The organism is Paenibacillus sp. JNU01 (assembly GCF_059130585.1).
Genome location: NZ_CP169723.1, coordinates 6401529 through 6459199 on the forward strand (window position 1 = coordinate 6401529; position 57671 = coordinate 6459199).

The 57671-nt window shown below is 47.1% G+C and carries 50 protein-coding genes (2 of these 50 cut by a window edge); 41 read left to right on the forward strand and 9 right to left on the reverse strand.

What is annotated here, in order from left to right; genetic code table 11:
• A protein-coding gene (locus tag NLBNIHML_RS28145) for a phosphotransferase (RefSeq protein ID WP_494353288.1) crosses the window boundary here: on the forward strand, window positions 1-498 show its final stretch. 564 nt of this gene lie to the left of the window's left edge; 498 of the gene's 1062 nt are visible here — the last part of the coding sequence; its start codon lies off the left edge, out of view; the stop codon is at window positions 496-498.
• Window positions 499-611: 113 nt separating this feature from the next.
• Here the strand turns inward: NLBNIHML_RS28145 and NLBNIHML_RS28150 are convergent, their stop codons facing one another.
• The 3 genes from NLBNIHML_RS28150 to NLBNIHML_RS28160 form a co-directional block, all read right to left on the reverse strand.
• Window positions 612-1289, reverse strand: a complete 678-nt coding sequence (locus tag NLBNIHML_RS28150) for a tetratricopeptide repeat protein (protein WP_342572547.1) — start codon at window positions 1287-1289, stop codon at window positions 612-614.
• Window positions 1290-1303: 14 nt separating this feature from the next.
• Entirely contained in the window at window positions 1304-3292 is a 1989-nt protein-coding gene (locus NLBNIHML_RS28155; protein ID WP_494353289.1) for a GTP-binding protein, read from the reverse strand.
• Between the two features lie 141 nt (window positions 3293-3433).
• Entirely contained in the window at window positions 3434-4309 is an 876-nt protein-coding gene (locus tag NLBNIHML_RS28160; RefSeq protein ID WP_494353290.1) for a helix-turn-helix domain-containing protein, read from the reverse strand.
• Window positions 4310-4501: 192 nt separating this feature from the next.
• On the opposite strand from NLBNIHML_RS28160, the gene NLBNIHML_RS28165 reads away from it, so the two are divergent.
• Window positions 4502-6019 carry a tagaturonate reductase gene (locus NLBNIHML_RS28165; protein ID WP_339260369.1) on the forward strand — a complete coding sequence of 506 codons (1518 nt, stop codon included), beginning with the start codon at window positions 4502-4504 and terminating at the stop codon, window positions 6017-6019.
• On the forward strand, window positions 6016-7530 hold the full coding sequence (locus NLBNIHML_RS28170) for a UxaA family hydrolase (RefSeq protein WP_494353291.1): 1515 nt from the start codon (window positions 6016-6018) through the stop codon (window positions 7528-7530). Before NLBNIHML_RS28165 ends, NLBNIHML_RS28170 begins: the two co-directional genes overlap by 4 nt.
• 103 nt (window positions 7531-7633) lie before the next feature.
• Here NLBNIHML_RS28170 and NLBNIHML_RS28175 read toward each other — a convergent pair whose 3' ends face one another.
• The 3 genes from NLBNIHML_RS28175 to NLBNIHML_RS28185 form a co-directional block, all read right to left on the reverse strand.
• Window positions 7634-8320 carry an AlkZ-related protein gene (locus NLBNIHML_RS28175; protein WP_494353292.1) on the reverse strand — a complete coding sequence of 229 codons (687 nt, stop codon included), beginning with the start codon at window positions 8318-8320 and terminating at the stop codon, window positions 7634-7636.
• A gap of 38 nt (window positions 8321-8358) precedes the next feature.
• Window positions 8359-9312: a helix-turn-helix transcriptional regulator gene (locus NLBNIHML_RS28180; RefSeq protein ID WP_494353293.1), complete on the reverse strand. Its 954-nt coding sequence runs from the start codon at window positions 9310-9312 to the stop codon at window positions 8359-8361.
• 440 nt (window positions 9313-9752) lie between these two features.
• The gene (locus NLBNIHML_RS28185; RefSeq protein WP_494353294.1) at window positions 9753-11780 is read right to left on the reverse strand and encodes a beta-galactosidase; all 2028 of its coding nucleotides are present in this window, start codon (window positions 11778-11780) and stop codon (window positions 9753-9755) included.
• A 128-nt stretch (window positions 11781-11908) separates the two neighbouring features.
• On the opposite strand from NLBNIHML_RS28185, the gene NLBNIHML_RS28190 reads away from it, so the two are divergent.
• From NLBNIHML_RS28190 to coaD, 16 genes are all read left to right on the forward strand, one after another.
• Entirely contained in the window at window positions 11909-12742 is an 834-nt protein-coding gene (locus tag NLBNIHML_RS28190) for an AraC family ligand binding domain-containing protein (RefSeq protein WP_494353295.1), read from the forward strand.
• A gap of 144 nt (window positions 12743-12886) precedes the next feature.
• Window positions 12887-13675, forward strand: coding sequence for an alpha/beta hydrolase (locus NLBNIHML_RS28195; protein ID WP_339241484.1), 789 nt, complete (start codon window positions 12887-12889; stop codon window positions 13673-13675).
• 36 nt (window positions 13676-13711) lie between these two features.
• Entirely contained in the window at window positions 13712-14374 is a 663-nt protein-coding gene (locus NLBNIHML_RS28200; protein WP_494353296.1) for an SGNH/GDSL hydrolase family protein, read from the forward strand.
• Window positions 14375-14389: 15 nt separating this feature from the next.
• A complete protein-coding gene (locus NLBNIHML_RS28205; protein WP_494353297.1) occupies window positions 14390-15271 on the forward strand; it encodes an SMP-30/gluconolactonase/LRE family protein in 882 nt (293 codons plus the stop codon).
• Window positions 15272-15668: 397 nt separating this feature from the next.
• Window positions 15669-18752 carry a cellulose binding domain-containing protein gene (locus tag NLBNIHML_RS28210; protein ID WP_494353298.1) on the forward strand — a complete coding sequence of 1028 codons (3084 nt, stop codon included), beginning with the start codon at window positions 15669-15671 and terminating at the stop codon, window positions 18750-18752.
• Between the two features lie 273 nt (window positions 18753-19025).
• The gene (locus NLBNIHML_RS28215; protein WP_494353299.1) at window positions 19026-20573 is read left to right on the forward strand and encodes a response regulator transcription factor; all 1548 of its coding nucleotides are present in this window, start codon (window positions 19026-19028) and stop codon (window positions 20571-20573) included.
• Window positions 20574-20591: 18 nt separating this feature from the next.
• On the forward strand, window positions 20592-22361 hold the full coding sequence (locus tag NLBNIHML_RS28220; RefSeq protein WP_342572557.1) for a cache domain-containing sensor histidine kinase: 1770 nt from the start codon (window positions 20592-20594) through the stop codon (window positions 22359-22361).
• Window positions 22362-22712: 351 nt separating this feature from the next.
• Complete coding sequence (locus NLBNIHML_RS28225; RefSeq protein WP_339261376.1) at window positions 22713-23996, forward strand: extracellular solute-binding protein; 1284 nt, start codon at window positions 22713-22715, stop codon at window positions 23994-23996.
• Window positions 23997-24129: 133 nt separating this feature from the next.
• Window positions 24130-25029, forward strand: a complete 900-nt coding sequence (locus NLBNIHML_RS28230; protein WP_253433650.1) for a carbohydrate ABC transporter permease — start codon at window positions 24130-24132, stop codon at window positions 25027-25029.
• The gene (locus NLBNIHML_RS28235) at window positions 25022-25852 is read left to right on the forward strand and encodes a carbohydrate ABC transporter permease (RefSeq protein WP_339260387.1); all 831 of its coding nucleotides are present in this window, start codon (window positions 25022-25024) and stop codon (window positions 25850-25852) included. The genes NLBNIHML_RS28230 and NLBNIHML_RS28235 overlap by 8 nt, the downstream gene beginning before the upstream one ends.
• Window positions 25853-26014: 162 nt before the next feature.
• The gene (lacZ, locus tag NLBNIHML_RS28240) at window positions 26015-29062 is read left to right on the forward strand and encodes a beta-galactosidase, LacZ type (protein WP_494353300.1); all 3048 of its coding nucleotides are present in this window, start codon (window positions 26015-26017) and stop codon (window positions 29060-29062) included.
• A 165-nt stretch (window positions 29063-29227) separates the two neighbouring features.
• Window positions 29228-29533 carry a hypothetical protein gene (locus tag NLBNIHML_RS28245; RefSeq protein ID WP_339241499.1) on the forward strand — a complete coding sequence of 102 codons (306 nt, stop codon included), beginning with the start codon at window positions 29228-29230 and terminating at the stop codon, window positions 29531-29533.
• A gap of 40 nt (window positions 29534-29573) precedes the next feature.
• Entirely contained in the window at window positions 29574-29855 is a 282-nt protein-coding gene (locus NLBNIHML_RS28250) for a hypothetical protein (RefSeq protein ID WP_339260390.1), read from the forward strand.
• 63 nt (window positions 29856-29918) lie between these two features.
• Window positions 29919-30353 carry an Imm44 family immunity protein gene (locus NLBNIHML_RS28255; protein ID WP_339260393.1) on the forward strand — a complete coding sequence of 145 codons (435 nt, stop codon included), beginning with the start codon at window positions 29919-29921 and terminating at the stop codon, window positions 30351-30353.
• Between the two features lie 301 nt (window positions 30354-30654).
• On the forward strand, window positions 30655-31263 hold the full coding sequence (rsmD, locus tag NLBNIHML_RS28260; protein ID WP_253433670.1) for a 16S rRNA (guanine(966)-N(2))-methyltransferase RsmD: 609 nt from the start codon (window positions 30655-30657) through the stop codon (window positions 31261-31263).
• A 1-nt stretch (window position 31264) separates the two neighbouring features.
• Window positions 31265-31771, forward strand: a complete 507-nt coding sequence (gene coaD / locus NLBNIHML_RS28265; RefSeq protein ID WP_494354773.1) for a pantetheine-phosphate adenylyltransferase — start codon at window positions 31265-31267, stop codon at window positions 31769-31771.
• Here coaD and NLBNIHML_RS28270 read toward each other — a convergent pair.
• Window positions 31749-33086 carry a nucleoside recognition domain-containing protein gene (locus NLBNIHML_RS28270; RefSeq protein ID WP_494353301.1) on the reverse strand — a complete coding sequence of 446 codons (1338 nt, stop codon included), beginning with the start codon at window positions 33084-33086 and terminating at the stop codon, window positions 31749-31751. The genes coaD and NLBNIHML_RS28270 overlap by 23 nt on opposite strands.
• Before the next feature lie 313 nt (window positions 33087-33399).
• Between NLBNIHML_RS28270 and NLBNIHML_RS28275 the strand changes: the two genes are divergently transcribed.
• Complete coding sequence (locus tag NLBNIHML_RS28275; protein ID WP_339260399.1) at window positions 33400-34440, forward strand: SepM family pheromone-processing serine protease; 1041 nt, start codon at window positions 33400-33402, stop codon at window positions 34438-34440.
• Window positions 34441-34721: 281 nt separating this feature from the next.
• Here NLBNIHML_RS28275 and NLBNIHML_RS28280 read toward each other — a convergent pair whose 3' ends face one another.
• Both NLBNIHML_RS28280 and hmpA read right to left on the reverse strand, forming a co-directional pair.
• Window positions 34722-35954 (reverse strand): nucleotidyltransferase, encoded by a 1233-nt coding sequence (locus NLBNIHML_RS28280; protein ID WP_494353302.1) that lies wholly within the window; start codon window positions 35952-35954, stop codon window positions 34722-34724.
• Window positions 35955-36172: 218 nt separating this feature from the next.
• Window positions 36173-37408, reverse strand: coding sequence for an NO-inducible flavohemoprotein (gene hmpA / locus NLBNIHML_RS28285; RefSeq protein ID WP_494353303.1), 1236 nt, complete (start codon window positions 37406-37408; stop codon window positions 36173-36175).
• Between the two features lie 462 nt (window positions 37409-37870).
• Between hmpA and NLBNIHML_RS28290 the strand changes: the two genes are divergently transcribed.
• From NLBNIHML_RS28290 to NLBNIHML_RS28390, 21 genes are all read left to right on the forward strand, one after another.
• A complete protein-coding gene (locus NLBNIHML_RS28290) occupies window positions 37871-38377 on the forward strand; it encodes a YceD family protein (protein WP_253433686.1) in 507 nt (168 codons plus the stop codon).
• A 65-nt stretch (window positions 38378-38442) separates the two neighbouring features.
• Window positions 38443-38616: a 50S ribosomal protein L32 gene (rpmF, locus tag NLBNIHML_RS28295; RefSeq protein WP_017689233.1), complete on the forward strand. Its 174-nt coding sequence runs from the start codon at window positions 38443-38445 to the stop codon at window positions 38614-38616.
• 373 nt (window positions 38617-38989) lie between these two features.
• Window positions 38990-39538, forward strand: coding sequence for a transcription factor FapR (fapR, locus tag NLBNIHML_RS28300; protein WP_047842457.1), 549 nt, complete (start codon window positions 38990-38992; stop codon window positions 39536-39538).
• Window positions 39535-40530, forward strand: a complete 996-nt coding sequence (gene plsX, locus NLBNIHML_RS28305; protein WP_339241517.1) for a phosphate acyltransferase PlsX — start codon at window positions 39535-39537, stop codon at window positions 40528-40530. The genes fapR and plsX overlap by 4 nt, the downstream gene beginning before the upstream one ends.
• A gap of 8 nt (window positions 40531-40538) precedes the next feature.
• Window positions 40539-41528 (forward strand): beta-ketoacyl-ACP synthase III, encoded by a 990-nt coding sequence (locus NLBNIHML_RS28310; RefSeq protein ID WP_339241519.1) that lies wholly within the window; start codon window positions 40539-40541, stop codon window positions 41526-41528.
• A gap of 24 nt (window positions 41529-41552) precedes the next feature.
• Window positions 41553-42485: an ACP S-malonyltransferase gene (gene fabD, locus NLBNIHML_RS28315; RefSeq protein WP_339303009.1), complete on the forward strand. Its 933-nt coding sequence runs from the start codon at window positions 41553-41555 to the stop codon at window positions 42483-42485.
• 37 nt (window positions 42486-42522) lie between these two features.
• On the forward strand, window positions 42523-43272 hold the full coding sequence (gene fabG, locus NLBNIHML_RS28320) for a 3-oxoacyl-[acyl-carrier-protein] reductase (RefSeq protein WP_494353304.1): 750 nt from the start codon (window positions 42523-42525) through the stop codon (window positions 43270-43272).
• A gap of 152 nt (window positions 43273-43424) precedes the next feature.
• Window positions 43425-43658: an acyl carrier protein gene (acpP, locus tag NLBNIHML_RS28325; protein WP_024630176.1), complete on the forward strand. Its 234-nt coding sequence runs from the start codon at window positions 43425-43427 to the stop codon at window positions 43656-43658.
• A 176-nt stretch (window positions 43659-43834) separates the two neighbouring features.
• Window positions 43835-45073, forward strand: a complete 1239-nt coding sequence (gene fabF, locus NLBNIHML_RS28330; RefSeq protein WP_062833763.1) for a beta-ketoacyl-ACP synthase II — start codon at window positions 43835-43837, stop codon at window positions 45071-45073.
• A gap of 13 nt (window positions 45074-45086) precedes the next feature.
• Window positions 45087-45791: a ribonuclease III gene (gene rnc, locus NLBNIHML_RS28335; protein ID WP_091031948.1), complete on the forward strand. Its 705-nt coding sequence runs from the start codon at window positions 45087-45089 to the stop codon at window positions 45789-45791.
• 218 nt (window positions 45792-46009) lie between these two features.
• The gene (gene smc, locus NLBNIHML_RS28340; protein WP_339260406.1) at window positions 46010-49579 is read left to right on the forward strand and encodes a chromosome segregation protein SMC; all 3570 of its coding nucleotides are present in this window, start codon (window positions 46010-46012) and stop codon (window positions 49577-49579) included.
• 112 nt (window positions 49580-49691) lie between these two features.
• Entirely contained in the window at window positions 49692-50705 is a 1014-nt protein-coding gene (gene ftsY / locus NLBNIHML_RS28345) for a signal recognition particle-docking protein FtsY (protein WP_339260408.1), read from the forward strand.
• A gap of 144 nt (window positions 50706-50849) precedes the next feature.
• On the forward strand, window positions 50850-51497 hold the full coding sequence (trhA, locus tag NLBNIHML_RS28350; RefSeq protein WP_253433701.1) for a PAQR family membrane homeostasis protein TrhA: 648 nt from the start codon (window positions 50850-50852) through the stop codon (window positions 51495-51497).
• 262 nt (window positions 51498-51759) lie between these two features.
• A complete protein-coding gene (gene ylxM, locus NLBNIHML_RS28355) occupies window positions 51760-52110 on the forward strand; it encodes a YlxM family DNA-binding protein (RefSeq protein WP_339241527.1) in 351 nt (116 codons plus the stop codon).
• Between the two features lie 69 nt (window positions 52111-52179).
• Entirely contained in the window at window positions 52180-53556 is a 1377-nt protein-coding gene (ffh, locus tag NLBNIHML_RS28360) for a signal recognition particle protein (protein WP_253433704.1), read from the forward strand.
• Between the two features lie 53 nt (window positions 53557-53609).
• Window positions 53610-53882 carry a 30S ribosomal protein S16 gene (rpsP, locus tag NLBNIHML_RS28365; protein WP_017689219.1) on the forward strand — a complete coding sequence of 91 codons (273 nt, stop codon included), beginning with the start codon at window positions 53610-53612 and terminating at the stop codon, window positions 53880-53882.
• Between the two features lie 23 nt (window positions 53883-53905).
• Complete coding sequence (locus NLBNIHML_RS28370) at window positions 53906-54136, forward strand: KH domain-containing protein (RefSeq protein WP_024630185.1); 231 nt, start codon at window positions 53906-53908, stop codon at window positions 54134-54136.
• A gap of 330 nt (window positions 54137-54466) precedes the next feature.
• Window positions 54467-54979: a ribosome maturation factor RimM gene (rimM, locus tag NLBNIHML_RS28375; RefSeq protein ID WP_472478730.1), complete on the forward strand. Its 513-nt coding sequence runs from the start codon at window positions 54467-54469 to the stop codon at window positions 54977-54979.
• Between the two features lies 1 nt (window position 54980).
• Window positions 54981-55748 (forward strand): tRNA (guanosine(37)-N1)-methyltransferase TrmD, encoded by a 768-nt coding sequence (gene trmD / locus NLBNIHML_RS28380; protein WP_494353305.1) that lies wholly within the window; start codon window positions 54981-54983, stop codon window positions 55746-55748.
• A gap of 188 nt (window positions 55749-55936) precedes the next feature.
• Window positions 55937-56311, forward strand: a complete 375-nt coding sequence (locus NLBNIHML_RS28385) for a VOC family protein (protein ID WP_494353306.1) — start codon at window positions 55937-55939, stop codon at window positions 56309-56311.
• Window positions 56312-56459: 148 nt separating this feature from the next.
• Window positions 56460-57671, forward strand: partial view of a hypothetical protein gene (locus tag NLBNIHML_RS28390; protein WP_494353307.1) — the 5' portion only. Its footprint extends 36 nt past the window's final position; the window shows 1212 of its 1248 coding nt (coding positions 1-1212); the start codon lies at window positions 56460-56462; its stop codon lies beyond the right edge, outside the window.

Sequence of the window (57671 nt, forward strand, 5' to 3'; positions counted from 1 at the left end):
GCATGTGCGCATGAGCTGAAGCAACTGGGAGATGCGCTGCCAGATCTGTTTGATGCCCTGCGGGGAATGGAACAGTTGCCGCATCAATTGGTCCATGGAGACGTGAATGCCTCGAATGTTTTGTCAGATCAGCAAGATGGTGAAATCTGTGCCATTTTGGATTTTGAATTTGCGACATGGGATTTGCGGGTCATGGAGCTGGCTGTTCCGATGTCTGATCTTCTTACCATGGACAAGAGTGAAGATTGGATGTGGCAGGCACAAGAGGGACTGATCAGGGGATTTCGGGAACAGGTCAGCCTTGAACCGGAAGAGTTGTTAGCCATTCCTCGATTAATTCTGCTGCGCAGTCTGGATGTGGTCATGCATTTCATCAGTCGGATGTTCGAGGGCACAGATGAGCCGGAAGTGGCTGTGGATCAGATTAAGAAGCTCAAACAGCGGATGGACTGGATGCGTCTGAATGAAGAACGCCTGCATGAGATTTTGGTATATTAATATCATTGTTATGAAAAAAGTGCACTGTTTCTGCTCATACGAGGGCAGAGATCAGTGCACTTTTATTAGTTAGAATAGTGATATCTGAAGATTACATCGGATAACGGATGACACTACAATCCACGTTTGCGGAACCAACTGCGGACAGCCCAGCGGCGCTCCTGACGTTTCTTGTATTTGGGCAACGAACGATATACGTTCAACGATTGCTCGTAAGCCTGCTTCGCATCTGCATTACGTCCAAGGGAACGATGGACCGTGCCGAGCAGATAATACGCTTCACTGGAAGAGGAATGAATCTCCTGAAATTGATGCACATAATCCAGCGCTTTATCCTCATGTGTATCTTTGAAGGCACCGGCAAGGGTTAAGTACGGGCGTCCGTACTTGACTCTTGGGTTGATCTCAAGGGCTTTTAAAATGTGACGTTCTCCCGTTTCGATGTTGCCCAGGTGAAGCTCAGTGGTTCCCAGTGCCTCCCAATATTCGGCGGATTGTTCGTATGGGCGCTCCAGTTCAAGCAATAAGGCATGTGCTTCAGTGTAACGTTTGCGCTCAATTAACAGGCGAGCCAGTTCCAGCTTGGAAGACACTTCATTGGGACTCATGGCAAGCTGTTGGCGAAGCCGGGAGATGTTACGCAAACGCTTGAGAGGTCTGGTGAAGCTTGGGAACACCCCAACGTATCGACGATCCAGGAAATACAGGATAACGAGTAAAATGAGGATGGCAATGAACGGATTACCTACAATCCGCCATAGAAGGCCAAAGATAAGAAATTTAATAAGCACAGGTTCAACTCCAATTATGATGTAATCGCATTTCGTACACTTAAAATATATTTCGATTGGTCCAACGGATTAACTCCTCTGCGTTTGCGAGCAGTGTTCACATCCGCAGGACAATCCTGGTATCCGGCAAATGAAGTGGTAAGCACTCCGCGGCCGCCAGTCTCGGAACGCAGCTTCACCGGATAATCCATTGACGTTGCAAGAGGCATAAGTCCTTCAATAATACAGCGTCCACTACCGATGACAGGGGCTTCGAAGGTTGCCCGCATATGTACCAGATCGCTGAGGGCCTTACCGCCATATTCCTCCGGGACCGTTAGTCGGAACTGAAGAAGGGGTTCCAGCAACGTGGTACCTGTTCTCGCTAATCCATCCATGATTCCCATAGGCGTGGCTACGACAAAATCCAGCGGATGGGTATGCCAGACATGATGTTCTCCCTCCACCAGCGTGATACGCAGGTCAGTTACTTCCCAACCGAGCATACCTTGAGACAAGGCTTCGGGAATCCGCCGTTCAACTTCATTCTGATAACGTAACAGCAGATCATCGGTCCTTACGGTTGAGGCATAGATCAGACCGCTTCCGCGAGGCAAAGGTTCAATCCTGAAGCGCAGGATGGCCCAGCAGGGCTTGGGCATCGTATAAGCGATGTAACCTTCCCCGGCTGCACGAGGCGTTTCCTTATAGATAACGGATGGTGGATCGAACACAACATCCAAACCGAAACGGCTCCGTAACAGGCTGGATAAAATCTCAAGCTGAATGGTTCCCATGACCTTGAGATGCAACTCTCGTTCCTCCGGCAACCATTGCAGGTCAAGTAAGGGGTCTTCATCCGTCAACTCTTGCAATGCTGCGACAAGATTGGGATACAGCGCCGGGTTCTTGCCATGCACTTGTACGGTCAACAAAGGCACAGCCATCTGCGGCAAAGGAGGCACACCCTCGGGACTGCCAATAATGTCCCCCACATGTGTATCACTCAGTCCGAACAGTGCCGCAATCTGCCCTGCGTGAACGCTACCTGTGTCGGCCCATTTCCGTCCATCCATACGGCGAATCTGCGTCACTTTCTCTTCAAGTTCCCGCGTCGAATTATGAATGGTATCCCGGTTGTGGAGACTGCCACCATACATGCGAACGTAGGCCGTGCGTCCCATCGTGCGGTCACGTTCAATCTTGAACACAACACCCGATACGGGGGAATCCACAGGTTGTGCAGGTGGAGGCAGAAATGCAAGGACCGTGTCCAGCAATGCCGTGACACCGATTCCTTTGCCGGAGGCACCATAACACACAGGGAACATCTCACCCTGATGCACATACCGCAAGAAGGCTTCATTCAGATCCCTTTGGGATAATGGAGTCTCATGAATGTAGGCTTCCATGACCTCTGGGTCCAGTTCAGCGAGTATCTCGACCAGACCAGGGATGGATGGTGTGAGATCTGACAGCGTATCCTGATTATCATTCCATAGGGAGCTGATGCCATGAAATGTATCTTCATGGAATTGATACGTTTGGATTTCGCATGCGAAAGGGGACAGGGTGGAACGAATCTGTTCCATGACTGCTGGGGCAGATGCGCCAATCCGATCCATTTTATTAATATAAATGATGGTTGGGATGCGGAGTGAACGAAGGGCATGCCAGATGGCCTCACTCTGGGCTTGAATTCCCTCTACTGCGGACAGAATGAGTATAGCGCCGTCCATCACCCGAAGTGCTCGCTCGACTTCCGAGCTGAAATCAATATGTCCAGGTGTATCAATGAGGTCAATGATGGTGTTCTTCCAGATTAGAGAGGTCATGGCTGCCTGAACGGATATGCCACGTTCCTTTTCAATGTCCAGTGAGTCTGTGGCGGTTGTTCCTTCATCTACACGTCCCGGACTGCGGACGACACCACTCTCATATAACATATGCTCAGTGGTTGTTGTTTTCCCCGCATCCACATGGGCGAAGATGCCAATATTCCTGCGATTCAATTCGTTTAACATGGACTGCCAAGCTCCTCTGACAACGGAATGCAATATTTCCGACAAGTAATAATCCAGATTATCATACCACATCTACCATATGGAAGAATATGTGGATATATATGATTAAAGCGGGAGGACTACGTTCAGGCCGGTTTTAGTTTAACGTGAGCTGTTCATGGCTCTGCGGTAAGCTGCGGGAGTTGTACCAGTCAATTTTTTGAATTGACGATAAAAGTGGGGCAGACTGTCGAACCCGCAAGCATCAGCAACGGCTGCCATCGTCTCATCGCCCTGCATCAGATGTTCTTTCGCCATAATAACTCTTCGGGCTAATGCGTAATCCGTTAGAGTCATGCCCGTGTATCGTTTGAAGGCACGACTGAAGTGGGCGGGTGATACCGCAGCATACTGAGCCAGTTCATTCAGGGATAGGCCATTTCGAAGGTTATCGTCAATATGAGAGATCGTAGAAGAGAGCCATGAGGGTCCCGCAGCGGATTTCCCCGGGTTCGCAGGTCCCGCAGCTTCCAGACGTTCCAGAAAAATGAGCAACAGTTGTAGCCTCAACAGGGCCGCATGTGCGCTTAGATGATGACCGAGCTGAAGTTCGGTCTGTATATCATCAATAAGGGCTGCTACCTGTGATTGCTCTTGTGTACTCAGATGTCTCTTATACACTCGTTGTCTGCGACAACGTTCAAACAGGCTTAACATAGAAGAAGCAGCGCCTCCAGCGGTCGAGGCCAGCAATCCCGGGCTGAAGAACAATGCGGAAGATGTGACAGGATTTCCAGCATCCGGCAAGGCTCGATGAACTGTGCTGCCCGGAATAATGAACAGATCTCCTTCCTGCATATTTTCAAGTCCTGTATCAATAAAGATGCTTCCCTGACCCCGATATACATAGATAATTTCATGCCAGTCATGAAGATGATCCGGCAATTCATTCTGGGGAGATTTGGTGTCGCTGTACACCAGGCGGAACGGGATACCGGATTCTGCCTGAATAGTTGTACGAACAGGTGAACGTTCCATAAAGACTCCTTTCCAGACAATCGTCTTCAACGAGATGTTATACCTGGTCATGAGAGAGTATATTTACCGCAATATAAGCAATTTAATTTCCTTTTATTGATGATACAATGAATTTAAAGTGTTTACAATAAAAGGGTGCAGAGCCTTCGAACTGCATTCCGACAGTACAAATAATCGATGAGGTGAGTGTCCATGTCGGCAAGCACGAAACGGCCAGGGTTGAAGCTGAATTTACTGGGGAGCGACGGTCAGCGCAAGTGCAAGGAGATTATGGAGCGCCCCGTGAAGGTTTTGCAGATCGGAGAAGGTAATTTCTTGCGGGGATTTGCGGACTGGATGCTTCATGAGAGTGCCAGACAAGGCAAATTCCATGGAAGTGTAGCTGTTACCCAACCACGACCGGGAGGCAAGGCCAAGCTGGAACAGATTCGCGATCAGGATGGATTATATACGATGATTACGAGAGGTCTGTCTCAAGGGAAGCCGGTTGAGCGGACAGAGTTGATCTCCATTTTTTCACAGTGTATCAATCCGTATGAGGAATGGGATGCCTTTCTGAACTTGGCAGAACTGCCTTCACTTGAGTTCGTTATTTCCAATACAACTGAATCAGGATTGAAATATTCGTATGCGGACTATATCGAGGGTGAACCGGTTCAATCCTTTCCGGGGAAATTAACGGTGTTTCTGCATCGGCGATATTTGAAATTTGATGGTGACCCATCCAGAGGTTTGATTCATCTGCCATGTGAGCTGCTTGAAGGCAATGGGAATGTGCTGCGCAGTTGTGTCCTCCAGCATAGTGAGGATTATGGGTATTCAGATGGTTTTCGTTCATGGATCGAGAATCATAATCATTTCCTGAACAATCTGGTAGATCGAATTGTGACAGGTGCGCCGACCCGGGAGGAAGCTGATTCATTGACGAATCGCTGGGGGTATGAGGATCAGTTGATTAATACGGCAGAGCCATATCATTTCTGGGCTATTCAGGGCGATGAATCATTGGACAAAAAACTTCCTCTTAAGCAGGCAGGTCTCAATGTACATTGGGTGAAAGATCTGAAGCCTTTCCAGATACGCAAGGTTCGTATTTTGAATGGGGCACATACCTTAATGTCATCCCTCGGCATTCTGCAAGGCAAGCAGCATGTGAGAGAAACGATGGAAGATCCGCATTTTGGCTCATGGATCAGGGAAGCTGTGCATCAGGAGATCGTTCCTGCCCTGGATATGCCCGATCATCAGCTGGACCAGTATGCGGAAGAAGTCTTCGAACGCTTCCTTAACCCGTACATTGATCACAAATTGCAAGATATTGCATTGAATACGATCGGAAAATTCAAGGTTCGTGTGCTGCCTACACTGTTGTCTTACGAGCAAAATCAGGGAAGTTGGCCAGTACGTTTAATTGAAGGATTTGCTGGATTATTATGTCTCTATCGTCCTGTGAATACGCCAGAGGGTTACAAGGCACAACGACTGAATGGGGATGACATTCTGCTGCGGGATGACCCCGATGTGCTGAGTGCTTTGGCCGCACACTGGGACGGTTATGACACGCTCAACAGGGATCAGAAGCAACTGGATCACCGGGTAGCGGCTGTGTTGTCGGATACTCTGATCTGGGGCGAAAATCTGGATGCAAGAGAAGGGCTGCGTGCAGCACTTGTTCGTGAAATCGGTTTGTTGGAAGGTGAAGGGAAATGAACACAACAAGTACAATCAATGATTGGATTGCCATTCAACCACAGGATGACGTCATTATAGCGCTTCGTAATTATGCCAAAGGAGAACAGATTACACTGTCAGACGGAGTTTCTTTTAATTTGCTGGATGACGTGCCCAAAGGGCATAAGATTGCTGTTCATAAGCTGGCACCGGGTGATGATGTGATGAAGTATGGTTTCTCCATCGGGATTGCGAAAGAGCAGATTAGGCAGGGAAGCTGGATTCATAGTCACAACCTGAAGACGGGTCTGCACGGATTACTTGAATATGAGTACCAACCGGGAGTCCAGATTCAGACGGACATGCCTCCGGAACATCTGCGCTCATTCGATGGATATTTGCGTCCCAATGGTGAAGCAGGTATCCGTAATGAAATCTGGATTGTGAACACGGTTGGATGTATCAATAAAGTGTGTGAAGCTTTGGCACGTATGGGTCAGTCCCAGTTTGGAAGCCGGGTAGATGGTGTATTTCACTTTCCACATCCATTCGGGTGCTCACAGCTTGGCGATGATCTGAAGTATACACAACAGTTGCTGGCCTCTTTGGTGGAGCATCCGAATGCTGGAGGTGTGCTGGTCATCGGGCTGGGCTGTGAGAACAATCAGGTCGATGAATTCCGTGAGTGTATCGCTCCGGAATACCGAGGCAAAGTACGGTTTCTCAAAGCGCAAGAAACGGATGACGAGCTTGAGGAAGGACTTCGACTGATGGAAGAACTTGTGGAGATCGCCGAACATGAACAACGGCAGCCGCTTCCGCTCAGTAAACTCAAGATTGGTTTGAAGTGTGGTGGTTCGGATGGTTTATCCGGCATTACAGCCAATCCGCTGGTCGGTGCGGTTGCTGATATGTTGGTTGCTGCCGGGGGGACGGCTATTCTGACGGAAGTTCCGGAGATGTTTGGTGCGGAGACGATCTTGATGAATCGTGCTGCCAATGAGCAAGTATTTCACGATCTGGTGGACCTCGTGAACGGCTTCAAGCAATATTTTGTGAACCATGGCCAGAATATCTATGAGAATCCTTCACCTGGTAATAAGGCAGGTGGCATTACCACACTCGAGGAAAAGTCACTTGGATGTACGCAAAAGGGAGGGCGTTCTTCAGTCGTTGACGTTCTGCGCTATGGCAAACGTGTAACTCAAACTGGTCTGAATATTGTAGAAGCACCGGGTAATGATCTGGTGTCTGTCACGGCACTGTCTGCAGCAGGTGCACATATCGTGCTCTTCACAACAGGACGGGGCACTCCATTCGGAGGCCCGGTACCTACCGTCAAGATTGCGACTCAATCCGATCTTGCGAATCGAAAAAAACACTGGATCGACTTCAACGCAGGCCAACTGTTGGAGGGGCAGACGATGGATGAGGTCAAAGTACAGCTGTTCAGCCAACTGATTGACATTGCTTCAGGACGGTCTCATACACTCAGTGAGCAGCATGGATTCCGAGAGATTGCCATATTCAAGGATGGCGTGATTCTCTAAATCCATGCTGGATGGAGAGGACTATCGTCTGAGATGCATTTATAAGGTAAACCACACAGCCAATTCCGGTTGAAATTTGCACAACAACCGGGATTGGCTTCATTTAGATTCCACGGATGCCCATTGCTTTGGTAATGCTTGATAATGCGGCGGAAGATGCGTGTTGCTGCAGTTGTGTAACCAGCAGCTCACGTGCTTCTTCTACGCTGCCTTCAAATGGTGTAATGCCATGACGTTGCATCCAGTGATCTGCGGTCTCATATGCGGAGCTGTTCCATGCGACTTTGCCTTCAGCGAGCCCCTCTTTTTCTTTAGTTCCACTGATCACAATGGCAGCACAGCTCTGAAGGTCCAGTAGCCCGCGGTCAAATGCTTTTTTATCCTCTTTTGCCCCGAAACCGGCTTGTGATCGCAAGGCACGCCCATCGATGCCTTCCTGATCTGCAATTAACGCATGGAGTTTGAACGCTTCACGGGAGAGCAACCCTGCTTCATACTGCTCCTGGGCGGTTCTGGAGTCGGAAAGCAGTCGGTGGACCCAAGGGAAGTATTCACGCGAGACAAGAAGCGCTTTCTTTTTGACGAATTTTCCATATGCAGCGATGCCTTCTTCAGCCAGGCGTGAACGCCATAACCAGGGATCGCGTTCATCATCCTTGTGCCAATGTTCTTTGGGAGTTAGCGACGATAGAGAAGGGTATTCGGCGAATAGTGGTGCCAAAGGCAGCATCCCTATAGACTGGATGCGTTGTACTGCTTCTTCGTATGTTATAACGGGTTCATATGTCATGATATCAGCAGGCTCCTTTGAAAAGTATGATGAAGCGATTATTGGGTTGAAGCAATATATCTTCGGCTCACTTCCTCGGCATGCTGACGAATCTCGCTCCGGAGTTTGAGGGGCTCGATCACTTCAGCCTCACGTCCCAATCGGTAAAAAAACCGTACGGCCCAGTCCCATTCTCCTGGTGGACAGAGAAATGACAATTCCCAGAGATCTGGGGCAATTTCAATCATTTTTTCACCGATATGCTCGTCCTGTTCGGCTTCAACCATACCCCGATAACTCAGTCGTACTCTAACCAGAGTTGGCGGTTGTTCGGGAGGGATCGGCTTGTTGCGCTGTTGCTCTGCCTGTTCGCTTAACGCCTGTTCATCCTGTGGCTCGATCGCCTTGACATCCATTATTCGATCGACCCGGAACAGACGCTGTTCACCATGTTCGATGGAATATGCTTCACAATACCAGAAGCCGGAGGAAGCATATACCCGTGTGGGACAGATATGTAGCCATCGCATACGTGATACGGAGCGGTACAGCACACTTAACCATCCTTGTTCAGGTATACAGGCCAGCAATGGATCGAGGTGATGAAGGATGTAATTGCGATCTGGAATGTGATGATGCAGTTGTTTGAGCATGGGATCAATTCGGGCCATGATATCATCTGGAATAATGGCTTTAACTTTGTTCATCAGAGTCCAGCGTTTCTCATGAAAGGGCGTGTCAGCGTAGCGACTCAGACCCTCAAGAGCGAATATGAGCGTCGCTGCCTCTACCGGGTCCAGTTGTAATGGGGGCAATACATAACCTTCCATTAAACTAAAACCACCTCCCGGACCCGAAATGGCAATAATGGGCACATTCATCTCGGAGAGGGACTGAATATCCCGGAGGATTGTACGACGGGAAACTTCGAATTTCTCACCTAATGAGTGTGCCGTTTCGTGACCATGCTGTAGTGCCATTACGATGGCAGCAAGCCGATTTGTTCTGTTCATGTCAGCCACTCCGTTTCGATCTTTGCGCCGCCGGAAAGTGATGTCGTAGTTATACTTACTATTGTAACAACGAATAAGTGACATCATGAGTGTCACCAATATTTCAGCTGTTCATCATTTTATGATAGATCAGCAACAGGGTTCACAAGCAAGTTCCGGCAGGCATTGTTAAAATGTATGTCTCGTCCAATTCGCTTTGCAATGTGATATTTCCTTCTATTAATTAAACCACAGATCATGCCAAAAACCCGTATCCGGTGTGAACGGATACGGGAAGTAGCAGCTTATAGATTGCAGAAGAGGATAAAGGTATGAAATTTATACCAATATCCTCGCTGAATACAATAACAAGCACAAAAGGAATAAATATGTGACACTTTGTATCAAGGGGATTTCTGCCACATGATGTGCTTCCAATGATTCGAATGAAGCGAAATTGCTTATTTCATTTCGAGCAATTGCACCCCGCGGGCCTCAATCTCAACATTTCCCGACAGTTCGCGTTGGGTGAGCAGATCATGAGCCTGGGCTGTACCGAGATCATAGGATTGCGTGGTTGCGTTATGGTTCATGACAAATAGGTAAGGTTTGCCGTCTTTGGTACGTGCACTGACTTCAACACCTTCCGGTGTCTCAAGCAAGGACTCTACATTCTTGGCTGCTGCAAGCTGTCCCAACAAACCATCCAGGAAGCGTTCATCCGGGTCGGATGCAACGTACCAGGCTTCACCTTGGCCAAAGGTATTCCGTGTCACAACAGGCATGCCTTTATAAAAGTCGTCTCCATACTCCGCGATGACTTCGGCACCTTCACTGTGCAGCAGGTCACACAGCATGCCGCAGCCATATTCTCCTTTGAGATTGCCGTAGGCTTCTTTGAGAACAATGCGATTCTTTTGCTCAGGTAGCAGGGCATCAATCTCCTCCACCCAGATACCGAGCAGTTTACGGAGTTCTCCCGGATATCCACCTGTGGTTACGAGATCGTTCTCATTCACAATGCCACTGAAGAAGGTCGTCAGGAACGTTCCACCTGATTCAACATACTTCTCCAGTTTGGCGGCAAATCCTGGTTTAACCATGTAAAGGACAGGGGCAAGGACAATGTCGTATTTGCTCATATCCGTATCCACACTGATGATATCTACTTGTATGTTGCGGCGGAAGAAGGCTGCATAATATTTATGGATCTGATCCACATAGTTCAGGGCAACTGTAGGTCCGCTTGATTTTTCAATGGCCCACCAGTTATCCCAGTCGAACACAATCGCTACTTTGGATTCAACAGATGCATCCAGCGTGGTATCACCAAGGATCTGCAATTCCTTGCCGAGCTCGGCGACTTCGCGGAATACACGTGTATTCTCATGTCCAGCGTGTTCGATAACTGCACCATGATACTTCTCACAGGCACCGATGGAGCGGCGAAGCTGGAAGAACATGATGGTATCGGCCCCGTGCGCAACAGATTGATAACTCCACAGACGCATGACACCTGGACGTTTCAGGGAATTATACGGCTGCCAGTTCTGCTGACTTGGTGTTTGTTCCATAAGCATGAACGGTTGACCATCCTTCAATCCGCGCATAAGGTCATGAGCCATGGCCGTGAAGCTGACAGGTGTTGCGAGACCGGGATAGCTGTCCCAGGAGACGATATCCATATGTTTTGCCCATTTGAAATAGTCCAATTGCTTGAAGAAGCCCATCAGATTGGTCGTCACAACGGAGTCCGGAATGTGTTTTTTGATCGCATCGTACTCCAACAGATAACAATCCAGCATGCTGTCGGAGTTAAAGCGAGAGTAGTCCAGCGAGATTCCCTGGAATGTTGAATTGTTGTTCCCCCAATGTTCGCTCAGGTTGCTTGGAAGTACAATCTCGTCCCAATCGTAGAAAGTATGCCCCCAGAAATTCGTGTTCCATGCTTGGTTGACCCGTTCCAGAGTCTGATAACGTTCCTTCAGATACACGCGGAATGCTTTCTCACAGTTATCACAGTAACAATCACCGCCATATTCATTGGAGATGTGCCATACGAGAACTGCGGGGTGATCCTTGTATCGTTCGGCCAGTTTATCTGCAATCTTCTCAGCATATTTGCGATAGGTTGGGCTGTTGGGACAGGAATTATGTCGCCCGCCGAATTTGCGTTTGCGTCCGTCAGCATCTACACGAAGCACGTCTGGATATTTCTTCGCCATCCAGGCCGGATGGGCAGCCGTACTCGTTGCAAGGCATATATAGACACCATTCTCATATAGACGATTAATCAGTTGGTCGAGTTCTTCAAAACGGTAAGTAACTTCATCAGGCTGAATCAATGCCCATGAGAATACGTTGATTGTGGCAATATCAATGCCTGCCAATTGGAACATGCGCAGGTCTTCAAGGTGGGTTTCGTGGTCCCACTGTTCCGGGTTATAATCGCCGCCGTAGAACATTTTGGGTAGTTTGCTGCTAATCAATGTGTTCACCTCTTGTATAAGAATAATCCTATACTATATGATACATATGACTTTTAAAATATAATAAAAGTAATGACTCATATAAGAATACGGAAGTCTAATTTCGCTTATACCCAAGGAGGCATCCCATGTTTATCTCACCCCGACATCAACGATATTTCATGACATCACGTGATCAGCCGCTGCCCCTTTATATTGAGAGCCTGGGTTATAACGGCAATCAGGAGAAGGTGTCCAGACCTGCGGGGTATCCCTGTTATCACTGGCTTCAGACCGTGAAGGGAGCCGGAGAATTCAAGTTTGCCGGGTCCACGGTCATACTGGGGGAAGCATCCGGTATTTTGCTGCCTCCGAATGAACCGCATGAATATGTGCGCGCTCAGGGGGAGTGGGAGACACTATACATTACATTTGGCGGTTCGCAGTGTCCGGCAATCATGGAGTCACTTGGTCTGGGTGAAGCGGCATTCCATCAGTGGGAGAAGGGCAGCCCATTTAACAATTACGGCCAGGAGGTACTGGAGTCAATCAGCAGTGATCAAGATTTGTCGGGACTCGAAGCTTCAGCGGATATATATCGATTTCTGATTATGCTCAAAAAACATGGTATGACGGGCAATCGTCATTCCATCTCACATGCCGTGGAGAGATTGGCCCCGCTCATTGCATTCATGGAGCAGCATTATGGGAATCCCGAGATTGGGCTTGAACATATGGCTGCCGTTACGGGGATCTCATCCAGGCATTTGAACACCTTGTTCAAACAGTCTTTTGGCATGACAGCCTATAGTTATTTCATTCTGCTGCGTATTCGCAAAGCCAAGGAAATCATGACAGGTGATACTGCCCTGACGATTAAGGAAACTGCAATTCGGGTTGGCTTTCGGGATTCAAGCCATTTTGTTGCTACTTTTCGCAGGATTGAGGGAGTGACTCCCGAACAGTTCCGTAATTTGTACTAACTTGTACTCAAATGATTAAAAAGTGATGCCAGGAAGGTATTGATGCATGAGGGTCATTGCCGTTATGATGGTATCGATTCCTGAGATTCGAAAACGTTTAAACGGACACTTAGTATCCGTTCTACTTGGAGAGGATGATTGAAGATGACAACCACGATACCCTTATGGGATCATGCTGCACCTTATGCAGCGCAGGGTCATGAAGACGACATGCCACATTTGATTCCATTTATTCAGCCCGGTTCCGAGAGCGCTGTCATTGTATGCCCTGGTGGTGGCTATGGATTTTTGGCTGATCATGAAGGTGCTCCAATAGCCGAATTGCTGAACCGTGCAGGCATCAGTGCATTTGTCCTGAAATATCGGGTGGCACCTCACCAGCATCCAGCACCGATAACAGATGGTCAGCGTGCCATACGTTATGTTCGTGCGCATGCCGAGCAGTACGGCATCAATCCTGCCAAGATTGCAGTACTTGGTTTCTCCGCAGGAGGACATCTTGCAGCAACACTGGGAACGCTGTATGACGAGGGACAACACGATCATGAGGATCGTATTGAACGCCAGAGTTCACGCCCGGACCGGGTTATTCTCTGTTATCCGGTCATTACGATGGAGTCCTATGGACATGCCGGTTCCCGTGAAAATCTGCTTGGATCTGACGCGTCTGCCGAGCAGATTAAAGCTTTCAGCGCGGAGCAGCAGGTGAGAGCGGATGCTCCTGAAGCGTTCATCTGGCACACCAGTGATGATCAGGCAGTACCTGTAGAGAATAGCTTGCGTTATGCACTGGCATTGGGTGCGCATGGCATTCCTTATGACTTGCATGTTTTTGAAAAGGGCTCACATGGACTTGGATTGGCTGAGGACAACCCCGCCGTTCGGGTATGGTCGGATCTATGCTTGACATGGCTTAAGAACCAAGGCTGGTAATTATATTAGCGCTTTAGAGCGAAGGAGTAAATGACAATGAAATTGCAGAAAAATGATAAGCTTCTGTTTATCGGAGATTCGATCACAGACTGTGGTCGGGAACATCCTGTAGGCGAAGGAAGTTCAGGTCTGGGCCATGGTTATGTAGCGCAAGTCTATGCCCTGTTGCGATCCATCTATCCGGAATTGATGTTGCGTGTCCAGAATGTGGGTAATAGTGGGAATACGATTCGTGATCTGAAACAGCGCTGGGATCGTGATGTGCTGGACCTTAAACCGGATTGGCTCACAATCATGATCGGTATTAACGATGTATGGCATCAGTTTGATAACCCACTCTCAACAGACTCCCATGTGTTTCTTGAAGAATACGAATCCACATTGCGTGAACTGGTGGCTTCGGTTCGTCCCAACCTAAAAGGACTGGTATTGATGACGCCTTATTACCTTGAGGCCAATCCGGAAGATCCGATGCGGGCCACGATGGATATCTACGGAGAAGCGGTACGCAGGGTTGCCAGCGAGTATGATGCGGTGTATGTGGATACACAGGCTGCATTTGCTCCATTTTGGGATCATTTCTATACGTCTGTGCTGACTTATGACCGGGTACATCCGGATGCAACGGGCCATATGGTCCTGTCCAAAGCATTTTTGGATGCCATCGGATTCGAATGGTCGGGCGGCGTCAAATCTTAAAAAGGACGTGATGGCATGAGCAATGTAACTATTGCAGTACAAACCCCCGCATTGCTGGGGGAAGGGCCGAGCTGGGATGCGGAGAACAATCGATTATTGTGGGTAGATATTGAAAGTTTCAAGGTGCATGTGTATGATCCGGCTACAGGTCAGGATCAAGCTTATGATGTGGGTGAACATGTCGGCGCGGTTGTTCCGTATCGGGGTGACGAGGTTGTGGTTGCATTACGCAGTGGGTTTCATACGTTTCACCTGATTACGGGTGAGCTGCATGCCATTGAGGACCCCGAACAAGATAAGGATACCAATCGGTTTAATGATGGCAAGTGTGATGCAAAGGGCCGTTTCTGGGCAGGCACGATGAGCATGAATAATGAAAGCAAAGCCGGATCATTGTATTGTTTGGAGGAAGGACAACCTGTTCGCACGATGGTACAAGGTGTATCTACATCCAACGGTCTGGGTTGGAGTCCGGACCGGAAGACCATGTATTATATTGATACTCCTACACGTTCGATTGACCGGTTTGATTTTGATCTGACAGCAGGTACGATACAGAATCGGACAAGTGTCATTCATATACCGGAGGAATTCGGTTTTCCGGATGGCATGACGGTTGATGGTGAGGGCATGCTGTGGGTTGCACATTGGGGCGGAGGAAGAATCACTCGCTGGAACCCGGATACATCTGAACTGTTGCAACAGATTGATATACCGGCAGATCAGGTAACCTCCTGCTGTTTTGGCGGACCCGATCTCGAAGATCTTTACATTACAACAGCACGTATAGGGATTAAGGAAGAACGTCTGAAAGCGACGCCGGATGCGGGTTCACTGTTTGTCGTCAGACCGGGAGTTAAAGGTCAGGAGACTCATGCCTATGGTAGCTCGAAATAAACAGGTGCCAATCATGTAGTGAACTTCTGTCTGGTCGGCCAGGTAAGAAATGATTCATTTTGTACTCTTATATAAAATATAACATGTCGAAAGGTGCTGTTCTAACAGCATCTTTTTTTATTGTACAGACAAGTTTAAACACTAAAAATATTTTACAAAAAACGATTTCGACAGAGGGGTTTTTGAATTTCCATCGAATGTTATTTATTGAAAGTATTATCCATATAACCGTGAATTAAGAATGATTATGTAAGCGCTTAACAATAAGGCTGGAGGGAGGTGAGGCTTCTTGTATCAAGGGATGCATTGATTCGTCTGGCACGCCATCATCAGCACGATGAGACAGCGGGGATAGACCAAAATGCAGTAACAAAGTTAAAGAGGAGGATAAGTTGATATGAGAACGTTTATGGGGAAATTACGAATCATGAGCCTGACAGTTGCTGTAGTAACTGCTTCGCTGGGAGGACTTGCTGGAACTACATCGGCGGCGCCGAGTGACGCCTATGAGTGGAAAAATGTGGTGACAGGTGCAGGAGGCGGGTTTGTACCGGGTATTATTTTCAACGAATCTGAAAAGGATCTGATCTATGCCCGTACGGATATCGGGGGAGCCTATCGCTGGAATGCGGATGACGAGAGCTGGATACCCTTAACGGATTTTGTTGGCTGGGATGACTGGAACAAGAATGGTGTGGACGCACTGGCTACGGACCCGGTTGATCCTGATCGCGTGTATATGGCAGTTGGGACGTATACGAACTCGTGGGACCAAAATAATGGTTCCATCTTGCGTTCTACGGATCGGGGAGATACATGGCAGACTACAAGACTTCCGTTCAAAGTGGGCGGTAACATGCCAGGGCGTTCGATGGGCGAACGCTTGAGCGTGGATCCGAATGATAACCGTATCCTGTATTTCGGTGCACGAAGTGGTCATGGATTATGGAAAAGTACTGATTACGGTGTGACCTGGAACGAAGTCACAAGCTTCCCGAATCCGGGGAATTATGTGCAAGACCCTTCGAATGAGTATACCAGTGACATCGTAGGCCTGGCATGGATTACGTTTGACAAAACAACAGGTTCGGCAGGGCAGGCAACCCAGACTATCTATGTGGGTGTTGCGGATAAAGCTCAGAGTGTATATAGAAGCACGAATGGCGGCCTGACCTGGTCAGCTGTTGCGGGTCAACCAACAGGTTATATCCCGCATCATGGTGTGTTTGATTCAGATGGAAGCCTCTATATTACGTACAGCGATGGTGTTGGACCCTATGATGGGACAAAAGGTGACGTTTGGAAACTGAACACGTCAACAGGTGTCTGGACCAACATCAGCCCTGTTCCAAGCAGCAGCACGGATAATTATTTTGGATATGGCGGATTGGCTGTCGATGCCCAGAATCCCGGTACATTGATGGTTGCGACATTGAATTCCTGGTGGCCTGATGCCACGTTGTTCCGCAGTACAGATGGGGGAGCGACATGGACACGCATATGGGAATTTGATGGATATCCGAACCGGAAGTTACGGTATACACAGGATATTTCGGCAGCGCCATGGCTCACATTTGGCACGAATCCTGCCCCACCCGAAACTACTCCAAAACTGGGCTGGATGATCGGTGATCTGGAGATTGATCCGTTTGATTCGGATCGCTTGATGTATGGAACAGGTGCTACGATCTATGGAACAAAGAACCTGACAGACTGGGATGATGACGAAAAAATCAATATTTCAGTGATGGCTAAAGGTGTTGAAGAGATTGCAGTACTGGATTTGATCAGCCCGCCAAGTGGTGCACATTTGGTAAGCGGATTGGGGGATGTCTCCGGATTCCGTCATAACAATCTGGACCAGGCGCCAGCGACCATATTTACGAGTCCGAACTATCCTTCCACAGAAAGTCTGGATTTTGCAGAGTTAAGTCCGAATACGATGGTTCGCGTAGGGAAAGCAGATTATGCTGCCGATTCAAATGCAAGATCCATTGGTTTGTCCAGTGATGGAGGCACGACATGGTATAAAGCAAATGCAGAACCTGCCGGCACAACCGGAGGGGGGACTGTAGCCATCTCTGCAGATGGTAACCGACTGGTATGGAGCACGTCAGACAAAGGTGTACATTACTCGACTGGTGGCAATTCCTGGACGGCAAGTACGGGGATACCTGCACAGGCGAAAGTGGTTTCAGATCGTGTCAACCCTAACAAATTCTATGGATTCGCAGCGGGCAAAATCTATGTGAGTGTGAATGGTGGCGCTACCTTCACGGCATCATCTGCGACCGGACTTCCAGTGGAAGGAAATGCCGATCTGGATGCCGTTCCAGGTGTTGAAGGTGAACTATGGTTTGCAGGTGGTAGTGAGGAAGCAGGTCCTTACGGATTGTGGCATTCCACGGATTCAGGAGCGACATTCACGAAGCTTGCCAATGTAGAGGAAGCAGACAGTATCGGATTTGGTAAAGCGGCCCCTGGGCAGAACGTTGTTGCGTTATATACGGTTGCACAGATCGATGGAACACGTGGATTCTTCCGCTCCGATGACGGTGGGGCCAATTGGGTTCGTATCAACGATGATCAGCATCAGTATGCTCGTGTAACCACAATTACAGGTGATCCACGTTTGTATGGCAGAGTATATCTCGGAACGAATGGCCGTGGAATTTTGTATGCTGACCGTGTTGGAGGTAACAATGGCGGAGGAGACGGCGGGGGTACAACACCAGTAACCAACTCTGCGATTACACCAGTTACAGCCGAATTTGATCGCAAAGCCGATAATCAGGTTGATATTCCAGTCACGTTAACGCTGAACGGCAATACACTTGTATCCATTCGTAATGGGAATGCAACGCTGGTTTCGGGTACAGATTACACGTTAACAGGCAATGAGGTCGTATTGAGTAAAAATTATCTGGCTTCCCTGCCAAATGGCGCAGCGGCACTAACCTTTCAATTCAGCGCAGGCGCTCATGCGACCTTGAATCTGCTCATCAAAGACACGACAGCTGCACCAGCTGGAACCATCCGCATTGAAATGTTTAATAGCAACACATCGGCAACGGGCAACTCCATCAGCCCCAAATTCAAACTGACGAATACGGGCACTACAGCATTGGATCTGTCTGATGTGAAAATCAGATACTATTACACGATAAACGGTGAACAGCCTCAGAACTTCTTCGCTGACTGGGCGACTGCCGGCAGTTCGAATGTAACAGGTACATTCAGTGCACTCAATCCAGTACGGACGGGTGCCGATCACGTGCTTGAGATCGGCTTCACAGCTTCGGCTGGAATATTAAATGCAGGACAAAGCACGGAAATCCATACTCGCATCTCCAAGAGCAATTGGACCAACTATACGCAAACGGATGATTATTCTTTTGCAGGCAGTCAGACCGCCTATACGGAGTGGTCCAAAGTCACGGGTTATATCTCGGGAAGTCTCCAGTGGGGAATTGAACCATAAGGGATAGATTTAACATAATATAAGATTGAAAATAGGGGTCCTGATTCGCCAAATGATCGAAAGGCGATTCAGGACTTCTTATTTTGTCGAAATATAGTGTAAACTATAGATAGTTACCATTGAATATACGATCGTTTTAGGATATAAAAAGATGTACAATCAATTTAATTTTAATGTAACCGCTAACACTGGAAAGTGTTTATAACCGATATATAATAAGTTGGTATAGCCTGTACAGATATAGAGGAAAGATTAGACAAGGGGGTCGCGATCATGAACCGGTTGTGCAAGGTGCTGATTGTTGACGATGAGTTTCTGGTAAGGCAGGGCATAAAGCATCATATGAACTGGGAAGCAGAAGGATTTATCATTGTGGGTGAAGCTTCCAACGGTGAAGAAGGTTTACAGCAGGTGAGCCTGTTAAAACCGGATATTGTGATTACCGACATTGTCATGCCTGTCATGGATGGTGAAACGTTTGTCCGTACACTAAAAGCCAATAATCCGCAGATTGAAGTTATTGTACTTAGCAGTTTCAGTGAGTTCGAATATGTACGATCTACGCTTCAGCACGGAGCAGCAGATTATATACTGAAACCGAAGCTGGACACGAATGAATTATTGCAGGTCCTTCAACGCACAGCGGGTAAAATTCAGGAGCTGCAGTTTGAGCCGTCGCACGATGGCTGGAGACTTGGACAGCTGATGGAGAAGATGTTATCCGGATTTACATTGGATGAAGATAGTGAAATGGCGATGATACGAGATACCTTTCCCCACAAATCCTTTCGTTTACTTGTGTATGAACCGATGGATGCTGGAGGGAATCGACTGAAGCTGGATCAGGAACAGATGGAATCCAGGCTCCGCAGTGATCTGCCTGAAGTGGAATGTGCTATGGTTCCGGCAGAGGGTACATTACCTGTGATGCTTCTTAATGTCGATCCCGCGAGAGATGGCTGGTTGGTTGAACGGATTAGACAGTTGGCGAGTGAAAAAGCTACAGGAGAAGGCGGTCCTGGTTGGGTACTTAGTGAAAGCTTTACTTCATTTGAACAGATGGGTGTTGTCTATCGCGAACGCCTGATTAAACTGATGGAATATCGCTTCTATTATAAGGATCGACCCATTCTGGTGTATGGTGAACTGCCTCCACTGCATCCCGCTGGTTATCAGTTTAATGTGAATATGTTCTTACAGCATGTGAAGCGTAACCGGGTCGAAACGGCAAGAGAGTATCTACAGGAACATGCGACAACCCTTGGACGGGATTATATTGCCGATGTGTTTGAGATCAAATCATTTCTCGGTAACTTGATCTTCAATGTGACCATTACCCTCGCGGATATGGATGTTCAGTCTTCCGGGTTGGAAGAGAGCAAATATACGTATTTCAAAAATGTGGACGGGGCTTCGAGTCTGGACGAAGTCATGACTGTACTTGATCAGTTTATGACGGAAGTTCAGGAGTGCACCGCTGGTGCAGGTGGAAAACGAAGTGACCCGAATATGAAGATGCTGCTGGACTATATGCATGAGCATTTTGACCAGCCACTCGGACTTGCTGAAGTAGCCAAGCACTTTCATTTCAATCCATCGTATTTATCCAGTTATTTTTCATCTCACAAAAAAGAAGGATTTAATGAATATCTGAATAAAATTCGGATTGAAAAAGCCGAGGAACTGCTGCGATCCGATGATGTAACGATCTCTGAAATTAGCAGTATGGTAGGCTATTCCGATCATAGTTATTTTTGCAAAGTGTTCAAAAAATTCACCGGACTATCACCAAGCCGATACCGGCGCAAATTCTGGGCATAAAGTCAGAAGGATAAGATCATGAAGAAATGGATGAACAGATTATCTCGTCTCGGTTTATTTCCCAAGTTGTTTCTGGTTATGGTCATCAGTATTGTTCTCGTCTCTGTACTCATCTTATGGACGACCATTCATATGTCTACCAATCTGTTTACTGAGACGTTCAGTATTACAAACTCCAAAGTGCTTAATCAGATCAAGACCAATTTTGAGTCTTTTAATGAATCGATTGCTGCGGTTACCAATAATGTAACTCAAAGTGGTGCCATTCGGGGATTTCTGTCTGAGGGGGATGCAGACTCAGTCTCAACGGCCAAATCTTTCTATAATATGCGTGAAACCATGAACCGGGTTCAAACCATTATCGAGTCATATGAAGTGGGGATTACCATTGTGGGTGTGAACGGACGAAGTTTTTCCACCAATCCGGCTTACATTAAGAAGACAGGAGATGAATTGAAGCAGGAGCCTATTACTAAAGAGGCGCTCGAGTCGCCGAGTCGGCTAATCTTTGACTATTACCGTGGTGATACCAGTGAAGGCGAACTGCAGATGATCTCTGCAACAAAGGCATTGACGGATCGAACAAGAAGTCATATATACGGGACACTTTATGTCACGATGAGAGAAGTGGAGTTCCAACAGTTCTATTCCAGTTTCACGAGTCGGGGTAATGATGTGGTCATTATGAACGAAAAGGGCGAAATCATATCTTCAAACCGTATGGACTGGATCGGAACAATTCAGCCGGAGCTACTCACATATGCTAAGGATTTGAGTGGGGACGCTTCGAAAAGTATTAATGCTCGTGTCATGGGACAGGAGAGCATTGTTCTATCCGAGTATTTACCCTTTTATCGGTTTTACCTGATTAATGTGGTGGATAAAGATATGGCGATGGGGCAGCTCATTGACATGAAGACGGTTGCGTTGATCTGTACAGCGATCGTTATCGGTGCGCTTGTTCTGGTGTTTCTGATTACCAGCCAAATCACCAAATCACTGCGCAGACTGGTGAAGCAGATGTCTAATATCACGAAAAGTGATCTGGATAACTACATACCGGTTAGTGGCAGTTACGAGAGTCGGCAACTGGGCCATGCGTACAACTACATGCTTGATGAATTGCATGATTATGTGGATCAATTAGTACAGACACAGCATGAACAACGAAACGCAGAGCTTGCGGCATTACAGAGTCAGATTAATCCTCATTTCTTGTACAATACACTTGCATCTGTCAAAGTGCTGGTGCAACAAGGCAACAAGGACAGGGCTGCGGATACCATTAATGCCTTGATTGGATTGCTGCAAAATACGATCAGTGATGTGAGTCAGACGGTTACAGTGGAGCAAGAAGTTGAGAATTTGAAAAATTATGTCTTCATTAATCACGTCAGATACGGTGGCCGAATTAAAGCAGCTTTTTACGTTGCTCCGGATTGTACACACTATCATATACCCAAACTGGTGATCCAGCCGTTTATCGAGAACGCATTTTTCCATGGATTTATCAAGAAAGAGACGGGTACGATTCATGTCATGGTGTCCAGAGCAGGAGAATCACTTATCTGTGAAATTATGGATAATGGCGATGGTATTGAAGGATTTGTCATGGGAGAAACGTTGCCCAATCCGAAAAATAATCGTCAACTTTTCAGCGGAATCGGTATTCGCAATGTACATGACCGTATTGAGTTATTATATGGTTCGCCTTATGGTGTTACCATTATGAGTAAAGTCGGGGAAGGGACGAGAGTCACCGTTACACTGCCTTTAATCACGGGTTGAATTCTAGCCTGTTTCAATTGAATACGATTAAAATCATGATCCCTCGTGGCTGTATTTTTGCAGAAACGGGGGATTTTGGTGTGTCATAGTTGCAATGAAAACACATATTTGTACGATTTCAAGATCAAGATAATACAAAATCAAAAGAAATTACAAAAAACCAAATTTAATGCAAACGGTTTCTGTAAAGGTTTTCATTGTGGCAATAAGATGACAAATCCGCACAAAATTATTACTAACGAATGGAGATATGGGAATGATAAGATGAATACATCGAAAGCAACCGCTTTCAGAAAACGCAAACAAATTACACACAAAGAGGTCGAAGGGGAGTTGAACGTTTTGAAAAAAATGTGGGTATTGATGCTCGTTACAGTACTGCTGTTGTCCGCATGTTCATCCGGTGGTGGAGGTAATTCTGCCAGTGGTGGAGATGAAAAAACAAACGAAATTACGATCTGGGCTTGGGACAAAGCATTTAATGTCGCTGCTCTTGAACAAGCAAAAGAAATTTATCAAAAAGAAAATCCTGATTTGAAGATCAACATCATTGAGAATGCTCAAGATGCGATTATCCAGAAGCTGAACACAGGATTGAACTCTGGAACAAGCAGCGGTCTTCCAAACATTGTATTGATTGAAGACTATCGTGCACAAAGCTTCCTGAGTGCGTATCCGGATGCGTTTAAAGATTTGTCTTCTACAATTAAAGCTTCCGATTTTGCAGATTACAAAATTGGACCAACTTCTTATGAGGGCAAACAATATGGAGTTCCATTTGACTCCGGCGTAGCAGGTTTGTACTACAGAACGGATTTGTTGGAACAAGCGGGCTACAAGTCTGCTGACCTGCAAGACATCACTTGGGATGATTACATCCAAATCGGTAAAGATGTAAAAGCAAAAACAGGTAAAGAGCTGCTGTCTCTTGACCCTAATGATCTTGGTATCATTCGCATGATGATCCAAACAGCAGGCAAATGGTACACTGCAGAAGATGGCAAGACACCTGACATCAGCAGTAACCCTGCATTGAAAGAAGCTTTCGAAACGTACAAAAAAATGATGGATGCCAACATTGTTAAATTGCACTCTGACTGGAGTCAATTCGTTGCCAACGCCAATAATGGTAGCGTAGCAACAATTCCTACAGGTAACTGGTTCTCACCATCTGTACGTCAAGAAGCATCCCAATCCGGTAAATGGGCTGTAGCTCCAATGCCGAAAATGGCTGGTCAATCTAACTCTGTACATGCATCCAACTTGGGCGGTAGCTCATGGTATGTTATGAACAATGTACCTGGTGCAGATCAAGCAGCTGACTTCATGGCTAAAACATTTGGTTCTGACAAACAATTGTACCAAGACTTGTTGACAAACATTGGTGCGATCGGTACCTACAAACCAGCTACTGATGGTGATGCGTACAACAAGCCAGATGAGTTCTTCAGCGGTCAAAAAATCTTCAGTGATTTCGCAAATTGGACCAAAGAAATTCCAAATGTAAACTATGGTAGCAACACATATGCAATTGAAGACATTCTGGTTGTTGAAATGCAAGCGTACCTGAATGGTAAATCAATTGATGAAGTTTTGGCTGAAGCACAAAAACAAGCTGAAGCACAATTAAACTAGGATACCCAAGGTAACTTATAGAACCCAAGGTAACTCGGAGCCGTCTCCCTTGTCTGGCGCAAGTCGAACCGGATAAGGCGAGAGGCTCTGTGGGTTCTATCCATGTTCCGTGGAGAGAGAGAGGAGCCATACTGTGAAAGCCATAAATACAGGAGACAGTCTCCAAAAGAAAAGTAATTTGACTGGATGGGCTTTTGTTTTGCTGGCTGTTATCGGAATTGTAGCATTTTACTTCTATCCGATGATTCAAGCGCTGCTCTTATCATTCAAGTCTGGCAAAGGGGCCAATCTTGAATTTTCGGGCCTTGCGAACTACAAAAGATTGTTAGTTGATACCACGTTCCGCACAGCATTATCGAACACATTCATCTATTTGATCATTCAAGTGCCAGTAATGATTATTCTCGGTTTGTTTATTTCCGTATTGCTGAATGACAGCACACTGCGCTTCCGGAGTTTCTTCCGCACAGCCATTTTCTTGCCTTGTGTAACTTCATTGGTAGCCTATTCTGTTGTATTCAAATATTTGTTTGCACCGGATGGAATGGTCAATCAATTCTTGATGGGCTTGCACATAATTGGTGATCCAATTCAATGGATCACAGACCCGTTCTGGGCTAAAATTACGATCATAATCGCCGTTACTTGGCGTTGGACCGGATATAACATGATTTTCTATCTGTCATCTCTTCAGAACATCGATCAATCGATCTATGAAGCAGCCAAAATAGACGGAGCCAATGCATTCACCCAATTTTTCAAAATTACAGTTCCTTTGCTCAAACCCATTATCCTCTTCACATCGATCACATCAACGATTGGTACTTTGCAAATCTTCGATGAGATTATGAATATTACGAAGGGTGGTCCAGGTAATGCCACCATGTCGATCTCACAGTATATCTACAACCTTTCGTTCAAATATTCACCGGACTTTGGATATGCAGCAACGGTTTCATATTCCATCGTAATTTTGATCATTGTATTGTCCATTATCCAGTTTAAAGTGGCAGGTGATAATAAAAATGGCTAAATTTAATGCAAAACGAATTTTCACTTATGTGTTCCTGTCCATCGTCGCTTTTGTATCCATTTTTCCATTCTTCTGGATGTTGGTCAGTTCAACGAATGCGTCTGTTGATGTAACCAAAGGCAGATTGTTACCGGGTTCGGCTTTCATTGATAACTTTAACAAACTGCTTGATTCGACAAATCTCGTGCAGGCTCTCGGGAACTCGGCTATTATCTCGATCGTCTCGACTGCTCTGGCGCTGTTGATTGGTTCCATGGCAGGTTATGGATTCGAGGTATTCCGTACGAAGTCCCGTGATATCGTGTTTAACATCCTGTTGTTATCCATGATGATCCCGTTTGCAGCAATCATGGTACCCCTGTATCGCATGTTTGCAACAATCTCGGGAGTTGCACCGGTTATCGGAATCAATACGATGGCAGCAGTTATCTTGCCAACCATTGCAACAGCGTTCCTGATCTTCTTCTTCCGTCAGAACACCAAAATGTTCCCGAAAGACTTGCTGGAAGCTGGACGTATTGATGGTTTGAGCGAACTCGGCATCTTCCTGAAGATCTATATGCCAACAATGAAAACAACATATGCAGCGGCAGCAATTATTACATTCATGAGTAGCTGGAACAACTATCTGTGGCCACTCATTGTATTGCAAACGCCTGACCAACAAACGATTCCGCTATTGATCTCAAATCTTGGTGCTGGTTATGCTCCGGATTACGGAGTAATCATGACAGCGATCGTTATTGCAACACTACCTACAGCAATCGTATTCTTCATCATGCAGAAACATTTTGTTGCAGGTATGGTAGGTTCCGTGAAATAAGCATAACCGCATAATGCGTCCGTATCGGACGAGTGCAGGAAAGAGAAGAGGGCGCCTGTCAGGCGTACCTCTGTCTTTTTTGTATTTTGTATGAATGCAAGTGGAAATTCACATGAACCTTGAATAAGCCAAACTATACCGTGTTAAAGGGAGAGAGAGCCGATGAAAGCAACAAAGGCAGATATCAACTGGTTGGGAGACGTAAGTGTATTTGAGGTGAACCGCCTTCATGCTTATTCCGATCACCGTTATTACCAAACAATGGACGAGGCAGTAGGTTCAGGCGCGATGTCCATGCGTTATGATCTGAATGGTACGTGGAAATTCAACTATGCCATTCGTCCAGACAGCCGTCCTGAATTTTTCTATACATCCGATTTTCCCAGTGAAGGCTGGGATGACATTGAAGTTCCGGGACATATCCAGTTACAAGGATACGGACAGATTCAATACGTAAACACACAATACCCTTGGGATGGCCTGAATGAAATTCGTCCACCGGCATTGCCCCAGGATAAAAACCCTGTTGGAAGTTATATTCGCACGTTCCACCTGCCGACAGGTTGGGAGTCAAATCCCGTATATATTTCTTTCCAAGGTGTAGAGTCTGCATTCTATGTATGGCTTAACGGACAATTTGTAGGCTACGGGGAGGACAGCTTTACGCCGTCTGACTTTGACTTGACGCCATTCCTTCAGGATGGTGAGAACAAACTGGCAGTCGAAGTGTATCAACGCAGCACAGGCAGCTGGCTGGAAGATCAGGATTTCTGGCGTTTCTCCGGTATTTTCAGAGATGTGTATCTGTATACGGTCCCTGCTGCACACGTACGTGATGTTCATGTTCGCACAGATCTGGACAAGTCCTATACGAACGGTACCTTACAACTAGATTTGAAACTGGAAGGAAAAGCGGTTGCTGGAGCACGTGTAGAGGCTGAACTTCGTGATCGTGAAGGCAATACCGTAAAAACGTTTGAATCCAAGGTTAACGATGGTCAAGTAAGTCTTCGTGAAGACATTGGTACAGTGAACCTGTGGAGCGCAGAGATTCCATACTTGTATCGCCTCTATATTCGTGTATATGATGCTGCGGGTACACTGGTTGAGGTTGTTCCTCAAGCCGTTGGTTTCCGTACATTTGAAATGATTGACAAAGTCATGCACATTAATGGTAAACGTATTGTATTCAAAGGTGTGAATCGTCATGAGTTCAACCCGCGTCGTGGACGTGCGGTTACGAAGGAAGACATGCTGTGGGATGTTCGTACCATCAAGCAAAACAATATGAATGCCGTACGTACGTCACACTATCCAAACCAAAGTCTGTGGTATGAGCTGTGTGATGAATATGGACTCTATGTTATTGACGAGATGAATCTGGAGACACACGGATCTTGGCAGAAACTTGGCGCCGTTGAGCCTTCTTGGGTTATTCCAGGTGACAAACCGGAATGGCATGATATCGTCATGGATCGCGCTGTATCCATGGTGGAGCGTGACAAAAACCATCCGTCCATTCTGATCTGGTCTTGTGGTAATGAATCCCATGGCGGTGAAGTCATCTATAAAGTATCCCAGTACTTCAAATCAGCTGATCCAACCCGTCTGGTACATTACGAAGGTGTATTCCATGATCGCCGTTTCGATGAGACAAGTGATATGGAGAGCCGCATGTATGCCAAACCGGCGGACATTGAAGAATTCCTGAATGCCAACCCGATCAAACCTTATATCAGCTGTGAGTACATGCACGCCATGGGTAACTCTATTGGTGGCATGCACAAATATACGGAATTGGAAGACAAATACCCGATGTATCAAGGTGGATTCATCTGGGATTACATCGACCAATCCATTTATAAAAAAGATCGTTATGGCAAAGAATTCCTCGCCTATGGCGGAGATTTCGGTGATCGTCCATCAGACTATTCGTTCTGTGGCAATGGTATTGTTCATGCTGATCGTAAAGTAACTGCGAAAATGCAGGAGGTCAAATTCCTGTATCAGAACATCAAGCTGTTCCCGGATCGTGAAGGTGTCAGAATCGTTAACGGTAACCTGTTCGCAGATACATCTGCATTGGAACTGGTATACAGCCTGGAGCGTGAGGGACATGAAGTGTTGCGTGGAACATTGGAAGTGAACGTGGATGCGCAAAGCGAGACAGTAGTTAAGCTTCCGTTGGGTACAGAATCCCTGGTGGGCGGCGAGTACGCTGTGAACATTGCATTTGTGTTAAAAGAAGCTACACTGTGGGCTGACAAAGGCGAAGAAGTGGCATTTGGACAGTTTATTTTCACACAGGATCAGGTAAATGATGCAGCACAGGCGGACTTGAACCTTGTAAGTGATGTACAGGTGGTTGAAGGTGACGTTAACATCGGTGTTCGTGCTGGCAAGACGCACGCGCTGTTTTCCAAACAATTCGGGACACTGGTTTCCCTGAAATTGTCTGGTCGTGAGACGATTGCTGTACCACCTGCACCGCTCTTCTGGCGTGCAATGACGGATAATGACAAAGGTATGGCCATGGGCTTCGAACTGGGTGCCTGGTATGCTGCGAGCCTGATGCCACGTTCTGTGGAGTGGAAAGCGGAACAGAAACCGGATCAATACCGGATCGAGTTCACGTACAAGCTTAACATTTCGGATGATGTACAAGTGAAAGTGGTGTATACCGTTCATGCAGATGGAAGTGTACGTGTGCATAATACGTATAAAGGTACAGCCGGATTGCCGAACCTACCCATTCATGCATTGTCCTTCAGAACATCACCTGACTTCGAAAATGTGGAATGGCTCGCGATGGGGCCCAAAGAAAACTATGCAGACCGCGCATTCGGCGCACGTCTATGCATCCATGGCAGCAAGGTAGCTGATACTGTAGCTCCATATCTGGTACCACAGGAGTCGGGCAACCGTACCGGCGTACGTTGGGCCAAACTGACAGACAACGCGGGACGTGGCTTCAAAATTGAGGCATCTGGTACACCGGTTGAACTGAATGTTTCACCATATACGGCATTTGAGCTGGAGAACGCACAACATGCGTATGAATTGCCACCTGTGCACTATACGGTCGTGACTGTTGCGGGTAAACAAATGGGTGTCGGCGGTGATGATAGCTGGGGTGCTCCGGTTCATCCGGAATACCTGATCCCTTCGGACGGCGAACTGACATTTGAATTCGTCATTCGTGCACTGTAAGCACCAGAATCGTACAGAAAAATAATGTATTAAATAAGAACAGAGGTCTTCGCTCGTCGGAGGCCTCTGTTTTGTTATGTCAATGTGCAGCTTGAGAGGCGTATGAAACCGTTCTCGTTCCGATCTCGTAATGTACAAGACAAGAAACATAAGAGGGGGTTCAAGATGAGTAGAAAAGCAAAGACAGGTATATGGGTGACGGTGTTGGTCTTTCTGGGCATCATTGTTGGATGTTTAATATGGTATTTCAATACGGCTTCGGGTGAACGTGCACTCAAAACGATGAGGTCCAACAACTCGGGCGGTCTGGAGAGAGTCGTTAAAGTGTACAGCAATAATGGTGAATTGATTCAGACCTATGATGGCAAAATCGACGTGGAAGATACGGAATATGGCAACAAAGTATTATTCGATCTCAATGGGAAACGTGTTGTGATCTACAACGCAACGATTGTTGTAGAAGAGAAGTAAGGCAAAATTAAGGTGATGACTTAGAGGTGTGGTGATTTTTATGATGGATATGTACCTGATAATTCTTGTTGCCCTATTGGGCATGATCTTGTTTTATGGTTTAATCGCTTATTTCTTAATTCGCTTCATTTCGAAAAAAGCATTCAAGCTTACGTTAACCAGATATGAAATGATGGAGATTATGACCTGGCTTGCGGTGCTGTTTCTAACCTTTATGATGATTAAGACAAGTTCCATGAATCTTCTCTTGCCGGTTGTAGTACTTATCATTCCATTGATTAATTTGCGGCGATCCAATCGGAAACAAAGAGAGATGAATTAGTATAGCTTGCTAAGTTAGCTAATGCACAAGAAGAATGAATTATGAGCGAAGGGGAGCTTAATCATGATCTTGGGCAAATCAACGGACACGTCAGGATTAACGCGAGTTGCCAATCTTGCGGATGAGTTACAGTCTGTATTTGATAAAGCAGAAAGCAAATATCAAGTCGTTGATATAGAACTCTTCTTTGTTTTCAGGTGCCTTCCTGAAGAATACGACAGAAGATCAACGGTTAGGCATGTGAAGAAGGATAATGTCATCTATTTTGATCTGGTGGTCAGCGAAGATCGTTATAAGACATTAAGTAAGAGCAAGCAACGGTATGTGTTAAGCCATGAGTTCTATGCTTTTTTGAGCGAAAAAATACAGAAGTATAAGATTGAACATCTAAACACAAATGAATTTATCGCAGATATGGGCATGTGGCTAAGGGAGATCGGATGGTTGCAGACCGAAGAGGAAGCTGAAATAAGTGAATTTGAAGAAAAGGTTAACTAACATAACAAATTAAAATAAAAACAACAAAAAGAAGCCCTCTTTCGAGAGCTTCTTTTTCATGGGAGAGGAGAAACCGGACGAAGAGCTTATGGGGAAACGTAAGTCTTCTCCGCGGTTGTCTACGACACTTGTGATGTCGATAATTATAGAATCGCCCGATTGTTTCCTTTTTATACATATGCGTCAGCAATTCGGTAACAATTTTCCAAGGGGAATGAAGACCGCGCATTTTTCAAACGGAACCCGAATGTGGTACGATAGCCTTATCAATAAACTTACATAGAGAAAAGGTGACTCGTCAGTGAGAGTGGTATCTGGGAGTGCGAAAGGCAGGCCGCTGAAGGCTGTTCCTGGCACGGGTACGCGACCGACCACCGACAAGGTGAAGGAAGCGTTATTTAGCATGGTTGGTCCTTATTTTGAGGGCGGCACAGCATTGGATCTGTTTGCAGGCAGTGGGGGTCTCGGTATTGAGGCGCTGAGCCGCGGCATGGACAAGGCTGTTTTTGTTGATTTGGAATCAAAAAGTATTGAAGTCATCCGCATGAACCTGAAGGCGACCAAGCTTGAAGACCAGGCGGCGGTATACCGTAATGATGCAGGTCGTGCATTGAAGGCACTCGCCAAGCGAGGCACAACGTTCGATCTGGTATTTCTCGACCCGCCATATCGCATGAAGAACGGACACGAGTTGATGCTGACCATGCACGAACTGGAACTTCTGGAACCGGAAGCAACCATTGTGCTTGAATATGAATCCAAACATGATTACCCTGAGCAATTCGGCCCGTTTGAACAAACGCGCAAGGCTTTGTATGGGGAGACGGCAGTATCCATCTATTATTATGCACCTGAAGCATTGGAAGATGGAGAATCCATTACACCGAAAGAGGAGGCTCCTCATGACTGAAATGATACATCGACAGGAACGGATCGCCGTATATCCTGGAAGTTTTGATCCCGTAACGATGGGGCATCTAGATATTATTGCCAGAGCGTCGAAGCAATTTGATCGCGTCATTGTGGCTGTGTTGAACAATATGAGCAAAAATCCGCTGTTTACGGTGGAGGAACGCAAAGAACTGATCGCGGAAGTAACCCGCCATCTACCCAATGTGGAGGTGGACAGTTTCCGCGATCTGACAGCCAATTATGTCCGGCAAAAGGAAGCGCAGGTCATCGTTCGTGGTATACGCTCGGTAACTGATTTTGAATACGAGTTGCAGTTGGCATCGACCAACAGCAAGTTGAATCCGGATGCGGAAACGATATTTATGATGACCAATCCGAAATATTCCTATTTAAGTTCCAGCATCGTCAAAGAAATCGCTCATTATCATGGAGATGTTACAGATCTTGTATCACCTGAGGTGGAAGCAGCGCTCCGTCAGAAAATCAGCGAGAAAACCGGCGGTTAAACCAGAAGGTAAGCCCTGATAGACTAATCATGACTGCAAGAAGTAACGCAAGACCCATGCATGCAGCAGGGAAGACGCTCCAAATGGTGTTGATCGTGTATGTGTTACCTGGACTATGTATGAATAGCCAACCGAATGGTGTCGAGAGGTCCTGCTCCCCATTCGTCTGTAATGTGGTCCAGACTTCTGTGCTGTAACGGCTGAACGGCATCCACAGGAACAGACTGATGAAAAAGGCGATTAATCCATGAGTCAGACGAACTCCAGCAAAGTACAGCATCGCTTTGCTGTTTGGACCCGTTGTTTTCAGGACGGCAGAGACTTGCAGGTGGGAGCATAAACCGCCCCATCCAAGAACGGCTGCAAGTAGAGATATGAGCAGCGCGGGTGTAAGTGAAGTCTGGCTCAAATGATAGGTGCCCAGGTGAAGCTCAAAGAAGGCTGGCCACAGCGCAGCAGAAGACCCGGGAGTCAGATACAGGGAGACCAACCGGATAAACACGGCAAAACCGATCATGTATCCTCCAGTCATCATCAAGGTCTGCACAGCTTGGGATACAGTGTCACCGAGCAGTTTGCCAAACCCTCTTCCATCACGACTATGGGCTTCCCTCGCTGCAATCATCAGTTCAGACCATATACGGCGTCGTTTGTATGTAGAGTGGTGGGGTGCAGATGAGCGACTTATGGAATTTGCAGGACTTGCAGGCTGAGAATCAAGAGAGCTGTTATCTGCTTGCGCAGCTGTCAAGCCAGCCCGGTTTGTTTGGTTAGCCGGTGCAGGCAGGAGACGCGTGGCAAGAATGGCAGCGATCCAGCCGCTGATCCAGTGGACTACGAGTAGAAAATATCCGGCCGCTGGCTGGTGAAGAAACGCACCACCAACGACCAGTATGATCATCATCGGATTGGCAAAATGAGACGCCGCCGCAAGGACAACCGCCTGCTTGGCGGTAATTTGTCTATCCTGAAATAAACGGGACACCGCATCTGCTCCTGCGGGAAATCCGCCGCACATGCCAACGGCAATCGCCAGACCTGCGTTGCCCGGAAGTCTGAACCATCGTTGCATTAACGGTCCGAGCAAGGCTCCGATCGCATGGGTGAAGCCAAACGCAGTAAGCATTTGGGATAACATGAGGAATGGGAGCATGGCAGGGAAGATGATTTTCCACCATATATCCAGACCTTGAATAGAGGCGTCAAACGCTTCTTTGGGGGAGGCAACTACCGCAATGACCAACATTAAAGCGCCGGTACTTAGGATTATCGTTCGTAATGGGCCAGAATCTCTAACCTCGCTCTGTAATGTCATCGTTTCACCTCATATCAGATAACGCTGCTTCGGCATCTGAATCGTTATGGACGGCCGAATGACGCCCAAAGGGCGGTTCGGCCTTGACCGGACAGGCTATTGTATACAGCGGCCTATCCGGCCTGTACCATTGTATGCACAGGGACCAGAGTGTTAGACTTGAAAAAAATGATGAAACAAGATGAGCTGAATATCTGCATTACACAGAGCGAGTATCTACCGGAGAATGGCAGTATTCACAAGGTGGAATTACGATCGCTGATTAGTGTAAAGTTTAGCTTATATAGAGATACAAAGAACGGAGGCTCATGCGATGAATCGGATTCGGAAATCTGGCGGATTCAGAGCTTCGATCTTTGTGATCGTGGTGGCTCTGGTCGTCTATGTTGCCGTGTACATGCCAACGCCGTATATCATATATATGCCTGGCAGTGCAGATGAAGTAAAACCAATGGTAACGGTTAAAGGTGGGGACCAGGAAGAACGCGGTGTGTTCATGATGACGACCGTGTCGGCAACATATGCCAATGTGTTTTTGCTAGGAACCTCTCTGTTCAATCAAAATGCTCAAGTGGATAAAAAGGAGGACCGACTGCGCGGTAAAAGCGAAGCGGAATACTCTGCCGAACAGGTGTGGTTCATGAGTGACTCACAATCCTCTGCAATGGAGGCTGCATACGAACAGGCTGGTGTGGCTTACTCTATTGTACCTGAACATATCTTTGTATTTGGACTGTCCGAAGATCCAAAACCCGATGGAGACATTGCTCCGGGCGATATTATTCTGGGCGTGAACGGAACAGCTACGCCGGATAATACGGTGCTTTCTGCCCAGTTAAAAGATAAAAAGGTTGGAGATACCGTCGAAATGCAACTGGAACGTGGCGGAGAGACCATTAGCCGGGACGTGAAACTGATTCAGGTAAAAGACAATAAAACGGGAGAAACCCGCCCGGGACTCGGCGTAATGATTGGTGCGGTTCAGAAGGTGAAACCTGAAGATCCGGACAAACAGATTTCCTTTACAGATACTCAGGTTGGTGGTCCGTCTGCCGGCTTGATGTTTACGTTGGAGATCTATAACCAGTTAACACCTGGAGATCTGACCAAGGGGCATCGAATTGCGGGTACAGGTACCATTACCAAGGACGGTGTGGTGGGTGCCATTGGTGGTGTAGTGCACAAGATTGTAGCCGCTGACCGGAAAGAAGCGGAGATCTTCTTTGTGCCGAAGGATAACTATAAGGAAGCAGCAGCCAAGGCTGAACAGATCGGCACCAAAATGAAACTTGTGCCTGTGAGCACAGTGGATGATGCACTGGCGTATCTGAAAACCTTATCCGTGAAATCCTAGGATTATGTTCGGGCGTGAATAGATAGAGTCCATTTGAAACGAATGGGTAAAGTTCGGACGAAATCGGACTGAATGGATTACAGGGAATGAAGTGTGATCATAAGAAATGAGAGTATTAGCAGATTCAAAGGGTTAAATGGGAGAATCCCCTTGTTGCGATGTGCCTGAGCGGCGCGCAGCAAGGGGGTTTTCTAGTTGTATAGTTTAGTTTTCAGTAGTCGACATGAATGATCTGTTTGATGATGGAATGAAAAGGATTAAAACTTATGGTCAAAAGCGGATTACACTCTCACAGGTGACTCATAGTAGTCACTGAACATCCTGCGTGTGTCCTTATGCTCGCAAGCTAGCCCATACGCGACCTGAGCCTGGATGTCCAGTTCCAGTTGATGGTGCGTGAACGTCGAAGGTTTCAGCACTACAGGCAGCAACGCAGTCTTCTTCATTTGTTTAAGCAGGCTCTGCCCTTGAGTATTGAATCCGAGGACTCGTAGATATCCGGGTCCGGCAGCCAATTGCTCTGGTGAACACTCGGCTTTGGTGTGATTCAGGAGCAGGTGGGCGAGCATACGCTGGAGTTTGGTGCGTGTGTATCGTTTGGTCTTCAGTGCATTCAGGAGTGCTTCGACTGAAGGCTCCGGGAGCTGAGCGAGTGTACGGATCAGCCGGTGCTCCAGGCCTTCCGTGACTTCGGCGATGCGTTCCAGCTCGGAGGCACGGCGTGTGGCCGCGAGGTGAAACAGCGGCTGTGCAAAGCGCTCCCAGTGCATGGGAGCGCGGTTTTCCTGCCATTCGCGATGCAGAATGGCAAGAGTGGCCGCCGGCACGTATGGCGCGGCGGCGCTGGGCCCGTCCGCCATCAGCAGGCGGCGGACGGCTGTGGCACTGGCGATCGCCCCCGGGCCGGGCGTCGCCTCATGATACGCGGCACCAGTACGCGCCGCCGTAAAGGGCTGGATCGCGCTGCCGAGTCGTTGCAGCGCGATCAGGTAGTGCAGCCCAAGCGAATTGTTGGGCTGCTCCAGCAGTGCAGCGGCGTCGCGAACATCGACGCCGCCGGGCGCCAGTGCCGCCGCCGCGCCTGCGTACGCGGCGGGGTAGCTGGCGCCTTCCCGCAGGCGGCGCGCGATGTCCTCGCGCATCCCTGCGGGCTCCACAGCCAGCACGCGCGCAATGCGCTGCAGGCTGTCCAGGTCGCCGGACTCGCTGCCAAAGCAGAGCGAGTCCACAACGCCGGTGCGGTCCAGCAAGGACACCGCACCGAAGGCAAACCACTCCGCCGGCTGAACAGCATAAGCCACCGGCAGTTCAAGTACCAGATCGGCGCCTGCGTGCAGCGCCATCTCGGTGCGCGCCCTTTTGCCCACGATGGCGGGTTCGCCACGCTGGAGGAAAGGGCCGCTCATGACGGCAACAACGGCGTCTGCGCCGCTTAGTCGCCGAGCTTCCTGCAAATGATAGACATGCCCATTGTGCAAGGGGTTATATTCAACAATGACGCCTACGGCTCTCATGATTAGATGTACTCCTTTCGATTGGATAACCGAGTATGTATAACATCCATTCCATCATAGGGGATGTCATGTATTAGATCAAATCATGCACCCACTCAGACAAGAAAAAGCACAAATCCGACATCAACGGATGTCAGACTGTGCCTGCAAATTTATTGTATATTACAGATTTTTCGATAATCGGAGAACGGCTTCTTCATCTGAATAAATCAGCACACTTAGACACTTTCCGGTGCGGGAGAAAGACTTGCTTTCGGCCCAAAAAATTCATAATGAATGTGGTCTGCTGCAACACCAAGTGCCTGAAGCTCCGTGTACACTGATCGCATGAAAGAAACGGGTCCGCACAGATAATAGGTGGCATCCAGTTCCTCAATCACTTGGCGAAGCCAGACTGCATCCATATAACCTTCCTTATGAAAAAACTCATTTTCACGATCAGAAGCAGCGGGTTGAGTGTAACAATAATAGGCTTTAACGCTTTGATAACGTTCGGCCAGACTGTTCACATGATCACGGAACGCGTGAGATTGACCATTCGGACTTGCATGCAAAAATGTAATTTTGCGGTTTTTGTCCAAGTTAACCAGTGTATTTAACATGCTGATCATGGGGGTTAGACCAACGCCACCGCTCAAGAGAACAACAGGACGTTTATCGTCTCTATCCAGCGTAAAGTCACCAGCAGGAGCGGATAGCTCCACCAGACTACCTTCTTCAATATGATCGTGGAGATTCGTGGATATGACTCCATCAGGACGTTCTAATCCACCCAGCTCGCGTTTAACGGAAATGCGGTAGTAGGGTTTACCCGGTATATCTGAAAGGCTATACTGACGAATCTGGGTAAATGACTGTGCCTCCGGTTTGATCTTGATGCTGATGTATTGTCCTGGTTCATAGTTGGCAATTGGTTTACCATCATCTGGGACGAGGTAAAAGGATGTGATGACTTCACTTTCCTGCACTTTCTTGGCAACCCTGAAGGTACGAAACCCTTCCCAGCCACCTGTCTGGTTCTCTGCTTCCGCATACAACTCCTGTTCGATCCCGATAAAGGCATCTGCAATGACATTGTAGGCTTCGCCCCACGCCGTAATGATCTCATCGGTAGCCGCGTCTCCAAGCACATCCTTGATCGCTTGTAACAGATAGGTGCCCACAATCGCATATTGCTCGGGAACGATACCCAGACTGCGATGTTTATGGGCAACTTGCCGGACGGCAGGCAGGATGGAGGGCAGATTATCGATATGCAGGGCGGCGGTGTATACCATATTGGCGAGGGCGGCTTGCTGTCGTCCCTGTTTCTGATTTGCGTGATTGAAAATATTCAGTAGTTCCGGATGAGCTGCGAACATCGTTTCGTAAAAATGGCGTGTGATCGCTTCACCGTGAACTTCAAGTACGGGTACTGTAGATTTAATGACTCTAATAGTGTGTTCACTTAACATACATTTTGCCTCCCGATATAATATGAGATTATTGAATAATAAATTGTTATGGAGCTGATTGTGCTTCGGTTTATAGCAAGTATAGGTAGGTGCCGAAAGGGTCTGTGTGACATAGATCACACTAAACGTTAACGAAATGTGACCGCGGTTTGCAAGAAACTACAACTAAAATGACGACTTGTAGTTTATCTTGAAGTGAGTCTATAATAGACCAGATGGAGTAAACGGTTCTGAGCCATCGGTTTTAAAATAGGGTGTAAAGTTAAAAGTGTTGACAAACGTCTTGAAAAATCGGTATAATGATTTTTGTTTGTTAAGTCAATTTCATAATACTTTTAACGATGAAACGTCAGAATACATACAGTCAGGATTTATTGCTTTACAAGAGCAGGCTTGACCTGTATAACTGTCGTGATACGTTTGACATGAATTATGAAATTGGTTTCGTTTGGAGTGATGGAAATGTTAATGCCATTTCGCAAAGTGGCTACCAGTGATGGTCCCCTGAAGTTTAACGAACAGTGGGATATCAAGGAACTGGTTTCTAACCGACAAGATATCACAGCCGTTACCCCCCTGACTGCGGATTTATCTGCAGAATTCAGAGAAGGTGACGTTGTGGATGTTCATGGCAAGCTGACCGTAGGAGTGGACATGTTGTGCTCCCGTTGTCTTAAGCCGATCAATGAACATTTTCATATTGATTTTCATGAGCAATTCAAGCAGGGAAAACAGCCAGAGGAATTACATGAAGACGACGATACGCTCTATGTGGATGGGGATAGCGTTGATCTGAAAGGTTATGCCGAGGAAGCTTTTCTGCTGGATCTTCCGTTTATACCGCTATGCAGCGATACATGCAAAGGGTTATGCCCCAAGTGTGGCCATGAGCTGAACGAAGGTGACTGCGGTTGTGATAACCAGGTTATCGATCCGCGGCTTGCAGGGCTCAAGGATTTTTTTAAATGAGCATGATTGAAAATCGAACGTAACAACTACCTGCAAAGGTTGATTTTGATAAGGAGGTGGGAATAATGGCAGTACCTCAACGGAGAACGTCCAAGACGCGTCGCGACAAACGTCGCACTCACTTTAAATTGGCTGTACCGGGCATGGTGAAATGTGAACAATGTGGCGAACTTAAACTTAGTCACCACGTTTGCAAAGTGTGCGGAACGTACAAAGCAAGAGAGATCATCTCTCAATAATAGTTGGACATTAAGTAGCACTTCATTTCGATGAGGTGCTACTTTTTTTCGATTAGATAGTGTAGGTAGAGGGAGTTAACAAGCATGAAATCTTTGCTCCACAGGGGTGAATTGTTTTTGTTCAGCCAGCCTTTCTTTTTGACACGGGATGAGATATACTATAGTTTAGTACCAGGTTCTAAGATTTGACGTTACATATATGATGAACCATAATCCGTTTGAGAACGACCCTGGTGACCAGGGATGCATCTATAGAAGCAACACGAAAGAATGGTTGAACTGGCCGGATGGGACGGTTCCGTAAACGATACAGCGGGGGGTGTCAGGCATCGAACGTGTACCGAAGAGACAGAGGCAACAGCAGTTAACCAAAATGATAGAAGAGAACCCGTTTGTGACGGATCAGGAACTTACGCGCCAATTGAAGGTGAGTATTCAGACGATTCGTCTTGACAGACTGGAACTTGGAATACCAGAACTTCGGGAGCGGATGAAACTGATGGCAGAGCTCTCGTATGATCAGGTGCGCTCGCTGCCCCTGCATGAGATTATCGGTGATATTGTGGATCTGCAGCTGGACAAAAGCGGGATTTCCCTGTTTGAGATTAAGGAAGAGCATGTGTTTTCCAGAACAGGGATTGCACGTGGGCACTACGTCTTTGCACAGGCCAACTCCTTGGCTGTAGCCATTATTAATGACGAGATCGCGTTGACTGCATCAGCAGACATTCGCTTTGTCCGTTCGGTTCATTTGGGAGAGAAATGTATTGCAAAGGCTTATGTGAGATCGATTCCGGGTCAAAAGGGCAAAGCCAAAGTGGAAGTATTCACTTATGTAGGTGAAGAAATGGTGTTTCAAGGCAACTTTGTAATCTACCATTCAGGTGGAGAAGACAGCGGAGAAGGAGGTCATTTGGAATGAAAATCGTCATTGATGCCATGGGAGGCGACAATGCACCTGCATCAACGGTAGAAGGTGCGATCGCCGCAGCCACGGAATGGGCGGATACACAGATCGTCCTGATCGGCGATGAAGCCAAGCTGGAGCCTCTTTTGAGTCAGTCAGGTGTGAGACCTGCCAATCTTACGGTCCGGCATGCTTCCGAAGTTATTGGTTCGGATGATGAACCCGTAAAAGCAGTACGTCGCAAGAAGGATGCCTCCATGGTAGTTGCAGGCCGTATGCTGAAAGAGGGCGAAGCGGACGCGATGATCTCGGCAGGCAATACCGGAGCGCTGATGACAGCAGGTTTGCTTGTTGTAGGTCGAATGGAAGGCATTGAACGTCCGGCGCTTGCGCCCATGATTCCAACGATTGATGATGTAGGTGTACTTGCGCTGGATCTCGGAGCGAATATGGATGCCAAACCGGAGCATCTTGCGCAATATGGCCTGATGGGCAGCTTGTATCGGCAAAAAGTACAGGGCATAGCGTCCCCACGAGTGGGTTTGCTCAATGTAGGAACAGAGCCAGGCAAGGGAAATGAGTTAACCAAACATGCATATCCTTTACTGGAACAACTCCCCATTCGTTTTGTCGGTAATGTTGAGGCGCGTGATGTGCTGACTGGTGCTTGTGATGTGCTTGTATGCGACGGTTTTGCAGGAAATATACTGCTGAAGTCGCTGGAAGGCACAGCAGGTGCCATTTTCGCCTTGCTTAAGGAGCAATTCTCATCTTCTCTTAAAAGTAAACTGGCTGCAGCTGTATTGATGCCTGAGTTGCGTGGGCTGAAACGAAAGCTGGATTATACGGAGCATGGCGGAGCGCCGCTCCTCGGTTTGAGCAGACTGGTTGTAAAAAGTCATGGATCTGCTGATGGCAATGCCATCAAAAATGCTGTGCGCCAAGCTCGGATTGCAGTGCAGAATCAGCTGGTAGAGAGCATATCTAAGGAAATTAGCGGGAAGTGAGTGACGACATGAATAATTTGCGCCCAGTAGGGGTTATTGGTACAGGGAAATATGTGCCTGAGAAAATTTTGACGAATAGCGATCTGGAGAAAATGGTCGATACCAATGACGAATGGATCGTCAGTCGTACAGGAATCAAAGAGCGTCACATTGCTGCACCCGAGCAGGCAACTTCTGATCTGGCATATGAAGCAGCTCTTAAAGCACTTGAATCTGCTGGCATGACAGGCAGTGATCTGGATCTGATTATTGTTGCAACCATTACCCCGGATTCTTCGTTCCCATCAACAGCCTGCATCTTGCAGGACAAATTGGGTGCAAAAGGTGCGGCGGCATTTGATCTGTCGGCTGCTTGTTCCGGATTTGTATACGGTTTGGCAAGTGCTACCAGCTTCATCCAAAGCGGCATGTACAACAACGCACTTGTTATTGGAGCTGACTGTTTGTCTCGTATTACGGATTATACAGACCGTAACACATGTGTCCTCTTTGGGGACGGGGCAGGCGCGGTAGTCGTTGGTGAAGTTCCAGAAGGTCGCGGATTCAAAGCATTTGATCTCGGTGCCGAAGGTGCTGGCGGTAGTCTTCTTCAGATGGAAGGCGGCGGTTCCCGTCTGCCTGCTTCCGCAGAGACCGTTGAAAATAAAAAGCATTATATCTACATGAATGGTCGTGAAGTGTTCAAGTTTGCAGTCCGTGTCATGGGTACGGCTACCATTGAGGTATTACGCAAGGCTGGTATGGAGCGTACGGATGTGGATCTGTTTGTTCCGCATCAAGCGAATATTCGGATTATCCAATCTGCGATGCAACGACTGGAACTTCCTGAAGAAAAGGTTGTAGTCAACGTGGATAAGTATGCCAATACATCGGCTGCTTCCATTCCGCTTGCTTTGGTAGAAGCCGCAGAGGAAGGTCGCATGAAAGCCGGAGATACCGTTCTGATGGTTGGATTCGGTGGCGGTTTGACATGGGGAGCATCGGTACTCGTTTGGTAAATAGACATCTGGGAGATGAATGAGATGGGTAAAATAGCATTTGTATTTCCCGGACAGGGATCACAGGCTGTAGGCATGGCTAAGGACGCGTATGAGTCCGTGCCTGCGGCAACTGAAATTTTTCGCACAGCAGATGAAACATTGGGTTTCTCGCTGAGCAACCTTGTATTTGAAGGACCAGAGACTGAGTTGAAACAGACATCAAATACACAACCGGCTCTGTTGACAGCAAGTATTGCCTTGCTTGAAGCTTTCAAAGAAAAAGGAATTCAGCCAGACTATATGGCTGGACACAGTCTGGGAGAATACAGTGCACTGGTGGCAGCGGGCGTTCTTTCGTTTGCTGACGCTGTGAGCACTGTGCGGGCGCGTGGTCAGTATATGGAACAGGCAGTACCGGGTGGACAAGGAGCGATGGCTGCTGTGCTTGGTGCGGATCGGGAAGCGCTGGGGGTGCTTTGCCGTGACGTATCTGAAACTGGTCATGCGGTTGAACTTGCCAACATGAATTGTCCGGGACAAATCGTCATCTCTGGTGTGAAGGAAGGCGTAGCTGCTGTCGCGGAACGAGTGAAAGAAGCAGGCGGTAAACGCGCCATTGCTTTGGAAGTAAGCGGACCGTTCCACTCTTCACTGATGAAGGGTGCGGCTGAGAAGCTGGAAGAGAAGCTGAAAACCGTTACGTTCTCACCGGCAGCGGTTCCTGTAGTCGCTAATGTGACTGCAAGACCTGCAGAGGATGGACAGGTTCGGGATTTGTTGACAGCTCAGGTCTATTCTCCTGTATTATGGGAAGACAGTGTGACATGGCTGATTGAGCAAGGCGTGGATACGTTCATCGAGATTGGATCTGGCAGTGTATTGACCGGTTTGATTAAAAAAACAGATAAAACCGTAAAACTGTACAATGTGAACAGTCTTGAAACGCTCGAAGCAACGGCAAGTGCGTTGAAGTGATTAGCAGGGATTAGATTTGGGGAAAGGAGGAATGATTATGTCTAAACCATTAGAAGGTAAAAATGCACTCGTTACCGGGGCATCCCGGGGCATTGGACGCAGTATTGCATTGGCACTGGCTGAAGCTGGAGCGAACGTAGCCGTGAATTATGCGGGTAGCCAAGCGGCAGCTGAGGACGTGGCGGAAGCGATTCGTGCCAAAGGAGTCAAGGCGATTACACTTCAAGCCAATGTGGGCTTGATGGATGAAGCTGAACAAATGGTCAAAGCTACACTTGAAGCTTGGGGCAACGTTGATATTCTGGTGAACAATGCCGGTATTACCCGTGATAATCTGATCATGCGTATGAAAGAGGAAGAATTCGATCAGGTTATTGAAACCAATCTAAAAGGTGTGTTTAACTGCCTTAAGGCGGTTACACGTCCAATGATGAAACAACGGTCGGGAAGAATTATCAATATCTCCTCGGTTGTAGGTGTGCTCGGTAATGCTGGACAAGCGAACTATGTTGCTGCGAAGGCAGGAGTTATTGGCCTGACGAAAGCATCTGCTCGTGAACTGGCTTCTCGTGGAATCACAGTCAACTGTGTTGCACCAGGTTTCATTGAGACGGATATGACAAAAGAGTTGTCCCAGGAGCTGGTGGACGGTATGCTAAGTGGTATTCCGTTGTCCCGTTTGGGTCAGCCGGATGAAATTGCCGGTGTAGTCACTTTCCTGGCTTCACAGGCTTCATCTTATATGACAGGGCAGACGCTGCATGTCGATGGTGGCATGTACATGTAATTCTTCCCGGACTTGAACAATAGTCGGGGAACAGGCGCTGGACGATCCGAAATGCCGGAAAAAGGCCGGGTTCCCCGGCCGGGAGCCGCATATGTCTTCTATGGCATTTTGCCTGCGATTCTCGTATAATACCAAAGAAGGAGGTGAACCGGATGTCCGATGTATTGGAGCGTGTAAAACGCATCGTCGTCGACCGCTTGGGCGCAGACGAAGCTGAAGTTACACTTGAAGCATCTTTCAAAGAAGATTTGGGTGCTGATTCTTTGGATGTAGTGGAATTGGTCATGGAATTGGAAGATGAATTTGATTTGGAAATCTCTGATGAAGATGCAGAAAAAATCACGACCGTAGGTGAAGTTGTAAACTACATACAATCTCATACCTAAAGTCATTTTAGTCCCGCACATGTTTTCGAACAGGCGGGACTTCTCATCATTCATTGGTTTTTCTCATTCCGCAAGCAACTCTACTCAAGCAGGCTTATCTTGGTTGAATAGATGTCTGTTTGCGGATATTCCCACAAAATACTTGCGTAATGCAGTCGATATAGAGGTGACTCGGTTTGAAACAAAGAGTAGTAATTACCGGAATGGGCGTAATGACATCGCTCGGAAAAGATTTGGAAACGTTCTGGGGCAGTTTAATGGCAGGAAAGTCCGGAATCTCTCAGATTGAGGCGTTTGATGTTAGTGAATACACGACACAGATTGCAGCTGAGATCAAGGATTTCAACCCGGAAGAATATATGGATCGCAAGGATGCTCGCAAAATGGACCGTTTTGTGCAGTTCGCTGTAGCAGCCGGCTTCAAAGCCGTTGAAGACAGTGGTCTGAAAATTAACGAGAATATTGATGCAGAGCGTTTCGGTGTATCCATCGGATCAGGTATTGGTGGATTGGGTACGTGGGAGGACCAACATAATGCATTGTTGCAAAAAGGTCCAAAACGGGTAAGCCCATTCTTTATTCCCATGATGATCTCCAACATGGCTTCAGGCCAAATGTCCATCTCTCTTGGTGCCAAAGGTCCCAACATTAACGTGGTTACCGCTTGTGCAACAGGTACACACTCCATCGGAGATTCCTTCAAGTTGATTGCCAATGGTGATGCAGATGCCATGATCTGTGGTGGTGCGGAAGCAACAATCAGACCAACGGGTCTTGCAGGGTTCTGTGCTATGCGCGCAATGTCTACACGTAATGATGATCCTGCGAAATCAAGCCGTCCTTTTGATACAGAACGTGATGGTTTTGTTATGGGCGAAGGCGCTGGTGTTCTGATTCTGGAATCCCTGGAGCATGCTCAAAAACGTGGTGCACGCATCTATGGTGAAGTGATCGGTTACGGTCTGACAGGCGATGCACATCACATGACAGAACCAGATCCGGATGGAGCAGCACGTTGCATGAAGATGGCACTTCGCAATGCGGGTATTGAGCCTGAAGAAGTGGATTACATTAATGCACACGGAACCTCAACTCCTGTAGGTGACAGATCCGAAACGCTTGCGATCAAAAAGGCGTTTGGTGATCATGCGTACAAGCTCGCAGTGAGTTCCACGAAATCCATGACGGGCCACATGCTTGGCGCTGCTGGTGGTGTAGAAGCGGTTATCTGCGGATTGTCACTGACACATCAGACATTGGCACCAACGATCAACCTGGAAAATCAGGACCCGGAATGTGATCTGGATTATGTTCCAAATGTTCCACGTCAAACTAAAGTCAATATTGCCATGTCCAATTCATTTGGATTCGGCGGTCACAATGCCACCATTATTCTCAAAAAATTTGAAGCATAAGGGGCTAGTTCGTTTGAGTGAAGATCTGAAGCAGTTACAACATAAACTTCAAATCAAATTTGACAACAGGCAGCTTTTAAAACAAGCGTTTACCCATGCTTCTTATGTAAACGAACACCGGTTCAGTCAGCATCAGGACAACGAGCGTCTGGAGTTTCTGGGCGATGCCGTGCTGGAACTGACTGTATCGGAATACTTGTATCATTTGTATCCTAACCGTCCGGAAGGCGAATTAACTAAGCTGCGGGCATCCATTGTCTGTGAGCCTTCCCTCGTCAAATTTGCTGAAGCGTTGGGTTTTGGTCAGTATGTACTTCTTGGTAAAGGTGAGGAACTAACGGGAGGACGGACACGGCCGGCTCTGCTGGCGGATGTGTTTGAATCTTTCATTGGTGCATTGTATCTGGATCAGGGGCTTGCGCCTGTCCGGGCATTTCTCGACCAGCATGTCTTTCCATTAATCGTGTTGGGCAGCAAGCTGCAAATGAGTGATTACAAAACGGAACTGCAGGAACTGACTCAGCATCACAATATGGGAGCTTTGGAATACCGTATCGTTGAGGAACGGGGACCTGCCCATGAACGTGAGTTTGTCTCGGAGGTCCATATGGGTCAAGAACGGCTTGGCAGAGGTACAGGGCGTTCCAAAAAGGAAGCGGAACAACAGGCTGCATCTGCAGCACTTGATCGACTGAAGCTTCCGGAAGCCGGAGCTTAACCGATAGCGCATAGACAAACGAAGAGCAAAGAGCAGCCCGCGGGTCCGCCCCGGCGGAAGTAATCGGCCGGACTGCTTTTTGCTCTTTTTTTTGTAAAGAGGTTCAGGGGGAGTTAGCCTGATCGTTAACTAATAAGTTGAACCTTATTTTAGTTCAATTTATTTAGGCGCTGGAATGCAATACTTGAAATTTGCAAGAGGAGGTGACGAGAAACCCTATGTTTTTAAAACGGATTGAATTGGGTGGATTCAAGTCATTCGCCGACAAAACGGAGATGGAATTCGTTCGTGGCATTACGGCTGTTGTAGGTCCGAACGGAAGTGGCAAGAGTAATATATCGGACGGAATCCGTTGGGTTCTGGGGGAACAAAGTGCCAAATCGCTGCGTGGTGGCAAGATGGAAGATATCATCTTTGCAGGTAGTGATGCACGGAAGGCTGTTAATTTTGGTGAAGTGTCGCTAACACTCGATAACGAGGATCACGCACTTGCACTGGATTTCGGTGAAGTGACGGTGACTCGTCGTGTACATCGCAGCGGAGATAGTGAATATTTTATTAATAAACAATCTTGTCGCTTGAAGGATATTACGGAGTTGTTTATGGATACCGGTATCGGTAAGGAAGCCTACTCGATCATTGGACAGGGACGAATTGAAGAGATTCTGAGTACCCGTTCAGAGGATCGCAGGGGCATCTTTGAAGAGGCATCAGGTATCGTTAAATATAAATCCCGTAAGCGGGATGCTACGCGCAAACTGGATGAGACAGAGCAGAATTTACTGCGTATTCATGATCTTGTGACCGAACTGGAGGATCAGATTGGACCCTTGAAGGAACAATCGGAGAAAGCGATCCATTATAAAGAACTTCGTTCGCAGCTCAAATCACAGGAAATTTCCATGTATGTGTACCAGATCGAACAGATTCATGCATCTTGGAGTAAGGCCAACGAAAGGCTGCAATCGCTAAAACAGGAAGAGGTTGGACTGGCGGCGATTGTCTCTACGCATGATGCCAAGCTGGAAAATGATCGGAATGCGCTGCGTATCCTGGAAACAGAGACAGAGCAACTGCAATCCGCCTTATTGCAATTCAGTGAAGCGACGGAGAAAAGTGAAGGCCTTGGAGAACTGCTCAAGGAGCGCTCGCACCATCTGCAAACAAATCAGGAGCAACTCAAAGTAACGCTTGCCGCCAGTGAAGAGAGACATCGCGAACGGGAAACCGAGCTGATTGCACTGCGTGAGAAGTTTGGCAAGCTTGAGCATGAACTGAATGATGTGAGAAATCAGTTGTCGCAGGAAGAAGCCAAACTCATCGGTGTCACAGGGGGTATTAGCCAGCAGCAAGAGGAAAGCCTCAAAGGCAACTTGCTGGAACTGATGAATCAGATGGCTCAGACACGAAATGAAATTCGTTATGTGGATCAGCAGAAAGAAACGCTGGAGCGCAGAATGAATCGCGCGGCTGAGGAATCAGGCAAGTGGGAAGAACAGAAAGAGACACTGGAAAGTCGCAAAGCGGACATTGAGAAAAAAGTTGTTCGTTTGGGCAAAGAAATCAGTGATCTACGTGGTGGTTATATTACGGAAAGTGAACGACTCCAGTCACTGCAGAAGCTGCTCGAAGAAAGTCGGGGCACGGTCCGTAAATGGGAACAAAAGCGTGAAGCTCAAGTTTCCCGCCGCGATACAATGAAAGAGATGCAGGATGATTTTGACGGATTCATGCTGGGTGTCAAGGAGGTCCTCAAGGCTTCACGTAAAGGTACGCTGAGCGGTGTTCATGGAGCTGTGGCTGAACTCGTTAAAGTTCCCGAGAAGATCGAACTTGCGGTAGAGACAGCAATGGGAGCATCCTTGCAGCATGTGGTCATGGAAAATGAATCAGTTTCCAGACAGGCGATTGCTTTCCTGAAGCAGCGCCAGTTGGGACGTGCAACGTTCCTGCCTCTCGATGTCATTCGTCCTCGTGCCATTGGAGCGGCTGAACGTTCCATGATCGAAGGTATGGAAGGTTTTGTGGGGATCGGTGCTGATCTTGTACAATTCGAATCCAAGTATGCTTCAATCATTGGCAGTCTGTTGGGTAATGTTATTATTGCCGAAACGCTGGAGGTGGCCAATAAAATTGCGGCTCGCTGCCAGTATCGTTTCCGGGTCGTGACGCTTGAAGGTGATGTGGTTAATGCGGGTGGTTCCATGACAGGTGGTAGCCAGCACAAGAAAAATGTGAGTCTGCTCAGTCGTAAACGGCAGTTGGACCAACTCGATCAGGATATTTTGGATACCGAAAATCAAATTGTGAAACTGCATCGCAGTGTGGATGATGTAAAAGTTCAACTGGAGCAGTGTCAGGACAAACTGGATGAACTTCGCCAGTCTGGTGACGATACCCGAAATGCAGAACAGCAGGCTTCGATGGAAATGAAGCAGGTAGAGCATGAGCTTCGCCACGTGCTTGAGCAGGTTGCCGTTGCCGGGCAGGAGAAGAGCGGATTCACCGAAGAGATCAAAGAGCTGGATACGGCTCGCATCGTCGCTGTGAAGAAGCTGGAGCAGCTTGAAGAAGAAGAAAAAGCGACTCATCGTGCCATTCATGCAGCCGAGTTTGCTCGGAAAGCCAATGAATCCGCGAAGGAAGAATTGCAGAGCCAACTCACCGAGTTGAAAGTACGGGAAGGCAAGCTCGATCAGGAGCGATTCTCCAATGGGGAACAATTGCGACGTCTGGAGCGGGAAGTGGAGTCGCTGGTCAAAGATCTTCGTCAGAATCGCACCTTGTTAGCTTCGATGGAAGCAGATCTCAAGAAAACACAGACCGAGAGTGTTAAGCAGATTGAAGATCTGAACCAGTACAAGCTGAAAAAAGCGGAAGCTTCCCAAGAACTGGACTTCAAACGTGCTGCCCGAAGTGAGTTGTCGAAAAAGCTTGAGCTTGCGGAGAGCGAAACGAAGGAACAGCGCACGCAGTTGAAAGCTGTGGAAGAGCAGATGCGACAGACCGAAATTTCCGTGAACCGGTTGGATGTTGAGCTGGAAAATATACTTCGAAAGCTGACGGACGAATACGAACTGGGTTATGAACTGGCCAAAGAGCGTTATCCGGTGCCGGAAGATGTAGAGCATACACAGGCAGAGGTACAGAAGCTGAAGCGCAGTATATCCGCCCTGGGTGATGTTAACCTGGGAGCGATTGAAGAGTTCCAGCGCGTCAATGAGCGATACGAGTTCCTGAGTGAACAGAAGAATGACCTGGTGGAAGCCAAAACAACGTTGTATCAGGTTATTCGGGAAATGGAAGACGAGATGGCGAAGCGATTCAAGATCACGTTCGATGCAATCCGCCGTGAGTTCGGTACCGTCTTTACCAAGCTGTTTGGCGGGGGACGAGCTGACCTTGTTCTGATGGACCCGGAGCGCTTGCTTGAAACGGGAATAGATATTGTGGCTCAGCCACCAGGCAAGAAACTGCAAAACCTGCAACTGTTATCCGGTGGGGAGCGGGCTTTGACGGCAATGGCTTTGTTATTTGCCATTCTGCACGTCAAACCTGTACCATTCTGCGTACTGGATGAAGTAGAGGCAGCGCTGGACGAAGCTAACGTGGTCCGTTTTGCCCAGTATTTGCGTGAATTCTCCGAACAGACACAGTTCATCGTTGTAACCCATCGTAAAGGTACGATGGAAGAGGCTGATGTGCTGTATGGTGTCACAATGGAAGAGGGCGGAGTATCCAAGCTCGTTTCGGTTAAACTGGAAGATGAGGAAGCGGTCATTGCCTGATCGATCCAAGGCTGTGGGACAAATGAACTCATTATCATTATTAAATATTAAAATTCATTTAGATTGAGCATTATTGCATAGCGCTAGATTATGTACACGATGGAGGGGCTTTATGAGTTTTTTTAAAAAGCTGAGAGACAGCATTGCAAACAAAACAGAGTCAGTTACCAAACAGTTCAAGGATGGATTGGAAAAGACACGTAAAGGGCTAGTGGAGAAAGTCTCGGATCTCGTGATCCGCCGCAAAAAAATCGATGAAGAGTTCTATGAAGAACTGGAAGAGATTTTGATTGGAGCAGACGTTGGCGTGAATACGGTCATGAATCTGATCGAAGACCTGCGCGCTGAGGTGAAAAAACGCAAAATTGAGGATGCGGCTGAGCTGCAGCCTGTATTGTCTGAGAAACTGACGGATCTTCTTCGTGGTGAACAGAATAACGAGCTGAAAATGAACCCGGACGGCATTACTGTCATTTTGTTTGTTGGTGTTAACGGTGTTGGTAAAACAACGACAATTGGCAAGCTGGCACATCGATTTAAACAGCAAGGTAAGAAAGTCATCATGGCCGCTGGAGATACGTTCCGTGCCGGAGCCATCGAACAGCTGGAAGTATGGGGACAACGTGCCGGTGTCGATGTGATCAAACAGCAATCCGGTTCTGACCCGGCAGCGGTTATGTATGATGCGGTGCAGGCAGCAAAACAACGGGGTGCCGATGTTCTCCTCTGTGATACAGCAGGTCGTCTGCAGAACAAATCTAACCTGATGGACGAGCTTAACAAAATCTATCGTGTCATCCAACGTGAAATTCCGGATGCTCCGCATGAAGTGCTGATGGTTTTGGATGCGACCACAGGTCAAAATGCCTTAAATCAGGCTAAACTTTTCGGTGAGAAAAGCGGCGTAACCGGCCTCGTACTAACGAAACTGGATGGAACAGCCAAAGGCGGGATCGTTGTAGCAATTCGTCAGGAGCTGGATTTGCCAGTGAAGCTTGTGGGATTGGGTGAAAAGATCGATGATCTGCAACAATTTGATTCAGAGCAGTTCGTTCATGCCTTGTTCGCCGGATTGATCCAAGAGCAACCAGCTGAAAGTGCTGAAGAAGAGGAAACGAACTCGTAGAACCATGTTAATTAAGATAAATTCATAGCGTTAAGCGTAATTGCCAGTGATAGACGTGATAAGTGTCACGTGTAATGTCACTGGCAATACGTGTATAATGGGAATAAAGCAGGCAATGCTAAAGGGCTGGAAAGGACGGTTGAAATGGCCAATACTCATACCTATTCTCGCCGTGAAGAAGTCGCCAATGCGGTGACACATGGAATCGGCGCTGCACTCAGTGTGGCTGCACTGGTGATATTGATTGTATTTTCTAGTATAAAAGGAACGGCTTGGCATGTGGTCAGTTTCACGATCTATGGGATCACCATGTTGCTGCTCTATACAAGTTCTACTCTCGTACATGCATGGAAAGATGGAAAAGTGAAAGATTTATTTGAGATTTTCGACCATTCTTCCATTTATTTGTTTATTGCGGGATCATACACTCCGCTGTTGTTTATTGCTGTTCGCGGTACACTTGGATGGACCCTGTTCGGCATAATCTGGGGAATCGCATTATTCGGCGTGATCTTTAAGGCGTTTTTCACGAAAAGGTTTCTGTTCATGTCCACGATTTTCTATGTTGCGATGGGCTGGCTCATCGTAATTGCCTGGCAACCGCTGATGGCTGCCATACCTACAGGCGGAATTGTGTTGCTGGTTGCTGGAGGCCTGATGTATACACTGGGTACACTCTTTTATGTGTGGCGTGGATTCCCTTACCATCATGCGATATGGCATCTCTTTGTACTGGCAGGCAGCATTCTTCATTTCTTTATGGTACTGTTGTACCTGACACCACTTCGCTAGAACGCCATAAACGGATGCATCTCCACGGACTGAGACGCGTTCGTTTTTCTTTTACATAGAGGTGATCTCGTACAAGTAAAAATAGTATGTGCTTGTTGTGAAATAAGGTATATATCACCTGTTAAACATCGAAATAACATATCATCAAAGCTGTTTTTATTGTGACAAGTATTTTTGCTTGACAACCTGATTTGTTTTAGGTATTATTAGGAACGTTGCAAGAGTGTAAAGTGTTTTTCCTTGACGAAGGGAGTGCCCCGATGTGAGTCAAGAAAACCGGCTTGAGAAGACAAACCGGATTAACTTGCTGTTTGCTTTTTATGAATTGTTACTTACCGAGAAACAGCAGACTTTTCTAAAGTATTACTTTCATGACGATTTTTCACTTGGTGAAATAGCAGCCGAGTTTGAGATCAGCCGCCAGGCGGTATACGAGCATATCAAGCGTGCCGAACAAGTGCTGGAGAATTACGAAAGCAAGCTGGGCTTGTTGGAAAAGCATGAACGGCGTAATCGCAATCTTGAAGATTTGCAAAATGCATTGGAACGCGCAGGCGTCTCCATTGATGACAACAAACAAATACACGATATCGTTGCTCAGCTCAGCGAATGAGAAGATTATAACGGCTCAGTGGAACGTATCGGTCTTAAAAACAGTAATAAAGCTTAAGGAGGTGGGATCATGGCATTTGAAGGATTAACGACCCGATTACAGAATGTGTTCAGCAAGCTGCGCGGCAAAGGCAAGGTGTCTGATGAAGATGTAGCCGAGGCTATGCGCGAGGTACGTCTGGCATTGCTCGAAGCGGATGTAAACTTCAAAGTGGTCAAGGAATTCATCGCCAAGGTGAAAGAGAAGGCTGTTGGCAAAGAAGTGATGGAGAGCTTCACGCCAGGAATGGTCATCATCGACATCGTTAACAAGGAACTGACGGATTTGATGGGTGGAAGCCAGGCCAAACTGGCTAAAGCGAACAAACCGCCTACGGTGCTGATGATGGTTGGTTTGCAGGGTGCTGGTAAAACAACCACCTCGGGTAAACTGGCTAAAATGCTGCAAAAGCAAAACAGCAGACCATTGCTTGTTGCAGGAGATATTTATCGTCCGGCAGCGATCAAACAGTTGCAAGTACTTGGCGAGCAGATCAAAGCGCCGGTATTCACACTGGGTGATCAGACAAGCCCTGTGGAGATCGCACGTCAAGGTCTTCAACATGCCAAAGATAACGGTAATGACTATGTTATTATCGATACAGCAGGACGTCTGCATGTTGATGAAGAGCTGATGGAAGAACTTCGCCAGATTCACAGCGTAGTGAATCCGGATGAAGTACTGCTTGTGGTGGACAGCATGACAGGTCAGGATGCGGTTAACGTAGCAGAACACTTTAACCAGCAGCTTAATCTGACCGGGGTTGTCCTGACGAAGCTGGATGGCGATACTCGTGGTGGTGCTGCACTTTCTGTCAAAGCCGTTACGGGGTGCCCAATCAAGTTTGCTTCCCTTGGAGAGAAACTTGACGCTTTGGAGCCGTTCCACCCGGAACGTATGGCTTCGCGGATTCTCGGTATGGGGGATATGTTATCTCTGATAGAGAAAGCACAATTAAACATTGATACCGATAAGGCCAAGGAAATGGAACGGAAGATGCGTAATGCAGAATTCACGTTTGAAGATTTCCTGGAGCAGATGGATCAAGTGAAAAAGCTGGGACCAATCGATCAGATCATGGATATGATTCCCGGCATGGGCAAGATGAAACAAGCCAAGGACCTGAAGGTTGATGATAAACAGATGGGCCGGATCGAAGCGATCGTATACTCAATGACGACCGAAGAGAAACGCAACCCGGACTTGATCAACCATAGCCGTCGGAAGCGTATTGCTACCGGAAGCGGAACATCTCTGGCTGAAGTAAATCGTCTGATCAAGCAGTTTGATGAGATGCGCCGCATGATGAAACAGTTCTCGGATATGATGGGACCTAAAGGCGGTAAAAATAAAGCGATGAAGCAGCTTAAAGGTATGGGCAAAGGAATGAAGTTTCCTTTCCGTTGATTTAAGCGAAGCTGGATCATATACAGATTTCATTGAAGGAGGTGAATTTTCAAATGGCAGTTCGTATTCGTCTGAAACGTATGGGTGCTCACAAAGCTCCTTTCTACCGCGTAGTGGTATCGGATTCCCGTTCCCCACGTGACGGTCGTTTTATCGAGGAGATCGGTTACTACAACCCGGTTGAACAACCGGCTGTTGTTAAGATCGATGAAGATAAAGCATTGGCATGGCTTCAAAACGGTGCACAAGCATCTGACACTGTCCGCAACTTGCTTAGCAAAGCGGGCGTGATGAAGAAGTTCCACGAGTCTAAATTATCTAAATAAAGTGCTGATTCGGAGGGTCATCTATGGAAGAATTAGTAAGCATAATTGCTAAGGCTTTAGTCGATCATCCGGAAGATGTGGCGGTTCGGACGGTTGAGAAAGACCGGCTTGTCGTTTATGAGTTAACCGTTCATCCTGACGATGTCGGGAAGGTAATTGGTAAACAGGGACGAATCGCAAAATCACTTCGTACGGTCGTCACATCAGCAGCAGTTAAGATGGATAAACGGGTTACCGTTGATATCATATCTTAAAGATATACGAAAGGGGGTTAGGATGCATGTCCTAGCCCCTTTTCGTGCATGCTGAAACTTAAATAATATGATTGAAGTAGTTCGTCAAGTATGATTATTTGCGGAAGTAGTGAAGGGGACGGAATCGATTCTGAAGAAGCGTCAGCGCTCGCCTTAAAGCTTTCTGAAAGAAAGCTACATCGGAAGCATACGCTATCACCGGATTTTAACATTTAAAAATAATTAAAAAAATCAGGGGATAACAGCGATCCGAGGAACGATCCGTCACCGGAACGGTCGCAGGAAGATCATCAAATATGAGTACCATATGAATGGATTGTAGGAGGAAATATGGCAGAGTTTATGAATGTAGGTAAAATCGTTAATACGCATGGAATTCGCGGTGAGGTGAAAATCATGCCTTTAACCGATTTCCCGGAAGTACGTTTCGCGAAAAATGCGGAGTTGTTTTTCTTTACACCAGATAACCATCCAGTGATGGTTAATGTGGAATCTGCACGCTTGCATAAAAATATGTATATTCTTCGTCTGAAAGAATATGGCAATATTAATGAAGTAGAGAAGTTTAAAGGCGGTATGGCCAAAGTATTAAAAGAGAACCTGGCTGAGTTGGAGGAAGGCGAATATTACTTCCATCAAATCGTTGGCTGTTCTGTCATCACCGAAGAGGGTGAAGCGCTCGGAACCATCTCTGAAATCCTGACTCCTGGTGCGAATGATGTATGGGTTGTCAAAACGCCGGCTGGCAAAGAAGTGCTGATTCCTGTTATTGATGATGTCGTGCTTGATGTGGACATCGAACAGAAGCAAGTGAAGATTCACCTGATGGAAGGGCTGCTGTAACATGAAAGTGGATGTATTAACGCTATTCCCTGAGATGTTTGACGGTGTGTTCGGAGCAAGCATTCTGGGAAAAGCTCAAACGAAGGGTCTAGTAACCCTCGGTGCAACCAACTTCCGTAATTATGCGACTAATAAACATAATACAGTAGATGATGCTCCTTATGGTGGGGGTGGAGGCATGGTGCTCAAACCAGATCCGATCTTTGCTGCTGTAGAAGATGTTCTGGAGCAACGCGGAGAAGCTGCGTCAACGATGAAACCTCCACGTATCATTCTAATGTGTCCGCAAGGTGAGACGTTTACACAGAAAAAAGCAGAAGAACTTGTACAGGAAGATCATCTGATTTTTATATGCGGACATTATGAAGGTTACGATGAGCGAATTCGCGAATTTCTCGTGACGGATGAACTATCCATTGGGGATTACGTACTCACGGGTGGGGAGCTACCTGCCATGGTTGCGATTGACAGCATCGTACGTCTGATCCCAGGTGTGCTTGGAAATGAGACAAGCGCCGTAACGGATTCATTCAGTACTGGACTCCTGGAATATCCGCACTACACACGTCCACCCGAGTTCAGGGGCATGAAAGTACCGGATATGCTATTGTCTGGGCATCATCTGAATATTGAGGCGTGGCGCAGGGAACAGTCGTTGCTTCGTACATTAGAGCGCAGACCGGAAATGTTGGAAACGGCTGATTTGACGGACAAAGAGCGAATTTGGTTGAAAAAGATACGCTCAAACCGTAAAAATAATACAGAGTAAATAGACGTATCATAATCTATATGCACATTAATATAATTTTCGCCATTCCAAAAGGTCGACCTTGATACCAAAGGTTGGCTTTTTTTGTATATAGAAAAGAAGCTGGATTTTGATTGGTTTATTCTATAAAATGGAAGTACACTTATTGAAACTAGGTTTCATTAAGTGAAACTAAAGGTGGTGTATGAATGACGTATAGAATTATTGGTCTAGATCATATTCAGCTCGCAGCACCGGAAGGTTGTGAATCGGAAGCACGTCATTTTTTCAATGAAGTATTGGGATGGACAGAGATTCCTAAACCTGAAATTCTAAGAAAACGGGGTGGTGTATGGTTCGAGTGTGGCAGACATCAAGTACATGTTGGAATACAAAAAGATTTCGTTCCAGCAACAAAAGCTCATCCAGCATTTCAAGTACAGCATTTGGATCAGCTGCGTAATCATTTGATTGATAATCATATTTATATTGTCGATGACGAAGCAAGGGAAGAGGAGGGGGTAAGGCGTTTTTATATCAATGACCCTTTTGGCAATCGTCTTGAGTTCTTGGAATGGGTTTAAATCATTCGTTAAAAAATCGTTCATGTTGACATGTACAGTTTTGCAACTTTGAACTTTTTTGCATAAGCACTAGACAGGGTTGTAAAAGAAAGGAATTTTCTATATGGTGAACTCAGTTGGAACTGAATCACAACTGAGGAGGAAGGTTATGAATCATCAACCCTATGAAATTGCCAAAATAGATATTAGCCAAGCCGGAGAACGCTGCAAAATGCTCTTGGGAGATCTGAATGGAGATGGCAGACTCGAGATGTTGTTGATACAGGCAGATGGGGACATAGATGATCGATATGTTCCGCATCAGGTATGCTGTTTGACTGCATTTGATCTGGAAGGGACTTTAATATGGCAGGTAGGAACTGCTGATCCCCATGCAGGTGGGCCGGGCTCAGACTACCCTGCACAGATCGCAGATTGGGATGGTGATGGGCATAATGAAGTACTATGTGTTATGAATAAACAATTTCTCGTGTTAGATGGCCGGACAGGAGAGATCAAAGAAACACGTGATCTGCCAGGTGATGAAGCGCATGACTGTATTATTCTTGCCAACCTGACTGGTAACCAATCCAAAATGGACATTATACTGAAAGACCGCTATAAGACGTTATGGGCACTTGACCATGATTTTAATTTGTTATGGAAGCATGAGGGGAATCCGGGACATTTTCCGTGGGTGTTTGATATTGATGGAGATGGAAAGGATGAAGTGATGGCCGGATATGACATGCTGGACCATGATGGGACGGTATTATGGTCTTGTGAGAACTTGGATGATCATGCCGACTGTATATGGTTTGGAGACGTTGATGGTGATGGGGAAGTTGAGGTTGTTATCGGTGGCAGTGTCACGGTTATGATGGACCGTTATGGCAATGAGAAATGGCGTTATGAAGATTCGATTGAATCACAGCATATTGCGCTGGGCCATTTTATTGCTGAAATGGAAGGTTTACAGATTGCAGGTCTGGACCGGATCGTCCGGGGCGATGAGCGTGGTAAGGATGGAATGTTCATGCTGAACAATGATGGGCAAGAAATATGGAAAGAAAATCGCACAACTCGTGGCTGGTTAACTATTATAGAGCCTGTAAGTAACTGGGATGAGGGTGGACTTGATTATATTTTGGCTTATCGTCGAGGTGGTGATGTCTTGCCTTCTTTGGTCGATGGAAACATGAAAACGGTTACCGAATTTCCGAAAGAGGGATATGCCGTACATGCAGATCTGGTTCAGAGTGGACTGGAACAGATCATCATCTATGACGCACAAGAAGCGTTGGTTTACGCCAGCTCTCCGATGACATTATCACTAACCGATGCAAAAAGAGCCAAGCCACAGCTCAAAAGGCTGTATAGC

Excerpts from the sequence above, each read along its gene's own strand:
- NLBNIHML_RS28155 (WP_494353289.1), bottom strand. The coding sequence starts at position 3,292 with ATGTTAAACGAATTGAATCGCAGGAATATTGGCATCTTCGCCCATGTG.
- NLBNIHML_RS28160 (WP_494353290.1), bottom strand. The coding sequence starts at position 4,309 with ATGGAACGTTCACCTGTTCGTACAACTATTCAGGCAGAATCCGGTATC.
- NLBNIHML_RS28165 (WP_339260369.1), top strand. The coding sequence starts at position 4,502 with ATGTCGGCAAGCACGAAACGGCCAGGGTTGAAGCTGAATTTACTGGGG.
- NLBNIHML_RS28170 (WP_494353291.1), top strand. The coding sequence starts at position 6,016 with ATGAACACAACAAGTACAATCAATGATTGGATTGCCATTCAACCACAG.
- NLBNIHML_RS28175 (WP_494353292.1), bottom strand. The coding sequence starts at position 8,320 with ATGACATATGAACCCGTTATAACATACGAAGAAGCAGTACAACGCATC.
- NLBNIHML_RS28180 (WP_494353293.1), bottom strand. The coding sequence starts at position 9,312 with ATGAACAGAACAAATCGGCTTGCTGCCATCGTAATGGCACTACAGCAT.
- NLBNIHML_RS28190 (WP_494353295.1), top strand. The coding sequence starts at position 11,909 with ATGTTTATCTCACCCCGACATCAACGATATTTCATGACATCACGTGAT.
- NLBNIHML_RS28195 (WP_339241484.1), top strand. The coding sequence starts at position 12,887 with ATGACAACCACGATACCCTTATGGGATCATGCTGCACCTTATGCAGCG.
- NLBNIHML_RS28200 (WP_494353296.1), top strand. The coding sequence starts at position 13,712 with ATGAAATTGCAGAAAAATGATAAGCTTCTGTTTATCGGAGATTCGATC.
- NLBNIHML_RS28205 (WP_494353297.1), top strand. The coding sequence starts at position 14,390 with ATGAGCAATGTAACTATTGCAGTACAAACCCCCGCATTGCTGGGGGAA.
- NLBNIHML_RS28210 (WP_494353298.1), top strand. The coding sequence starts at position 15,669 with ATGAGAACGTTTATGGGGAAATTACGAATCATGAGCCTGACAGTTGCT.
- NLBNIHML_RS28215 (WP_494353299.1), top strand. The coding sequence starts at position 19,026 with ATGAACCGGTTGTGCAAGGTGCTGATTGTTGACGATGAGTTTCTGGTA.
- NLBNIHML_RS28220 (WP_342572557.1), top strand. The coding sequence starts at position 20,592 with ATGAAGAAATGGATGAACAGATTATCTCGTCTCGGTTTATTTCCCAAG.
- NLBNIHML_RS28225 (WP_339261376.1), top strand. The coding sequence starts at position 22,713 with ATGTGGGTATTGATGCTCGTTACAGTACTGCTGTTGTCCGCATGTTCA.
- NLBNIHML_RS28235 (WP_339260387.1), top strand. The coding sequence starts at position 25,022 with ATGGCTAAATTTAATGCAAAACGAATTTTCACTTATGTGTTCCTGTCC.
- lacZ (WP_494353300.1), top strand. The coding sequence starts at position 26,015 with ATGAAAGCAACAAAGGCAGATATCAACTGGTTGGGAGACGTAAGTGTA.
- NLBNIHML_RS28245 (WP_339241499.1), top strand. The coding sequence starts at position 29,228 with ATGAGTAGAAAAGCAAAGACAGGTATATGGGTGACGGTGTTGGTCTTT.
- NLBNIHML_RS28250 (WP_339260390.1), top strand. The coding sequence starts at position 29,574 with ATGATGGATATGTACCTGATAATTCTTGTTGCCCTATTGGGCATGATC.
- NLBNIHML_RS28255 (WP_339260393.1), top strand. The coding sequence starts at position 29,919 with ATGATCTTGGGCAAATCAACGGACACGTCAGGATTAACGCGAGTTGCC.
- coaD (WP_494354773.1), top strand. The coding sequence starts at position 31,265 with ATGATACATCGACAGGAACGGATCGCCGTATATCCTGGAAGTTTTGAT.
- NLBNIHML_RS28270 (WP_494353301.1), bottom strand. The coding sequence starts at position 33,086 with ATGACATTACAGAGCGAGGTTAGAGATTCTGGCCCATTACGAACGATA.
- NLBNIHML_RS28275 (WP_339260399.1), top strand. The coding sequence starts at position 33,400 with ATGAATCGGATTCGGAAATCTGGCGGATTCAGAGCTTCGATCTTTGTG.
- NLBNIHML_RS28280 (WP_494353302.1), bottom strand. The coding sequence starts at position 35,954 with ATGAGAGCCGTAGGCGTCATTGTTGAATATAACCCCTTGCACAATGGG.
- hmpA (WP_494353303.1), bottom strand. The coding sequence starts at position 37,408 with ATGTTAAGTGAACACACTATTAGAGTCATTAAATCTACAGTACCCGTA.
- NLBNIHML_RS28290 (WP_253433686.1), top strand. The coding sequence starts at position 37,871 with ATGTTAATGCCATTTCGCAAAGTGGCTACCAGTGATGGTCCCCTGAAG.
- rpmF (WP_017689233.1), top strand. The coding sequence starts at position 38,443 with ATGGCAGTACCTCAACGGAGAACGTCCAAGACGCGTCGCGACAAACGT.
- fapR (WP_047842457.1), top strand. The coding sequence starts at position 38,990 with ATGATAGAAGAGAACCCGTTTGTGACGGATCAGGAACTTACGCGCCAA.
- plsX (WP_339241517.1), top strand. The coding sequence starts at position 39,535 with ATGAAAATCGTCATTGATGCCATGGGAGGCGACAATGCACCTGCATCA.
- NLBNIHML_RS28310 (WP_339241519.1), top strand. The coding sequence starts at position 40,539 with ATGAATAATTTGCGCCCAGTAGGGGTTATTGGTACAGGGAAATATGTG.
- fabD (WP_339303009.1), top strand. The coding sequence starts at position 41,553 with ATGGGTAAAATAGCATTTGTATTTCCCGGACAGGGATCACAGGCTGTA.
- fabG (WP_494353304.1), top strand. The coding sequence starts at position 42,523 with ATGTCTAAACCATTAGAAGGTAAAAATGCACTCGTTACCGGGGCATCC.
- acpP (WP_024630176.1), top strand. The coding sequence starts at position 43,425 with ATGTCCGATGTATTGGAGCGTGTAAAACGCATCGTCGTCGACCGCTTG.
- smc (WP_339260406.1), top strand. The coding sequence starts at position 46,010 with ATGTTTTTAAAACGGATTGAATTGGGTGGATTCAAGTCATTCGCCGAC.
- ftsY (WP_339260408.1), top strand. The coding sequence starts at position 49,692 with ATGAGTTTTTTTAAAAAGCTGAGAGACAGCATTGCAAACAAAACAGAG.
- trhA (WP_253433701.1), top strand. The coding sequence starts at position 50,850 with ATGGCCAATACTCATACCTATTCTCGCCGTGAAGAAGTCGCCAATGCG.
- ffh (WP_253433704.1), top strand. The coding sequence starts at position 52,180 with ATGGCATTTGAAGGATTAACGACCCGATTACAGAATGTGTTCAGCAAG.
- rpsP (WP_017689219.1), top strand. The coding sequence starts at position 53,610 with ATGGCAGTTCGTATTCGTCTGAAACGTATGGGTGCTCACAAAGCTCCT.
- NLBNIHML_RS28370 (WP_024630185.1), top strand. The coding sequence starts at position 53,906 with ATGGAAGAATTAGTAAGCATAATTGCTAAGGCTTTAGTCGATCATCCG.
- rimM (WP_472478730.1), top strand. The coding sequence starts at position 54,467 with ATGGCAGAGTTTATGAATGTAGGTAAAATCGTTAATACGCATGGAATT.
- trmD (WP_494353305.1), top strand. The coding sequence starts at position 54,981 with ATGAAAGTGGATGTATTAACGCTATTCCCTGAGATGTTTGACGGTGTG.
- NLBNIHML_RS28385 (WP_494353306.1), top strand. The coding sequence starts at position 55,937 with ATGACGTATAGAATTATTGGTCTAGATCATATTCAGCTCGCAGCACCG.